The organism is Streptomyces sp. NPDC003456, from assembly GCF_042878735.1.
Classification (GTDB): Bacteria; Actinomycetota; Actinomycetes; order Streptomycetales; family Streptomycetaceae; genus Streptomyces.
In genome coordinates this window covers 516,128-572,557 of sequence record NZ_JBIAOK010000003.1, presented here as the reverse complement: position 1 = coordinate 572,557, position 56,430 = coordinate 516,128, and the positions used below count along the sequence as shown (strand labels likewise).

The window sequence follows — 56,430 nt, the reverse complement described above, 5'->3', positions numbered from 1 at the left end:
ACGGACTCGCCGCCCCGGCGCTCGAACAGGCCGACGCCCTGGCCCGGCTGCTGGCCGGTGACCCGGCCGCCCGCTACACCGGCACCCGCTCCCTGACCCGGCTCACGCTGACCGGCCGGGACGGCCCCTTCGACCTCGCCGCGTTCGGCGAGACCGACGCGCTCCCGGGCGACGACGTCGTCCAGCTCGCCGACGCCACCCGCGGCACCTACCGCAAGGTCGTCGTCCGCGACGACCGCCTGGTCGGCGGGGTCCTCGTCGGCGAACTCGGCACCGTCGGCGCGCTCGCCCGCGCCTGGGAGGGAGCAGAGCCGCTCCCTGCCGACGGCGGCCCGCTGCTCCACCTGCTCACCAACGATGGAGGCTCCTGATGACGGCCACCCCGGGGGCGACCCCCACGATCGTGCTCGTCGGCCACGGCATGGTCGGCCAGCGCTTCCTCGAAGCGCTCGCCGAGCGCGGCCTGACCGCCACGCACCGCGTGGTGGTGCTCTGCGAGGAGCCGCGCCCGGCCTACGACCGCGTCCAGCTCACCTCGTACTTCTCCGGCCGGACGCCCGAGGAGCTGTCCCTGACGGACGCGCGGTTCCTCGCCGACCACGGCATCGAGCTGCGCGTCGGCGACCCGGCGGTCTGCGTGGACCGCGAGGCCCGCACGGTCACCGCCCGGTCCGGTGAGGTCGTCGGCTACGACGTCCTCGTCCTGGCCACCGGCTCCTACCCGTTCGTGCCGCCGGTCCCGGGCAAGGACGCCGAGGGCTGCTTCGTCTACCGCACGATCGAGGACCTGCTCGCGATCGAGGAGTACGCGAAGACCGCCACCACCGGTGCCGTGGTCGGCGGCGGCCTGCTCGGGCTGGAGGCCGCGGGCGCGCTGAAGGGCCTCGGACTGACCTCGCACATCGTGGAGTTCGCCCCGCGGCTGATGCCCGTCCAGGTCGACGAGGGCGGGGGTGCCGCGCTGCTGCGCACCATCGAGGGGATGGGCCTGAGCGTCCACACCGGTGTCGGCACACAGGAGATCCTCGTCGGTGAGGACGGCGCCGTCACCGGCATGAGGCTGTCCGACGGCTCCGCACTCGCCACCGACCTCGTGGTGTTCTCCGCCGGTGTCCGCCCGCGCGACCAGCTGGCCCGCGACTGCGGCCTGACGGTCGGCGAGCGCGGCGGCATCGCCGTGGACGAGCAGTGCCGCACGGTCGGCGACCCGCGGGTGTTCGCGATCGGCGAGTGCGCGCTGGCGGCGGACGGCCGGGTGTACGGGCTGGTGGCGCCCGGCTACGAGCAGGCCGAGACGGCGGCGGCCGTGATCGCCTCCGACGAGGCCTCCTTCACCGGCGCGGACCTGTCCACCAAGCTGAAGCTGCTCGGGGTGGACGTGGCGTCCTTCGGCGACGCGCACGGCACCGCCGAGGACTGCCTGGACGTGGTGTACTCCGACTCCCGCGCGGGCCTGTACAAGAAGCTGGTCATCGGCCGCGACGGCACGCTGCTCGGCGGCATCCTGGTCGGCGACGCGGAGGCGTACGGCACGCTGAAGGCGTTCACCGGGTCCGTGCCGCCGGTCGCGCCGGAGTCGCTGGTGCTGCCCGCCGGGGCCGGGCAGCCGGCCGCGCTCGGCCCGTCGGCGCTGCCGGACGAGGCGATCGTCTGCTCCTGCCACAACGTCTCCAAGGGCACGATCCGCGGCGCGGTCACCGACCACCGCTGCACCACCGTGCCGGAGGTGAAGAAGTGCACCAAGGCCGGCACCGGCTGCGGCTCGTGCGTGAAGGTCCTCGGGCAGCTCGTCGACGCCGAGCTGGAGGCGAGCGGCGTCGAGGTCGACAAGGGCCTGTGCGGCTGCTTCGCGCAGACCCGCGAGGAGCTGTACGAGATCGTCCTCGCCCTGCGCGTGACCAGCTACCAGGACCTGCTCGACCGCCACGGCCGGGAGGAGGCCCGGGGCGGGGACGGCTGCGAGGTGTGCAAGCCCACCGTCGGCTCGATCATCGCCTCCCTCGCCCCGGCGATCGGCGCGAGCGGCTACGTCCTGGACGGCGAGCAGGCCGCCCTGCAGGACACCAACGACCACTTCCTGGCGAACCTGCAGAAGAACGGCTCGTACTCCGTCGTGCCCCGCATCCCCGGCGGCGAGATCGCCCCGGAGAAGCTGATCGTCATCGGCGAGATCGCCCGCGACTTCGGGCTCTACACGAAGATCACCGGCGGCCAGCGCATCGACATGTTCGGCGCCCGCGTCGAGCAGCTCCCGCTGATCTGGGCCCGCCTGGTCGACGCCGGCTTCGAGTCCGGCCACGCCTACGGCAAGTCGCTGCGCACGGTGAAGTCCTGCGTGGGGCAGACCTGGTGCCGCTACGGCGTCCAGGACTCGGTGCGCATGGCGATCGACCTGGAGCTGCGCTACCGGGGACTGCGCTCGCCGCACAAGCTGAAGTCGGCCGTCTCGGGCTGCCAGCGCGAGTGCGCCGAGGCGCAGTCCAAGGACTTCGGCGTGATCGCCACCGCCAACGGCTGGAACCTCTACGTCGGTGGCAACGGCGGTGCCACGCCCCGCCACGCGGACCTGCTCGCGCAGGACCTGTCGGACGCCGAACTGGTGCGCCTGATCGACCGGTTCCTGATGTTCTACATCCGCACGGCCGACCGGCTGGAGCGCACCTCGACCTGGCTGGAGCGGATCCCGGGCGGCCTGGACCACGTGCGGGACGTCGTCGTGCACGACTCGCTCGGCATCTGCGCGGAGCTGGAGGAGCTGATGCGGGCGCATGTCGCGCACTACCGCGACGAGTGGGCCGAGACCGTCAACGACCCCGAGAAGCTGGCCCGGTTCGTGTCGTTCGTCAACGCCCCGGACACCCCCGACCCCGTCGTCGCCTTCGTCCCGGAGCGCGACCAGATGAAGCCCGACCTGCCGCTGCTGTCCCTCGGCATGCGACCCGCCGACGACGTACTGGAAGGAAGCGCCCAGCGATGACCCTGGCACCCGAGACCACCGGCCTGAAGGTCGAACTGGCCCTGGACGGCGACTGGTTCGCGATCTGCGACCTCAGCGCGCTGCTGCCGGGCCGCGGGGTGGCGGCCCTGCTGCCCGGCGGGCGCCAGGCCGCGCTCTTCCGCGACCGCTCCGGCGCGCTCTTCGCCATCGACAACCGCGACCCCTTCACGGGCGCGGCCGTCCTCTCCCGGGGCCTGACGGGCACCCACCGGGGCCGCCCGTTCGTGGCCTCACCGCTGCTGAAGCAGCGCTTCGACCTGGTGTCGGGCCGGTGCCTGGACGACGAGACGGTCCGGGTGACGGCGTACGAGGTGCGCGCCGCCTGAAGACCCGCCACCGGGACCCACGACGAACGGCCTGCGGCCGGGGGGCGATCCGCCCCCCGGCCGCCACGCGTTGTCCATGCTCCGTCAACCCGGCGCCCCTAGCGTTCCACCCGCCCTCCCCAGCTCCCAGCACGACCCCGCCGTCGACCGGCGGCGGGGCGGTACGGCACTTGATGGAGTGAGAGTGGAACGTCGCAGTCTCCTGCGTGCGGCCGTCCTCGGCGGTACCTCGGCCGCGCTGGGCGGAACCCTGTGGCGCGGCGCCGCGTACGCCGCCCCCGCCCAGCCCGGCGCCGGCCCCTACGGCCCGCTCGGTTCCCCCGACGCCAACGGCATCAGGCTCCCCGCCGGCTTCACCAGCCGGGTCGTGGCCCGCTCCGGCCAGCGGGTCGGCAGCACCTCCTACACCTGGCACAACGCCCCGGACGGCGGCGCCTGTTACGCCGACGGCACGGGCTGGATCTACGTCTCCAACTCCGAGATCAACCCCTCGGGCGGCGCGAGCGCGGTGGTGTTCTCCGCGACGGGCGCGATCACCGGCGCGTACCGGATCCTGTCCGGCACGCGGCAGAACTGCGCGGGCGGCAGGACACCCTGGAACACCTGGCTGTCCTGCGAGGAGGTGGACCGCGGCTACGTCTACGAGACCGACCCGTGGGGCGTGAAGCCGGCGGTGCGCCGGGACGCGATGGGCCGGTTCAAGCACGAGGCGGCGGCGGCCGACCCGGTCCGGCGCGTCGTCTACCTCACCGAGGACGTCAGCGACGGCTGCTTCTACCGCTTCCGCCCGACGACGTGGGGCGACCTGTCCTCGGGCACGCTGGAGGTGCTGGTGGCGGGCAGCGGCACCAGCGGCCCGGTCACCTGGGCCCGCGTGCCCGACCCCTCCGGCGCGACCGCCACCCGCAACCAGGTCTCCGGCGCCAAGCGCTTCAACGGCGGCGAGGGCTGCTACTACGCGAACGACACGTGCTGGTTCACCACCAAGGGCGACAACCGCGTCTGGCAGTACGACGCGGCCGCGCAGACCATCGAACTCGCCTACGACGACTCGCTGGTGACCGGCGGCAGCGCCCCCCTGACCGGTGTCGACAACGTCACCGGCTCCGCCTCCGGCGACCTCTTCGTCGCCGAGGACGGCGGCACGATGGACATCTGCGTCATCACCCCCGCCGACGTGGTCGCCCCGTTCCTGCGCGTCGAGGGCCAGTCCGGCTCGGAGATCACCGGCCCGGCCTTCTCCCCCGACGGCACCCGCCTGTACTTCTCCAGCCAGCGCGGCACCACGGGCAGCTCCTCGGGCGGCATCACCTACGAGGTCCGGGGGCCGTTCCGGGCGTGACCCCGGTGCGCCCCCTCCTGCACCGGGCCCGCCGGTGACCATCGGCGGGCCCGGGCGTTCCTCCGTTCGGGCAGCTCGTCCGGGCTGCCGTGCCGACGGAAGGGACATCACCGTGGACACGACCGTGCCCGCCTCCGACGTACCGCTCGTCCTGCCGCGCGAGGAGTGGGTCAGGACGCTGCCGCAGGGCATCGTCGCCTCCTGCGTGCTGCTGCTCGACGCGCAGGACCGGATGCTGCTGCTGCGCTATGCCGCGGGCCAGCCGGGGGCGGGGATGTGGGGGCTGCCGGGCGGGATGCTGGACCACGGCGAGGACCCCGTCACCGCGGCCCGCCGCGAGGTGCACGAGGAGACCGGCCTGGTGCTGGACGCGCCGCTCCGGCTCCTCGGCTACGACCACCGGTCCGACGTGCTGGACACCGGCCCGGTGATCGACTTCTACTTCTTCGGCGGCCGGCTTCCGTCGCCGCTGTCCGTCCGCCGCAGCGCGGAGCACGACGACGACGGCCTGTTCGCCCCGGGCGACCTCGCCGGCACGTCCCTGTCGCCCGAGCTCCCCGCCCTGGCGGCCCTGCACGCGGCGGCCCTGACCGGCACGGTGGTGTGCCTGCGGGAGAGCCGGCCCCTGTGACCGGCGGCGGGGGGAGCCCGCCCGCGCACCGGCGGGCCCGGCCCCGGACAGGCCGGAGGAGCGGGGGCGGCACCTCCGCACACAAGGTGCCGCCCCCGCTCTTCTCCGTGGGCTGGAGCCGCCGCGATCGGTGAGGGTCGGGGACCGTCGGCGGCTCCGGGTCGGGGGTCCCCGGCTAGCGGTGGTCGCTGCCCTGGGACTGGACCGCGGCCCGGCCCGCCTCCAGGCGGGCGACCGGGATGCGGAACGGGGAGCAGGAGACGTAGTCGAGTCCGACCTCGTGGAAGAAGTGGACCGACTCCGGGTCGCCGCCGTGCTCGCCGCAGACGCCGAGCTTGAGGTCGGGCCGGGTCTCGCGGCCGGCCTTGGCGGCCAGCTTCACCAGGGAGCCGACGCCGTCCTTGTCGATCGTCTCGAACGGGGAGACCCCGAAGATGCCCTTCTCCAGGTAGGCGGTGAAGAAGCTCGCCTCCACGTCGTCCCGGGAGAAGCCCCACACCGTCTGGGTGAGGTCGTTGGTGCCGAAGGAGAAGAACTGCGCGGCCTCGGCGATCTGACCGGCGGTCAGCGCGGCGCGCGGCAGCTCGATCATCGTGCCGATGGACAGCTTCAGCTGCGCGCCGGAGGCCGCCTCGACCTCGGCGATGACCTGGTCGGCCTCCTCGCGCACGATCTCCAGCTCCTGGACCGTGCCCACCAGCGGAATCATGATCTCGGCGCGCGGGTCGCCCTTGGCGGCCTTGCGCTCGGCCGCCGCCTCGGCGATCGCCCGCACCTGCATGGTGAACAGTCCGGGGATGACCAGGCCCAGGCGCACACCGCGCAGACCCAGCATCGGGTTCTGCTCGTGCAGCCGGTGCACGGCCTGGAGCAGGCGCAGCTCGTTCTCGTGCGGCTCCTGGCGGGACTCGGCCAGGGCCACGCGGACGGACAGCTCGGTGATGTCCGGCAGGAACTCGTGCAGCGGCGGGTCGAGCAGGCGGACGGTGACCGGCAGGCCGTCCATCGACTCGAAGAGCTGCACGAAGTCCTGCTTCTGCAGCGGCAGCAGCTGCTTGAGGGACTCCTCGCGCTCGGCGTCCGTGTCGGCCAGGATCAGCCGCTCCACCAGCTCGCGCCGGTCGCCGAGGAACATGTGCTCGGTGCGGCACAGGCCGATGCCCTGGGCGCCGAAGCGGCGGGCGCGCAGCGCGTCCTCGGCGTTGTCGGCGTTGGCCCGCACGCGCAGGCGGCGCTTGCGGTCGGCGAAGGCCATCATGCGGTGGACGGCCTCGACCAGCTCGTCGGCGTCGTCGGCGCCCGGGTGCATCCGGCCCTCGAAGTACTCCACGACCGGCGACGGCACGACCGGCACCTCGCCGAGGTACACCTTGCCGGTGGAGCCGTCGATGGAGACGACGTCGCCCTCCTCGACGACGTGTCCGCCCGGCACGGTCATCCGGCGGCGCTTGGTGTCGACCTCCAGCTCCTCGGCGCCGCAGACACAGGTCTTGCCCATGCCGCGGGCGACGACGGCCGCGTGGGAGGTCTTGCCGCCGCGGGAGGTGAGGATGCCCTCGGCGGCGATCATGCCGTCCAGGTCGTCGGGGTTGGTCTCGCGGCGGATCAGGATGACCTTCTCGCCGGAGCGGGACCACTTCACGGCCGTGTAGGAGTCGAAGACGGCCTTGCCGACCGCGGCGCCCGGGGAGGCCGCGATGCCGCGCCCGACCTGCTCGACCTTGGCGCTCTCGTCGAAGCGCGGGAACATCAGCTGGGCGAGCTGGGCGCCGTTGACGCGGGTGAGCGCCTCGGCCTCGTCGATCAGGCCCTGGTCCACCAGCTGGGTGGCGATGCGGAAGGCCGCGCCCGCGGTGCGCTTGCCGACGCGGGTCTGGAGCATCCACAGCACGCCGCGCTCGATGGTGAACTCGATGTCGCAGAGATCCTTGTAGTGGTTCTCCAGGGTCTCCATGATCTGCATGAGCTGGTCGTACGACTTCTTGTCGATGCGCTCCAGATCGGCGAGCGGCACGGTGTTGCGGATGCCGGCGACGACGTCCTCGCCCTGGGCGTTCTGCAGGTAGTCGCCGTAGACGCCCTGCTGGCCGGAGGCGGGGTCGCGGGTGAAGGCGACGCCGGTGCCGGAGTCGGGGCCGAGGTTGCCGAAGACCATGGAGCAGACGTTGACGGCCGTGCCCAGGTCGTGCGGGATGCGCTCCTGGCGGCGGTAGAGCTTGGCCCGGTCGCCGTTCCAGGAGTCGAAGACGGCCTTGATGGCGAGGTCCATCTGCTCGCGCGGGTCCTGCGGGAAGTCGCGGCCGGCCTCGGTCTTGACGATCTTCTTGAACTTGGTGACGAGCTTCTTGAGGTCGGCCGCCTCCAGCTCGGTGTCGACGGTGACCTTCTTGGCCGCCTTCGCCGCCTCCAGCGCGTCCTCGAACAGCTCGCCGTCGACGCCCAGCACGGTCTTGCCGAACATCTGGATGAGGCGGCGGTAGGAGTCCCACGCGAACCGCTCGTCCCCGGCCTGCTCGGCCAGGCCCTGCACCGACTTGTCGGACAGGCCGATGTTGAGGACGGTGTCCATCATGCCGGGCATGGAGAACTTGGCGCCCGAGCGCACCGACACCAGCAGCGGGTCGTCGGCCTGGCCGAGCTTCTTGCCCATGCGGGCCTCGAGGGCGTCGAGGTGCGCGCTCACCTCGTCACGCAGTGCCGCCGGCTCCTCGCCGCTGTCCAGGTAGGTCTTGCAGGCCTCGGTGGTGATGGTGAAGCCGGGGGGAACCGGCAGTCCGAGGTTGGTCATCTCGGCGAGGTTCGCGCCCTTGCCACCGAGGAGGTCCTTGAGGTCCTTGTTGCCCTCGGTGAAGTCGTAAACGAACTTCACGCCCTCAACGCTGTGGCCCGGCTGAGCTACGTGGGGATCTTTGTTTTCCGACACGGGTCTCGACTCCTCGAGGACGCGGTGGCTGCCCTGACGGCGAGGAACATACCCAGATCAAAGGCGTCTGGGGAGGTCCACTCGCGCGTCATGCGCCTGTAACCACTCGTCCGCCAGCGGATCGAAAGTCAAGGCTGGGCAAGCGATCACAGCCGTATGTTTTCACTTCTTGAACGCAAGACTCTCCTCGCGGCCCTTCACGCGCTCATCTGAGCGAAGTTTCTGCACATTTGATTTCGCTCGATGAACGATCAAAGGGTGGCACTCAGTGCCACCCTTTGAGGAAGTGCAGTCGCCCATGATCCGCTCATCTGAGCGCAGCCCTTATCAAGGGTGGCGAGAATCACGCTGCCACAGCGGACCGGATTTCACCATGCGGACGCCCTCCGAGCACCCGAAACCTCGTGGTCACACGCCGAGCGCGCGCAGCCGCTCCTCGGCCCGCTCGGGTGCGTACAGGTGCTCCACGACCATCGCACCCGCCCCCACCAGTCCGGCCCGCTCGCCCAGCCGCGCGGTGACCACGTCGAGGTGGGCCGTGGAGCGGGGCAGCGCGCGCTGGTAGAGCAGTTCGCGCACGCCGGTGAGGAAGGGAGTTCCGGCCAGATCCCCGGCGATCATCAGAACGCCCGGATTCAGCAGGGTGACGACCGTCGCCAGGACGTCCCCGACCCGGCGCCCCGCCTCCCGGGCGAGGCCGACCGCCTCCGGGTGCCCGGACGCCAGCAGCTCGCGGATGTCCGCGCCGGAGGAGGCCGGCACCCCGGCCTCGGAGAGCCGCCGCGCGACCGCGCCGCCGCCGGCCACCGCGGCCAGGCAGCCGAAGGAGCCGCACCGGCACAGGGCCTGGGCGCCCTCCGGGACCCGGATGTGCCCGATGTCCCCGGCGCCGCCGTCGACCCCGCGGAACACCGCGCCGTCGACCACCACGCCGGCGCCGATCCCGGTGGAGACCTTCACCAGGACGAAGGCCGAGCAGTCGGGGTAGCCGGTGCGCTGCTCGCCGTACGCCATGAGGTTGGCGTCGTTGTCCACCAGCACCGGCAGCTCGCCCGTTCCGGCGTGCTCGGCGAGCGCCCGGGCGGTGCGGCCCCTGATGTCGTAGCCGTCCCAGCCGGGCATGATCGGCGGCTGCACGACCCGGCCGGTGGTGGTGTCGACCGGCCCGGGGACCGCCAGTCCGACCCCGCAGACGGCCTGCGCGCCGTGCCCGGCCTTCTTCAGCAGCCCGGCGAACCAGCCGCCCAGTTCGCCGAGCACGGCGTCCGGGCCGTCCTCGACGACCAGGGTGCCGGAGTGCTCCGCGAGGATCTCACCGCTCAGCGACAGCACCGCCGCCCGCGCGTGCCGGGTGTCGAGGTCGCCGGCCAGGACCACCGCGTGCCGGTCGTCGAACTCCAGGGTGATGGACGGCCGCCCGCCCAGCGGGGAGTCGACCGGTCCCCCGGCGCCCTCGCGCAGCCAGCCCGCGCGGAAGAGCCGGTCCAGCCGCTGGCCGACGGTCGCCCGTGACAGCCCGGTCGCCTGCTGCAGCGCACCCCGGGTCGTGGCGCGGCGACTGCGCACCAGTTCGAGCAGATCGCCGGCACTGCCCTGACCCGCGCTTCTCCCGGTCCTGCCGGGCTGTCCGCTCATGTACACCCCCTTGTGTTTCCCAACCGTGCCTTACATAGTGGGTTTTGCATGTTAAGTAGACGTAACTCCACGGTAGCCGTTACCGGGCGGACCCGGCCGGACGTCTTACGGAGAGCCCCGAGTGGACCGCACCGCCGCACACGCACCCAGCCCCACCAGCGGCGTTTCCGCCGCGCCCGAGCGGCCGGGAACCGCCCCTCCCCCGCACCTCGCAGGCGCCGCCCGGCCGCCGGCCCGCCGGGCGGGAGCACGGCCCGCCGTCCCCGGCGGCGGCGCGGAGCCACTGCCGGAGCCGGGGAACTGGGCGTCCCCCGGGCGTCCGTGCCACCAGGGTAGGGACAACGGACCCCGCCCACACCACCGGTGGGCGGGGTCGGCCCCCGTCCCCGAGGACGCGTTACGCCCCGGCAGCCACGCCCGTGGGGCTCCCGGGTGCCGGACAGCGGGCCCGGGAGGCAGAACGGCGGCGGCACCGGCCGGACCGCCGCGCGCCCGCACGGCCCACCGCACGAACCGCCGCCCCGCAGGGGGCACCCACCGCACCACGGTGATCAGGGGAGGGGACCCGGAATGACGGAACGCACCCATCTGCTCGTGCACGGCGGGACGTTCGCCGCCGTCGGTGATCGCGGCGACATCAGCGGGCACCGGGGCGGCAGCGCCCCGGACGGCCTGTTCGTGCGGGACGCGCGGCATTTGAGCCGCTGGCAGCTCACCGTCGACGGGGCGGTGCCCGAGGTGCTGACGCCGGTGGCCGACGGGGGCACCGCGCGCTGTGTGCTGGTGCCGCGCGGCGGCCGGGACGAGCCGCCCGCCTGCACGCTGTTCCGCGAACAGGCCGTCGGGGACGCCTCGTTCGTGGAGTCGCTGCGGATCACCAGCAACCGCCCGGTGCCCACGACGGTGCGTCTGGCGGTGACCGCGGACGCCGACTTCACCGACCAGTTCGAGCTGCGCTCGGACCACCGCACCTACGCCAAGCCCGGCGCGGTGCGCTCCCGGCAGGTGCTCGCCCACGGGGTGGAGTTCGCCTACCGGCGCGGCACCTGGCGCTCCGTGACGAGCGTGACGGCCGAACCGGGGCCGGACGCCGTGGAGGAGACCGGCACCGGTGCGCGCCGGCTGGTGTGGGACCTCGACCTCCCGTCGCACGGCACCGCGGAGCTGATCCTGCGGGTCATGGCCCGCCCGCACGGCGACCGGCGCGCCCTGCGGGTGCCCCACTCCCCCGCCGCCCTGCACGGGCGGCTGCGGTCCCGGGAGGCGGCCTTCGCGGAGGGCGTGGCCTTCCCGAGCGGCTGGCCGGCCCTGACCTCGGCCTGCGTCCGGGGCCTGGCGGACCTCGCCGCGCTCCAGGTCCCGGCGACCGGCCCGGACGGCGAGGAGGTGCGCGTCCCGGCCGCGGGAGCCCCCTGGTTCCTCACCCTGCTCGGCCGGGACGCCCTGCTCACCTCGCTGTTCGCGCTGCCCTACCGGTCCGGGCCGGCGGCGGCCACCCTGGTCGCGCTCGCCGCGACCCAGGCCACCCGGACCGGCCCCGACGAGGTCACCCGGCCGGGGAAGATCGTGCACGAGGTGCGCCACGGCGAGCTGGCCCACTTCGGGCAGGTGCCGTACGGCCGCTACTACGGCTCGGTCGACGCCACGCCGTTGTTCCTGGTCCTGCTCGGGGCGTACACCGAGCACACCGGCGATCCGGCCCTCGCCCGCCGCCTCGAAACCCACGCCCGGGCCGCGGTCGGCTGGATGCTCGACCACGGCGGCCTCACCACCCGCGGCTACCTCGTCTACCGCGCCGACCGGGGCGGCCTGGCCAACCAGAACTGGAAGGACTCCCCCGGCGCGGTCTGCTCGGCCGAGGGCGTCCGCCCGTACGGCCCGGTGTCGGCCGCGAGCGCCCAGGGCTACGCCTACGACGCGCTGCGCCGCACCGCCGTGCTGGCCCGCACGGTCTGGGGGGACACCACCTACGCGGAGCTGCTGGAGCAGGCGGCCGCCGACCTGCGGGACCGCTTCCAGCGGGACTTCTGGATGCCGCAGCACTCCTTCCCGGCCCTCGCGCTGGACGGCCGGGGCGACCGGGTCGACGCGCTCGCCTCCGACGCCGGGCACCTGCTGTGGTCGGGGCTGCTGGACAAGGAGTACGGCGAACAGGTGGGGCGGCGGCTGCTGGAGCCCGACTTCTTCTCCGGCTGGGGCGTGCGCACCCTGGCGGCCGGGCAGGCGGCGTACCACCCGCTGTCCTACCACCGCGGTTCGGTCTGGCCGCACGACAACGCGCTCATCGCCCTGGGCCTGGCCCGCTACGGGCTCCACGACGAGGCCCGCGCGATCGCCCGGGGCCTGGCCGACGCGGCGGGCGCGACGGGCCACCGGCTGCCGGAGGTCCTCGCGGGGTACGGCCGCGACACCCACCCGGAGCCGGTGCCCTACCCGCACGCGTGCGGCCGCGGCTCCCGGTCGGCGGCGGCCCCGCTGGCGCTGCTCACGGCGGTCGGCGGCGCCTGACCCGCCACCGGAGGTTTGCCGGGTGTTTGCCGAACGGCGGCCCGGCGGGCTGAACGCACCTGGTGGGCGCCCCGTACGCAACGGTGGCGGACCCGTTCCCCCACGCGGGCCCGCCACGTCGCCGCGTTCCGCACGGGAAGGACCCTCCGGGTGCCTGTCTTCACACGCTTCCACCAGCCGCCGCAGCCGGACGACGGCCCGTCCGGGGACGCGCCCGGGACGGCGGAGCAGGGCAGGGACGAGGGCGACCCGGCCGGGGAGGGAGCCGTGCCCGGGGCGGGGAAGCCGCCGGTGCCCGGCGCCTCCTCACGGTCCCTCCCCGGGCAGGTGCTCATCCGCCTGCGCACCTGGCGGACCCGGCGTCCCCGGACCGCCCGAGCCGTGCGCACGGCCACCACCGTCACGGCCGCCGCCCTGGTCCTCGGGGCGCTGCTGCTGCCGAACACGCTCCCGGCCCTGCACGCGGGGACCTTCGCGCGGATCCCGGCCGAGGCGGTCGTGGGAGCCGTCGTCGTGCTGGTGCTGCCGCCGCGGCCCCGGCTGGCCGCCGCGGTGCTGTTCGGCCTGGGTCTCACCGTGCTGACCGCGGTCAACCTGCTCGACATGGGGTTCAACGAGTACCTCGGCCGGGGCTTCAACGCCGCGCTCGACTGGGATCTGCTGCCGGACGCGCAGTCGTACGTCCGGGACACCTTCGGCGGGGGCGTCGCGACCGCGGCCGCCGTCGGGGCGGTCGTGCTCGTGCTGCTGCTGGCCGCCGTCCTGGTCGCGGCGACGGTCCGGCTGTCCGGCGTCCTGGCCCGCCACCGGGCGCGGTCCACCAAGGGGGCGCTCGTCGCCGGCACCGCGTGGGTCACCTGCTCCGCCCTCGGCCTGACGCTGTCCGGCGGCCCGATCGCCTCCGAGCGCGGCGCCGGTGCCCTGCGGGTGCACTCCCAGCGCACGGTCGACTCCCTGCGCGACGAGGCCGCCTTCGCGAAGGAGGCCCGGGCCGACACCTTCGGCAACACACCGCCCGGCGAGCTCCTGCCCGACCTGCGCGGCAAGGACGTGGTCTTCGCCTTCATCGAGAGCTACGGCCGCAGCGCCGTCGAGGACCCGGTCATGGCCCCCGGCGTCCACCGGACCCTGGACGCGAGCACCGAGGCGCTGCGCGAGGCGGGCTTCGCGGCGCGCAGCGGCTGGCTGACCTCGGCGACGTACGGCGGCAGCAGCTGGCTCGGCCACTCGACGACCATGTCCGGCCTGTGGATCGACAACCAGCGCCGCTACCGCACGGTCACCGCGGGCGACCACCTGACGCTCACCAAGGCGTTCCAGCGGACCGGCGCCTGGGACACGGTCGGCGTGATGCCGGGCGTGCAGAAGGGCTGGCCCGAGGAGAAGTGGTACGGCCTGGACCGGGTCTACGACGCGTTCGACCTGGGATACCGGGGGCCGAAGTTCAGCTGGTCGACCATGCCCGACCAGTACGCCCTGGAGGCGTTCGAGCGCCGGGTGCACGGCAGGAAGCGGGACCGGCCGCTGATGTCGTTCGTCATCCTGACCTCCAGCCACCAGCCCTGGGCGCCGATCCCGGAGCTGGTCGGCTGGGACGAACTGGGCGACGGCTCGGTCTTCGACGCGATCCAGAAGGCCGGGAACAGGGCCTCGGACGTCATCACCGACACCACCAGGTCCCGCGAGGAGTACGGGAAGTCGATCCGGTACTCGGTCACCAGCCTGACCCAGTGGCTCCGGCGCTACGGCACCGACGACACCGTCCTGGTCTTCCTCGGCGACCACCAGCCCATCGCCCGGGTCAGCGGCCCCCGCGCCTCCCGCGACGTGCCGGTGTCGATCGTCGCCAGGGATCCGGAGGTGCTGGACAAGATCGCCGGCTGGAACTGGACGGAGGGCCTCAGGCCCGCCTCCGACGCACCGGTGTGGCGGATGGACTCCTTCCGCGACCGCTTCCTGAAGGCGTACGGCTCGACACCGCGCCCCTCGCAGGGCTGATCAGCCGCCGGAGGTGTCGAGTTCGGCGTCCTCGCCGACCCCGGCGCAGTCGTAGGGGTCCTTGAGCCAGCCGTCCGGCAGCACCACGCGGTTGTTGCCGGAGGTGCGGCCGCGGGGCCCGTCGGCGCCGGCCGGCCACGGCTGGTCGAGGTCCAGCTCGTCCAGGCCGGAGCGCAGCTCCTCCAGGGAGGAGGTGACCGCCAAGCGCTTGCGCATCTCGGAGCCGACCGCGAAGCCCTTGAGGTACCAGGCGACGTGCTTGCGGAAGTCGATCACGCCCCGGGACTCGTCGCCGATCCACTCCCCGAGCAGCGTGGCGTGCCGGACCATGACGTCGGCGACCTCGCGCAGGGCGGGCCGGGCGATGTCCTCGGTGCGGCCCTCGAAGGCGGCGACCAGGTCGGCGAACAGCCACGGCCGGCCCAGGCAGCCGCGCCCGACCACGACGCCGTCGCAGCCGGTCTCGCGCACCATGCGCAGGGCGTCCTCGGCGGACCAGATGTCGCCGTTGCCCAGCACGGGGATCTCCGGCACGTGCTCCTTCAGCCGGGCGACGGCCTCCCAGTCGGCGGTGCCGCCGTAGTGCTGGGCGGCGGTGCGGCCGTGCAGCGCGATGGCCGTGACGCCCTCCTCGACGGCGATCCGGCCGGCGTCGAGGTAGGTGATGTGGTCGTCGTCGATGCCCTTGCGCATCTTCATGGTCACGGGCAGGTCGCCCGCGCCGCTGACGGCCTCGCGCAGGATGGCGCGCAGCAGGTTCCGCTTGTACGGCAGCGCCGAGCCGCCGCCCTTGCGGGTGACCTTCGGCACGGGGCAGCCGAAGTTGAGGTCGATGTGGTCGGCGAGGTCCTCCTCCGCGATCATGCGGACGGCCTTGCCGACGGTCGCGGGGTCCACGCCGTAGAGCTGGATGGACCGGGGCCGCTCGCTCGCGTCGAAGTGGACGAGCTGCATGGTCTTCTCGTTGCGCTCGACCAGGGCCCGGGTGGTGATCATCTCGCTGACGAACAGGCCCTTGCCCCCGCTGAACTCCCTGCACAGTGTGCGGAAGGGCGCGTTGGTGATCCCGGCCATGGGGGCCAGGACGACAGGGGGCTGGACGGTGTGCGGGCCGATCTGGAGGGGCGTGGACATTCCTCCATTGTGCCGTGCAATGAACGGGTAAAGTTCGTTAGTTAGGCACACTATCGATATCGGCGTACGATGGAGCCCATGCCCGAGCCCGGTCCCCGCCGCCGCATGCTGGTGCTGGCGATCTGCTGCATGAGCCTGCTGATCGTGAGCCTCGACAACACGGTCCTCAACGTGGCCCTGCCGTCCCTGCGGCGGGACCTGCACGCGAGCACCTCGGGCCTGCAGTGGACGATCGACGCGTACACCCTGGTCCTGGCCTCGCTGCTGATGCTCGCGGGCTCCACGGCCGACCGGATCGGCCGCAAGCAGGTCTTCATGGCGGGCCTGGTCGTCTTCACCCTCGGCTCGGTGCTGTGCTCCCTCGCACCGAACCTCCAGGCGCTGGTCGGCTTCCGGATGATCCAGGCGGTCGGCGGCTCGATGCTGAACCCGGTCGCCATGTCGATCATCACCAACACGTTCACGGACCCTCGGGAGCGGGCCCGGGCGATCGGCGTCTGGGGCGCCGTCGTCGGCATCTCGATGGCCGCCGGGCCCCTGATCGGCGGTGTGCTGGTGGACTCCGTGGGCTGGCGCTCGATCTTCTGGATCAACCTGCCGGTCGGACTGGCCGCCCTGCTGCTCACCCTGCGCTTCGTCCCCGAGTCCCGCGCCCCCCGGGCCCGCCGCCCCGACCCGGTCGGCCAGGTGCTGGTGATCGCGCTGTTCGGCTCCCTGACGTACGCCATCATCGAGGCGCCCACCGCGTCCCCCGCCTCGATCGCCCCGCCGGCCGCCGTGGCCCTGGCCGCCCTGACCGGCCTGCTCCTGTACGAGCCGCGCCGCGCGGAACCACTGATCGACCTGCGGTTCTTCCGCTCGGCGCCGTTCAGCGGGGCGACGGTCGTCGCGATCAGCGCCTTCGCCGCGCTCGGCGGCTTCCTGTTCCTGTCGACGCTGTACCTGCAGAGCGTGCGCGGACTGACGGCGCTCGAGGCCGGCCTGTGGATGCTGCCCATGGCGGTGCCGACGTTCCTGTGCGCACCGCTGTCGGGCCGCCTGGTCGGCACGCGCGGTCCTCGCCTTCCGCTGCTGATCGCGGGCGTGGCGATGACGGTGAGCGGGGTGCTGTTCGCCGCGTTCGAGGCGGAGACCTCCGACACCACGCTCTTCCTCGGCTACGTCCTGTTCGGCGTCGGCTTCGGCTTCGTCAACGCGCCCATCACCGACACGGCGGTGTCCGGCATGCCCCGCGCCCAGGCGGGCGTCGCGGCGGCCGTCGCCTCGACCAGCCGCCAGCTCGGGCAGACGCTGGGCGTGGCGGTGCTGGGCGCGGTGCTCGCGGCGGGCGTGGGCGGCTCGTCGTACCGGGCCGGGTTCGTCTCCGCCGCCCGCCCCGGCTGGTGGATCCTCACGGCGTGCGGCTTCGCGGTGCTGGTGCTGGGCGCGCTGACGACCGGGCGGTGGGCCCGGCGCACCGCCGAGCGGACCGCGCAGCGGCTGCGATCGGCGCAGGTGCGGGACGTGGTGGCGGCGGAGGAGCGGGCCTGACCCCCGCCCTTCGGTCCGGGCCGGCGCCCTCGCGCGGACCGGCGGAACCCCTTCCGCCGGGCACGCCGGCCGCGCGTCCGGGCCTGAGGACGCGTCACCGGGGTAGCAGTTCCGGTGCCGCGGGTGGCCCGCGAGCGAACGGGTCCGGAACGGGGGAGGCTTCATGACGCAGACCGACACGGGCAGCGTCTGCCGGTGGGACCAGCACGGGCGGCGGCACGTGGTGCGGGTGCGGCGCACCGGCACGCAGCGCACCCTCAGGTGCGAGACCTGCGACTGGCGCACCACCGCCCGGTTCCTGCCCGGCCTGAAGGCGGAGGAGCACCTCCTGCGGGCCCACCAGGCGACGGTGGACCCTGCGGGCGGCCCGAGCGCCTCGCGCCCGGCTACGCCGGGTTCCGCAGTCCGCGCAGCAGCAGGTCCACGACGGACGTGAAGTCGGCCTCGGCGCCCGGCTCCGCCCACGCGCGGGCGTGGCAGGGGTCGTGGAAGCGGCCGGTGGCGTGGAAGACCGCGCGGGCGGTGGCCTCGGGGTCGGCCGCGGTGAAGGCGCCGCTGTCCACCCCGTCGCGCACGATGGAGGCCAACTGGGCCGTCAGATCCGCCAGATGGTCGCCGACCGCCGTGCCGGCCTCGTCCGTGAGGACCGTGTACGTGGCGAACAGTTCCGGATCGTCGCCCGCCTTGCGGCGCTTGGCCGCGAACAGCGCGCCGAGCCAGTCCCGCAGCCGGGCCTCGGGGTCGCGGTCCGCCGCGACGATGCCGGACAGCTCGCGCGAGGTGCGGTCCAGCCAGCGCTTGGTGACCGCCTCGCGCAGGGCCGCCTTGGTGCGGAAGTGCCGGTAGACACTGCCGTGGCTGACGCCGAGCGCGCGGGCCACGTCCACCACGGTGGCCTTGGCCGGTCCGTGGCGGCGCAGCACCTCCTCGGTCGCTTCGAGGATGCGCTCGGCGGTCAGGGTCTCGCTGGTCGGTGCCATGCCCCCGACCGTACCCGGAGCCCGGTTCAGCTCTCGAGGTGCGCCATCTGGGCCGCGGGGTAGCGGTCGCCGGCGGCGGCCCCGGCGGGCACGGCCTTCTCGATCGCGGCGAGGTCGGCGTCGTCGAGGGTGACGTCCAGCGCGCCCAGCGCCTCGTCGAGCCGGTCGCGGCGGCGGGCGCCGACCAGCGGCACGATGTCCTCGCCGCGGGAGAGCACCCAGGCGATCGCGATCTGCGCGACGCTGACGCCCTTGTGCCCGGCGATCTCGCGCAGCGCCTCCACGAGGGCCAGGTTGTGCCGGAGGTTGTCCCCCTGGAAGCGGGGCGAGACGGCCCGGAAGTCGCCGGGGCCGAGCTGCCGGTCGGCCGTGAAGTGACCGGAGATCAGCCCCCGGGAGAGCACCCCGTACGCGGTGACGCCGATGCCCAGTTCGCGGGTGGTGGGCAGGATCTCGGGCTCGATGCCCCGGGAGATCAGGGAGTACTCGATCTGCAGGTCGGAGATCGGCGCGGTGGCGGCGGCCCGGCGGACGGTGGCGGCGCCGACCTCGCTGAGTCCGATGTGCCGCACGTACCCGGCGTCGACCAGTTCCGCGACGGCCCCGACCGTCTCCTCGACCGGTACGTCGGGGTCGAGCCGGGCGAGGCGGTAGACGTCGATGTGGTCGACGCCCAGCCGCTGCAGGGAGTACGCGGCGAAGTTCTTCACCGCGGCGGGCCGGCCGTCGTAACCCGACCAGCTGCCGTCCGGGCCGCGCAGGGCGCCGAACTTGACGCTGACCAGGGCCTGTTCGCGCCGGGCGGCGGGGGCCGCGCGCAGGGCCTCGCCGATCAGCATCTCGTTGTGGCCCATGCCGTAGAAGTCGCCGGTGTCGAGGAGGGTGACGCCCGCTTCGAGCGCCGCGTGGATCGTCGCGACCGACTCGGCCCGGTCGGCCTCGCCGTACAGGGCGGACATGCCCATGCAGCCGAGGCCGAGGGCGGAGACCCGGGGGCCGGTGGTTCCGAGGGAGCGCGTTCGCATCGTCATGCCTCCCACGATGGCATGACGGGTGACAGATTTCAATATCTGTCATTCGATACTTGTCAGCTACCGGGTCGTCGCCGCCAGCTTCGCGCCCAGCGCCACGAACGACCCGGCGAAACCCCGGCGCAGCCACGCCATGACCTGCGGCCGGCCCAGCACCCGGCCGCGCACGGACCCGGCCAGCAGCCCGTACGCGGCGAACACCAGGAAGGTGGCCAGCATGAACACCCCGCCGAGCCCGGCCATCCGCAGCAGCGCGTGCGGCTCCCCGGGGCTCACGAACTGCGGCAGGAAGGCGAAGAAGAAGACGGTCAGCTTCGGGTTGAGGAGGTTGATCAGCACGCCCCGCACGATCACCTGCCGTGCGGACGGGGGCGCGGCCTCGTCCTCCCCGGCCGCGAGGGCGTCCTTGTCGCGCAGGGTGGCCCAGGCCATGAAGAGCAGGTAGGCGACGCCGGCGTACTTCAGCACCTGGAAGGCGGTGGCGCTGGCGTGCAGCAGGGCCGCCGCGCCGGTGACGGTGGCCAGCAGGTGGGGCACGATGCCGAGGGTGCAGCCCACGGCGGCGACGACACCGGCGCGGGGGCCCCGGGAGAGCGCCGCGGCGAGGGTGTGGAGGGCGCCGGTGCCCGGTGTGGCGACGACGATCAGGGTGGTCAGCAGGAAGGCGAAGCTCATGGCCCCCACCCTCGCCCCGCCGCTCCGGCGGCAACAGGACCAATCACCCCCGCCGTTGGAGGGCCGGTTGCCGCAACGCGGCGGTGCCGGGCCCCTCCTGGGAGGGACCCGGCACCGTCGTGGGACGAAGAGGCGTCAGCAGCCGACCAGGCGGGCCGCCAGGTAGCCCTCGATCTGGTCGAGGGAGACGCGCTCCTGCTTCATCGAGTCGCGCTCACGCACGGTCACCGCGTTGTCCTCGAGCGTGTCGAAGTCGACGGTCACGCAGAACGGCGTACCGATCTCGTCCTGGCGCCGGTAGCGGCGGCCGATGGCGCCGGCGTCGTCGAACTCGATGTTCCAGTTCTGCCGCAGCGCCTGGGCCAGACCCTTGGCCTTCGGGGACAGCTCGGGGTTGCGCGACAGCGGCAGCACGGCGACCTTGACCGGGGCGAGGCGGTGGTCCAGGCGCAGCACGGTGCGCTTCTCCAGCTTGCCCTTGGCGTTGGGCGCCTCGTCCTCGACGTAGGCGTCCAGCAGGAAGGCCAGCATGGCGCGGCCGACACCGGCGGCGGGCTCGATGACGTAGGGGGTCCAGCGCTCGCCGGCCTCCTGGTCGAAGTACGTCAGGTCCTGGCCGGAGGCCTTGGAGTGGGCGCCGAGGTCGTAGTCGGTGCGGTTGGCCACGCCCTCCAGCTCACCCCACTCGCTGCCGCCGAACTGGAAGCGGTACTCGATGTCGGCGGTGCGCTTGGAGTAGTGGGAGAGCTTCTCCTTCGGGTGCTCGTACCACCGCATGTTCTCCTCGCGCAGGCCCAGGCCGGTGTACCAGTTCCAGCGCTGCTCCATCCAGTACTCCTGCCACTTCTCGTCCTCGCCCGGCTTGACGAAGAACTCCATCTCCATCTGCTCGAACTCGCGGGTGCGGAAGATGAAGTTGCCGGGCGTGATCTCGTTGCGGAAGGACTTGCCCATCTGGGCGATGCCGAACGGCGGCTTGCGGCGCGAAGTGGTCTGCACCTGCGAGAAGTTGGTGAAAATGCCCTGGGCGGTCTCGGGACGCAGGTAGGCGACGGAGCCGGAGTCCTGCGTGGGGCCGAGGTGCGTGGACAGCAGGCCCGAGAACTGCTTGGGCTCGGTGAACTGGCCCTTGTTGCCGCAGTTGGGGCAGTTGACGTCGGCCAGGCCGTTCTCCGGCAGGCGCTTGTGCTTGGCCTCGTAGGCCTCCTCCAGGTGGTCCGCGCGGAACCGCTTGTGGCAGGAGGTGCACTCGGTCAGCGGGTCCGTGAACGTGGCGACGTGGCCGGAGGCGACCCAGACCTCGGGGGCCAGGATCACGGACGAGTCGATACCCACGACGTCCTCGCGGGACGTCACCATGTAGCGCCACCACTGGCGCTTGAGGTTCTCCTTGAGCTCGACACCGAGGGGGCCGTAGTCCCAAGCGGCGCGCTGACCGCCGTAGATCTCACTGCAGGGGAATACGAAGCCACGGCGCTTGCTCAGGCTGACGATGGTGTCGATCTTGTCGGCGGCCACGGTGCTCTCTTCATTACGACGACGGAACTGACAGGGGCGGCGCGAAGCGCCTTGATGAGGGGTGGTGGTCGGGAGACGGGCGGGCGGAGCAGGTTGCTTCCAGCGAATGATTCAGGTTACCGGCGGGGGCGCCCCCTCAATCAAATCGCTCCCCCATACCGGCCCTCAAGGCCCTCGTGGGACCGTTTGTTGACAACGGTTTCCATATTTGTTGAAAATGACAGTCATGAACGTACGACGACGCCTCATACCCGCCGCCCTGGCCTCCGCTCTCGGCCTCGGCGCCCTCACCGCCTGCTCCAGCGACAGCGCGGCGACGGGCAACACGGAGAAGTTCGACGTCGTCGCCTCCTTCTACCCGATGGCGTTCCTCGCCGAGCAGATCGGCGGCGACCACGCGCACGTCACCAGCCTGACCGAGCCGGGCCAGGAGCCGCACGACCTGGAGATCAGCACCAGGCAGCGCGCCCAGCTCGAGGAGGCCGACGCGGCGCTCTACCTCAAGGGCCTGCAGCCCGCCGTCGACGAGGCCGTCGCGCAGACCGGCATCGAGACGAAGATCGACGCGGCCGGCCTGACCCGCCTCGAGGACCACGGCACCGGCGGCCACAGCCACGAGGGCGAGGAAGGCCACTCCGAGGAAGGCCACTCCGAGGAGGAAGAGGAGCACGCCCGCGACCCGCACGTCTGGCTCGACCCGGTGAAGTACGCCGAGGTCGCCCAGGGCGTCGGCAAGGCCTTCGAGAAGGCCGACCCGGACCACGCGGCCGACTACAAGAAGAACACCGAGGCGCTGGTCGAGAAGCTGAACGGCCTGGACAAGGACTTCGAGAACGGCCTCAAGGACACCAGGTCGAAGGTGTTCTTCACCAACCACGCCGCGTTCAGCTACCTCGCCGAGCGCTACGGCCTCACCCAGGAGGCCATCTCCGGCATGGACCCCGAGAGCGAGCCCAGCGCCGCCCGGGTCCGGGAGCTGCAGCAGGAGGCCAAGGCCGACGGCGTCACCACCGTCTTCTACGAGACACTGGTCTCCGACAAGACCGCGAAGACCCTCGCCCGCGACGCGAACCTGAAGACGGACGTCCTCGATCCGCTGGAGGGCATCACCGACAGGTCCCGCGGCGACGACTACTTCCAGGTCATGGAATCCAACCTCGAGGCCCTGCAGAAGGCCCTGGGAGCCAAGTGATCGACCCATCGGAGGACGGCATGACCGAGCCCGTCGTATCCCTGCGCGGCGTCCGCGCGGACCTGGGCTCGCGCCCCGTGCTGCGCGGCATCGACCTCACCGTGCGCCACGGCGAGGTCGTCGCACTGCTCGGCGCGAACGGCTCGGGCAAGTCGACGGCCGTGCGCAGCATCATCGGCCAGGTGCAGACCGGCGCCGGCGAGATCCGGCTGTTCGGCACCGACCGCGCGCGCTTCCGCGACTGGCACCGCGTGGGCTACGTGCCGCAGCGCACCACCGCCGCCGGCGGCGTGCCCGCCACGGTGACCGAGGTGGTCTCCGCCGGCCGCCTGTCGCGGGCCCGCTTCGGCCTCCTGCGCAAGGCCGACCACGCGGCCGTACGGCGCGCGCTGGAGCTCGTCGGCATGGCCGACCGGGCCAAGGACCCGGTCGACGCCCTCTCCGGCGGCCAGCACCAGCGCGTCCTGATCGCCCGCGCCCTGGCCTCCGAGCCCGAGCTGCTGATCATGGACGAGCCGATGGCCGGCGTAGACCTGGCCAGCCAGGAGGTCCTCGCGCACACGCTCACCGAGCAGGTCTCCCAGGGCACCACCGTGCTGCTCGTGCTGCACGAGCTGGGTCCGCTGGAGCCCCTGATCGACCGGGCGGTCGTCCTGCGCGACGGCTGCGTCGTGCACGACGGGCCGCCCCCGAAGGCGGTCGGGCAGCACGCCCTGCCCGGCCACGACCACGTGCACCCGCACGCACCCGCGGGCGCCGAACCGATCCGCACGGGACTGCTGAGCTGATGGACTTCCTCGACTACGCCTTCATGCAGCGGGCCCTGCTCGCCGCCGTCCTGGTCGGCATCACCGCCCCCGCGGTCGGCATCTACCTGGTCCAGCGCCGCCAGGCCCTGATGGGCGACGGCATCGGCCATGTCGCGATGACCGGCGTCGGCCTCGGCTTCCTGCTCACCTGGTCCCCGGTGTGGATGGCGACCCTGGTCTCCGTGCTCGGCGCCGTCCTCATGGAGCTGATCCGCTGGTACGGCCGGACCCGCGGCGACATCGCCCTCGCGATGCTCTTCTACGGCGGCATGGCCGGCGGTGTGATGTTCATCAACCTCGCGCCGACGGGCTCCAACGCCAACCTGACGTCGTACCTGTTCGGCTCCCTGTCGACGGTGTCCGAGTCGGACGTGACGGCGATCTGCGTCCTGGCCGCCTTCGTCGTGCTGGTCACCCTGGGCCTGCGCCGGCAGCTCTTCGCGGTCAGCCAGGACGAGGAGTTCGCCCGGGTGACGGGCCTGCCCGTGCGCGTGCTGAACCTGCTGACCGCGGTCACCGCGGCCGTCACGGTGACGGTGGCGATGCGGGTGGTCGGCCTGCTGCTGGTGAGCGCGCTGATGGTGGTGCCCGTCGCGGCCGCCCAGCAGATCGCCCGCAGCTTCGCCGCGACCTTCGTGATCGCCGTGGCCATCGGCGTCAGCGTGACGATCGGCGGCACGGTCACCTCGTACTACCAGGACGTGCCGCCCGGGGCGACCATCGTGCTGCTGACCATCGGCGCATTCGTCGTGCTGACGGTGCTCGCCGCCCCGCTGGCGCGCCGCCGTGCCCGGGCCCGGGCGGCCGCGCTCGGCGCGTCCGATCCCGCCGAGTGCGCGATCCCGGGCAGCCGTCAGGCGACCGACGAGGTCGGCGTCTGACCGCCCCCGCACCGGGCTGGCACAATGGCCCGGGCAAGGCAGACGTGAGGAGGCAACGGTGACGACCGCTGGACCGTCCGTGAAGGGCCGCGCCACCAAGCAGCGCGCCGCCGTGGCGGCGGCCCTGCAGGAGGTCGACGAGTTCCGCAGCGCGCAGGAACTGCACGACATGCTCAAGCACAAGGGCGACTCGGTCGGGCTCACCACGGTCTACCGCACCCTGCAGTCCCTCGCCGACGCCGGTGAGGTCGACGTGCTGCGCACCGCCGACGGCGAGTCCGTCTACCGCCGCTGCTCCACCGACGACCATCACCACCACCTCGTGTGCCGCGGCTGCGGCAAGGCCGTGGAGGTCGAGGGACCGGCCGTGGAGACGTGGGCCGAGGCCATCGCCGCCGAGCACGGCTTCGTGAACGTGGCCCACACGGTCGAGATCTTCGGCACGTGCGCGGAGTGCGCGGCGGCCGCGCAGTAGCCTCCCGGACGCCCGCCCCAGACCACCGCCCGGCGCTGCGGCCGGGCGGCAGGCCGGCTCGGGTCTCACGACCCCACGCGGTTCCGCCCGTGGCGGTAGTGCCGATACGACCGCCCCGGCAGCAGCGCGGCCAAAGGGCGGCGCTCCCCCGCCTCGCCAGCCCCCCGGCGGACTCTCCCGCCCCCGGCGGCCAGGCAGCCCGCCCAGGTCCCCACCAGCCCCCCGCGGTCCCGCCCGGGGCGCTGCTGCCAGCGCGGCCGTAAGGCAGGCGCTCCCCCGCCTCGCCAGCCCCCTGGCGGACTTTCCGCCCGCGGCGGCCAGGCAGGCACGCCCGGGTCTCGTCAGTCCCCGGCGGACTCCGGCCGCTGCGGCAGTGCCGCCGTGACAGCCGCCAGCAGCAGCACCGCGGCGGCGACGACGAGCAGGGCCCGCCCGGTGCCCAGCGGCACCAGCAGCAGCGTGCCGAGCACTCCGCCGGTGAAGATGCCGCCGACCGTGGCCGTCCAGCGCGTCCGGGCCAGCCGCTGCCCGGCCGGCATCCCGCGCAGCACCGTCCGGGGCCGCTTCAGCACGTCGTTGACGAGCTCGGCCATGGCCGTCTGGCTCAGCTGCGTCGGCATGCCCGGCACACGCACGCGCAGGACGGTGGAGGCCCGCACCCCCATCGCCAGGGCGACGAGCGCGATGACGGCGTGGTCCTGCCCGGCGTCGGCGGCCGCCTGCGTGCCGTGCCGCCACAGCGCCACCGCACCGGCGGCCACCAGCAGGACGGCCTCGCAGACCAGCCCGGCCGGGAACCAGGCCCTCCCCCGCTCCGCCACGGCCTTCAGGGCCAGGGCCGCGAGAGCCGCCCCCGCCACGAACGCCCCGATGGCGGTGACCGGCCGCGCCACCGGGATGTCCCCGTCCCCGGCGAGGGCGAAGGACAGGAAGAGCACGTTGCCGGTGGCCAGGGCGCAGAAGACCTTCCCCATGGTGAGGAAGCTGATGGCGTCGACGGCACCGGCGAGCACGGTGAGGGCGGTCATCACGGCCACCCGCCGGGCGTCGGTCGTGAGGGCCGGTGGGGCATCGGGCATGCGGCCAGTGTGGTCACCCGGCCCCGGCCCCGGCGGAAGGCCGCGCCGGACACGCGGCCACACGCGCCGCCCGGCCTACCCGCGGGCATCCGGGCTCCCCCGCGCGGCGGGCGGGAGGGCTACGGCTGCCTGCCCTCCATGGCCAGCAGTTCCTCGTTCGGAATGGCCCCGCCGAACCGCCGGTCCCGCGAGGCGAACTCCAGGCACGCGCGCCACAGGTCGCGCCGGTCGAAGTCCGGCCACAGCACGTCCTGGAAGACCATCTCGGCGTAAGCGCTCTGCCAGAGCAGGTAGTTGGAGGTGCGCTGCTCGCCGCTGGGGCGCAGGAACAGGTCCACGTCCGGCATGTCCGGGTAGTACAGGTACTTGGCGAAGGTCTTCTCGGTGACCTTGGAGGGGTCGAGCCTGCCGTTCCGGACGTCCTCGGCGAGCGCCTTGGCGGCGTCGGCGATCTCGGCCCGGCCGCCGTAGTTCATGCAGAAGTACAGGGTCAGGCGGTCGTTGTCCTTGGTCTGCTCCTGGGCGACCTGGAGTTCCTTGGCGACCGAGCGCCACAGCTTGGGCATCCGGCCGACCCAGCGCACGCGGATGCCCAGTTCGTCGAGCTGGTCGCGGGTCTTGCGGATGAAGTCCCGGTTGAAGTTCATCAGGAAGCGCACCTCGTCGGGCGAGCGCTTCCAGTTCTCGGTGGAGAAGGCGTACAGGGAGATGGCGCCCACGCCCATCTCGATGGCGCCCTGGAGCACGTCCAGCACGCGCTCGGCACCGACCTTGTGCCCCTCGGTGCGCGGCAGCCCGCGGTCCTTGGCCCAGCGTCCGTTGCCGTCCATGACGATCGCCACATGCCGCGGCACGAGCTCCCCGAGCTTCGGGGGCCGCGCGCCGGACGGGTGCGGCTCCGGCGTCCTGTACTCGCGGCGCTGGCGCCCCAGGATCCCGCGTACGGCCATGTGTGTCTCGTCTCCTCGGCTTGCTCGGTTGTTACTTCTCGACGTAGCGCAGCGAGCGCAGGCCGCGCTCCATGTGCCAGTGCAGATAGGCGGACACCAGCCCGCTGCCCTCCCGGACGTAGCGCGCCTCGCACGCGTCCGCGCTCCCCCAGTCTCCCGTAAGCAGCGCGCCGAGGAGTTCCAGGGCCTGGGGCGAGGGTACGACGCTGCCGGGCACCCGGCAGTCCGCGCAGACCGATCCGCCCGAGGCGACCGAGAAGAAGCGGTTGGGTCCGGGCATGCCGCACTTCGCGCAGTCGCCGAAGGTCGGGGCGTAGCCGTTCACGGCCAGGGAGCGCAGCAGGAAGGCGTCGAGGACGAGATGGGGGGCGTGTTCGCCCCGGGCGAGGGTGCGCAGGGCGCCGACGAGCAGCAGGTACTGCTGCACGGCCGGCTCGCCCTCGTGGTCGGTGAACCGCTCGGCGGTCTCCAGCATGGCGGTGCCGGCGGTGTACCGGGCGTAGTCGGTGACGATCCCGCCGCCGTAGGGCGCGATGGTCTCGCTCTGGGTGCACAGCGGCAGCCCGCGGCCGACCAGCTCGCTGCCCTTGGCGAAGAACTGCACGTCGACGTGGGAGAACGGTTCGAGGCGCGCGCCGAACTTGGACTTGGTGCGGCGCACGCCCCTGGCCACGGCCCGTACGCGTCCGTGACCGCGGGTGAGCAGCGTGATGATCCGGTCCGCCTCACCCAGCTTCTGGGTGCGCAGCACGATGCCGTCGTCGCGGAACAGACTCATGCGCCCCATTCTCGCCTACGCGCGCACCCCCCGGGCCGTGAGATGGGTCAAGGCAGGTCGCCCCTGCCGCGCGCGTCGGCGTACGCGGTGGCCGCGCTCAGCCGCTCGGCCGGGGTGGCGTGCCGCACGGCGCCGGGGTCGGCGTCCCACTCCCTGCCGCCGCCGTACGGCCTGAGCTGGACGTAGGGCCCTTCGTGCCCCATGACGATGCCGAGGCGTCCGCTGCGGGTGTCGACGACGTGCGCGCCGACCGGGGGCCTCATCGCGGCACCGCAGGGAAGCGGCGGGCGCCGCGCGCGCAGGGGCGGCCGGTCCCCGCTCGCCGTGCCCTGAGCGGGCGGAGCGCTCTGCGCGCGAGACCCGCCGGGTCGGGTCCGCTGGGCGGCCGGTTGTTCCCGGCCCCGGCGAGTGCTGCCCGCAATTCCTTCACCGCATCCTCCGCTTCCGTGGCGCCGAGCGCCGCTGACCTGGTCTTGCCGTGCTCCCCTCCCTTCCCCACTTTCACTCTTCGCCGCTTCCCGGTGACGCTGCGCGTCTACACTCGGGGAGGGTCTGTGCCGGACAAGTGCGGGGTGGCACAGGGACGTCGGCGTCGGGCGTCGGCGAGCGGTGCGGAGCCCTGCGCGGGTGCCAGGGCAACCCTTCCGCCCGGCACGGAAGTTGTCCGGAGCGGGACCGGGCGGGGCGTTCAGCCCTCGCCGAACCGGCGTACGTACCGCCGCTGCCAGGGCGTCTCCACCGCGTGCCGGTCGTAGTGGCGGCGGACGTACGCCACCGCCTCCGGGCCGGGGACGCCGTCCAGGACGGCGAGGCAGGCCAGGGCCGTGCCCGTACGTCCGCGGCCGCCGCCGCAGGCGATCTCCACGCGTTCCCCGGCGGCCCGTTCCCACGCCCGGGTCAGTGCGGTGCGGGCGGCCGTCCGGTCCGCCGGGAGGCGGAAGTCGGGCCAGCGGAGCCAGTCCGCCTCCCAGGGGACCTGGGGCGGCGGTCCGCCCAGCAGGTACAGGCCGTAGGCCGGAGCGGGGGCAGCCGGATCGAGCGGCCGGCGCAGGCCCCGGCCGCGGACCAGACGGCCGGAGGGCAGGCGCAGGACACCGGCGGCGCCCTCGCCCCACAAGCCGTCGGCCCCGTCCATGCCGCCCGCTCCCTCCACCGCGCTCCTCGCCGGTCCCGGCCGCTCCATCCCAGCCCCACCGCCCCGCATCGGCAACCCGGTTCACCGACAGCCGAAGGAGAGGCGGGAGCGCCGTATCGGCGCGCGCACCGCTCGCGCTGCCACCATCGTGGGCGTGAGGACGGGCCCGGCCCGCGATCCCGTCCACCGGCACGACCGATGGAGGCTCCATGCCCGACGCCCCGTGGACCGGTGTCGTCCCGCCCGTCTGCACGCCCCTGACACCGGACCGCGAGGTGGACGTCCCCTCGCTGCTCCGGCTCGTCGACCACCTGGTGGCCGGCGGGGTGCACGGGCTGTTCGTGCTCGGCTCGACCTCCGAGGCCGCGTACCTGACGGACGCACAGCGGCGGCTGGTCGTCGAGTCGGTCGCCGCGCACCTGGGCGGTCGGCTTCCCCTGCTGGCCGGGGCGATCGACATGACGACCCCCCGCGTCCTGGACCACGTCGCCGCCGTCACGGCGGCGGGTGCGCAGGCCGTCGTCGTGACCGCCCCGTTCTACGCCCGCACCCACCCGGCGGAGATCGCCCGGCACTACCGCGCGGTCGCGGCGGCGAGCCCGGTGCCCGTCCTCGCCTACGACATCCCCGTCGCCGTCCACACGAAGCTGCCGGCGGAGGTGGTCCTGGAACTGGCCGCCGACGGGGTGCTCGCCGGGCTGAAGGACTCCAGCGGCGACCTGGCCGGTTTCCGCAGCGTCGTCACCGGGGCCCGGGACCACCGGGCCGTCTCCGGGTTCAGCGTGCTGACCGGCTCCGAGCTGCTGGTGGACGCGGCCCTGGCGATGGGCGCCGACGGGGCCGTGCCCGGCCTGGGCAACGTCGACCCGGCCGGCTACGTGCGCCTGGACCGGCTGCACCGCGCCGGCGACCTCCGGGGGGCCCGTGCCGAACAGGAGCGGCTGTGCGCGCTGTTCGGGCTGGTGTCGGCCGGGGACCCGGGGCGCATGGGCCCGAACTCCTCGGCCGTCGGGGCCTTCAAGGCCGCCCTGCACCTGCGGGGCGTCATCGACTGCCCCGTGACGGCCGAGCCGCAGGTGCCGCTGTCGCCGGAGGAGGTGGAGCGGGTCGCCCGGCACCTCACCGCGGCCGGGCTGCTCTGAGGCACCGGTGGCGGCCAGGGACCGCCGTGCGGGGCCGGAGCCGGGCGCGGACCGGCCGCCCGCGCGCGGCCCGTTCAGCCGTCCCCGGGCCTGACGATCCCCGACTCGTAGGCGACGATGACCAGTTGGGCCCGGTCCCTGGCCTTCAGCTTGCCCATGATGCGGCTGACGTGGGTCTTGGCGGTCAGCGGGCTCAGGCCCAGCGCGTCGGCGATCTCGGTGTTGTTCAGGCCGCGGGCGACCAGCGCCAGCACCTCCCGCTCACGCCCGGACAGGCAGTCGGGCCCGCCCGGGCGCGGTACGGCCGGGCTGCGCAGGAACCGCTCGATCAGCCTGGCCGTCGGCCCCGGCGACAGCAGCGACTCCCCGGCCGCCACCGTCCGGATGGCGTCGAGGAGTTCGGCCGGCCGGGTGTCCTTGACCAGGAAGCCGGAGGCGCCGGCCCGCAGCGCGTCCACGATGTTCTCGTCGGTGTCGTACGTGGTCAGCACCAGCACGCGCACCCCGGCGAGGTCCTCGTCGGCGGCGATGAGCCGGGTGGCCTCGATGCCGTCGAGGTCGGGCATGCGGATGTCCATCACGACGAGGTCGGCGCGCTGGCTGCGGGCGAGTTCGACGGCCTGCCGGCCGGTGGCGGCCCGGCCGACGACCTCCATGTCCGCGGCGGAGTCGACGAGCATCGCGAACGCCTCCCGCACCAGCGTCTGGTCGTCCGCGAGCAGCACCCGTACCGTCATCCGGTTCTCTCCCCCGTCGTGGTCAGCGGCAGGACCGCCGTCACCTCGAACCCGCCCCCGCCGCGCGGTCCGGCGTCGAGAGTGCCACCCACGCTGCGGGCCCGCTCGCGCATGCCGACCAGCCCGAAGCCCGGCGTGCCGCCCGGGGCCGGGCCGGTGCCGTCGTCGCTGACCGTCAGGTGCAACGCCCCGTGCCTCTCCTCCACTTCGACGTGGACGGCCGGTCCGGGTCCGGCGTGCCGCACGGCGTTGGTCAGGGCCTCCTGGACGATGCGGTAGGCGGCGGCCCCGACCGCGGGCGGCGCCCGCCGTGTCCGCACGGTCTGCTCGACCCGGGCCCCGGCGAGCCGCGCCGCCTCGGCGAGGTCGGCCAGCCCGTCCAGGCCGGGCAGCGGGCCGCGGCCGTCCGGGGAGCCGTGCTCGCGCAGGACCTCCAGCGTCGTGCGGAGTTCGCCGCGGGCGTTGCGGCAGGTCTCGGCGATGTCGTCCAGGGCCCTGGCGACCGCCTCCCGGTCCAGCCGCCCGGGATCGGCCGCCAGCACGTGGGCGGCGACGGAGGTCTGCACGCCGATCAGGGTGATGCTGTGCGCGAGCAGGTCGTGCAGGTCGCGGGCGATGCGCAGCCGCTCCTCGGCGACCCGCCGCCGGGCCTCCTCGTCCCGGGTGCGTTCGGCCCGTTCGGCGCGTTCGACGATGGAGGCGACGTACTGGCGGTAGAAGCGCACGTCGACGCCGAAGAAGAGCACGGCGACGACCCACCCGGAGATCTTCAGCAGTTCCAGCGCCTCGTGGGTGCTGACGGTGAGCATCACGCTCACGGAGAGGGTGATGACCCCCGTCCCGACCAGGACGGTGCGCAGGGGACGACCGGTGACGGCGACCGTGTACAGCGCGATGTAGGTGGCCGGCGTCGGCGCGGGGTGGGTGTGGTCGAGGGCGTGGTACGGGCCCACGCAGACCACGACCGCGAGCAGGACGAGCAGCGGGTTGCGCCGCCGCCACGGCAGCGGCAGGTGGCAGGCCAGCAGCAGGGCCCAGCCGAGTGCGTCGGGCCGGCGGCCGTCGTCGACGAGCAGGGCCAGGGCGACGGCGAGGGCGGCGGCCGCCCCGGCGAGGACGGTGTCGTTGCGCCGGGCGTGCGGGGCGGTCAGGGGGTCGCGGTTGACGGCGGCCAGGATCCGCTCGGCGAGCCGCGGCCGGGTGGTGGCCGCGGGGGTGGTGGAGGACTGCACGGTGGTCATCCTCGACGAGGAGGGCGTCCCTCCGGGAGGGGAGGGACGCCGCTGTCGGTCAGGGGGCGTGCGCGGGGACGGTCTCCCGCTCGGCCGGTCCGGCCGCCGCCCGCGGTGCGCGTGAGAGCCTGCCCGGCCACCACACCCGCCGCTTCAGCAGCACACTGGCCGTGGTCACCAGGTAGGTGCGTACCAGGAACGTGTCCAGCAGCACGCCGACGGCGATGACGAAGCCGAGTTCGACGAGTGCGACCATCGGCAGGGTGGTCAGCACGGCGAAGGTGGCCGCCAGCACGATCCCGGCGGAGGCGATGACCCCGCCGGTCGTACGCAGGGCGGTGAGCGCGGCGGCCTCCGGGGCGGCTCCGCGCACGGACTCCTCGCGCATGCGGTGCATCAGGAAGATGCCGTAGTCCACCCCGAGGGCGACCAGGAACACGAAGGACAGCAGTCCCAGCCCGGGATCGTTCCCGCCGAAGCCGAGGACCGGCTCGAAGACCAGCCCGCCGATGCCGAGCGCCGCGCCCCACACGGCGACCACGGCCGCGAGCAGCAGCAGCGGCGCGACGAGGCTGCGCAGCAGCGCGACGAGGATGACGAACACCGCGGCCAGCACCAGCGGCACGATCACCTTCCGGTCCCGCGCCTCGCTGTGGGCCAGGTCGATCTGCTGGGCGCTGGGCCCGCCCACGTACGCGCCCTCGGGATCGAGCCCGTCGCGCAGCGCCGCGATGGTCCGCGTCTCGCCGGGGCTCTCGGGCGGGGCGGTGGTGAAGACGGCGATCTCCGTCCAGCCCGAGCCGCTGCGCCCGGGCACCGCCTCGGCGACGCCCTCGGTGGCGCGGGCGCGGGCCAGGACCGTCGCGGTCCGCCCGTCGGGGGCGACGACGGTCACGGGCCGGCTGCTGCGCTCGGGGTACGCGGCGGCGAGGGTCCGCGTCGCGCTGATGGACTCGGGCCGCTCGGTGAAGGAGTCCTCCTGCTTGAGGCTGCCGGACAGGTTGAGCGTGGCGAGCGCGAGGGCACCGAGCAGGGCGGCCCCGCCGACCAGGACGGTGACGGGCCGGCGGGTCGCCGAGGTGCCCATCGCCCCGAACAGGGAGCGCCGCAGCCGGGGTCGACTGCCGTAGGCGGGGATCAGCGGCCAGAAGACGCGCCGGCCGAGCAGCACCAGCACGGCCGGCAGCAGGGTCGTCATGGCGGCCAGCGCGGCGAGCACCCCGACCACGCCGACCGGGCCCATGCCGCGGCTGCTGTTGAGGTCGGCGGCGAGCAGGCACAGCAGTCCGGCGGCGACCGTCGCGGAGGAGGCGAGGACCGCCGGGCCGCAGCCGCGCAGGGCGGCGCGCATGGCGTCGTACGGCCGTTCGTGGCGCCGGAGTTCCTCGCGGTAGCGGGAGACGATCAGCAGGGCGTAGTCGGTGCCGGCGCCGAGCACCAGCACGGTCATCACCCCGCCGCTCTGGCCGGTGACGGTGATGCCGGCCAGTTCGTGCAGTCCGTACCCGGCGGCCATCGCCAGTGTGGCGGCGGCCCCGGCGACGGCCAGCGGGACGAGCCAGAGGAAGGGGCTGCGGTAGATGAGGACGAGCAGCACGGTGACGACGCCGAGGGTCGCCCAGAGCAAGGTGGCGTCGAGCGTGGCGAACACCTTGTTCATGTCGGTGTTCAGCGCCCCGGGCCCGCCGACCTCGACGCTCAGCCCGCCGCCGCCCTCGGCGGTGTCCCGCACCGCGTCGACGAACGCGTCCCGGGCGTCGTCGTCGTGGCCGGGCCCGGTGCTGGAGACCGGGTACATCAGGGTGGTGCCGTCCGCCGAGGGGACGCCCCGCGGCTCGGCGGTCAGGTCGTGGGCGGCGCGCACCCGGTCGATCTGCCCGGCGGCCGTGCGGCGGTCGGCGTCGGTGAGGCCGCCGTCGCGGTGGTAGACGACCACCAGGTCGGTCGACTCCCCGCCGGGCAACCGGTCCTGGACGCGGGCCACCTGGGTCGAGTCGGCGCTGTCGGGCAGGTAGTCCACCGCGCGGTTCTGCTGGATGCCGGAGAACTTCCCGGCGAACGGCCCCATCAGCACGAGCGCGGCCACCCACAGGCCGACCACCGCCCAGGGCACGGCCCGCCGCCGTGCGGTTGTCCTCGTGTCCCCCATCAGCCGCTCTCCCTCCGGTCCGGGTGTCTGGAACGGACTCCAGACTCCCGGCGCGGGAGGGCGGACGCGTCGGCCGTGAGGGCGAGCCGGGCACTACCGCCCGGGGCGGTACGGGCCGCGCTCTACTCCCCGGGGAGTAGAGGGCGCGGGGCTCAGGAGGGCGTGCGCGCGGCGGCGGCCAGCAGCCGGGTGACGTCGTCGGTGCAGAGCGTCAGGGCCGCTCCGACGGTGGCGAGGACGTCCCGCTCGGCCGGGGTGTAGGGGCCGTCCGCCAGGGCGATGCGGGCGCCCTGCAGCAGGATCGACTCGCGTCCGACGGTGGCCAGGTGCGGGGCGAGCGGGTCCAGGGCCTCGTGGAGCTCTATGGCCAGTCCGGCGCCGCAGGGTTGGCCGGTGATGCGGCCGGTGTCCGCCTCCAGCGCCTCGACCAGGGCGGCCAGCTGCTCCTCCGTGCAGTCGTCGAAGCCGGCCGCGCGCACGGCGAGCACCGCGGCCTCCAGTGCCGTGCGGGAGGAGGCGCCGCCCGCGGCGAGCACGGCCAGGGCGACGGTGTGCACGGCGTCGCGGAGCATGGCGGAGAAGCGGGTGGTGGTGGGGTGGTCCAGGACGTCGGTGCCGAAGTGGCGGCGGCAGGCGGCGCACTCGACGACCGGTCCGGTCTCGCCGCGCGGCAGGACGGGCACCCCGCACACGGCGAAGCGCCGCTGCCCGGTCAGCCGCTGGTAGTTGCGGTCACCGCCGCAGCCGGGGCAGAAGAACTCCCCGTCACCGGCGGGTGTCCACGCGGTGCGGGTGCCCAGGATGCGGGCAAGCCCGGCGGCACGGCCGTTTCGTCCCCGTCCTGGCAGCACGTCGCACCTCCGTCACGCGGCACGGCAACGTCGCCGCGCTTGCGTGATGTTAGCCACATCCGGGACGAGGAGTCAGCACCCCGGAGGAGACCTTTCCGTGACCCGCACAGCAATTGGCCGGTATGTGACGGGGCTCCGCCCGCCGGACGACGGCGGACGGAGCCCGGGAATCGCCTGGGGGGCTGGTCAGCGCGTCGTGCGGTTGACGGCCGAGACGACGGCCTTCAGCGAGGCCCGCGTGGTGTTCGCGTCGATCCCGATGCCCCACAGGACCTTGTCGCCGATCGCGCACTCGATGTAGGAGGCGGCCTGCGCGGAGGCGCCCTCGCTCATCGTGTGCTCCTGGTAGTCCAGCAGGCGTACGTCGATGCCGATGGACTGCAGCGCGTCGAAGAAGGCCGAGATGGGGCCGTTGCCGGTACCGGTCAGCACGGTGTCCCGGCCGTCGACGGTGGCCTCGACGGTGAGCGTGTCGACGCCGTCGCGGTCCGTGGTGGACTGCCCGTTCCTGACCTGGATCCGGCCCCAGGGGTTCTGCGGGTTGGGCAGGTACTCGTCCTGGAAGACGGCCCAGATGTCCTTCGGGGTGACCTCGCCGCCCTCGGCGTCGGTCTTCGCCTGGATGATCTTCGAGAACTCGATCTGCATCCGGCGGGGCAGTTCCAGCTTGTGGTCGTTCTTCAGGACGTAGGCGATACCGCCCTTGCCGGACTGCGAGTTGACCCGGATGACCGCCTCGTAGGAGCGGCCGACGTCCTTGGGGTCGATGGGCAGGTACGGCACGGCCCACTCGATGTCGTCGACGGTGACGCCCCGGGCCTTCGCGTCGGCCTCCATGGCGTCGAAGCCCTTCTTGATGGCGTCCTGGTGGGAGCCGGAGAAGGACGTGTAGACCAGGTCGCCCACGTAGGGGTGGCGCGGGTGGACCTCCATCTGGTTGCAGTACTCCCACGTGCGACGGATCTCGTCGATGTCGGAGAAGTCGATCTGCGGGTCGACGCCCTGGGAGAACAGGTTCATGCCCAGGGTGACCAGGTCGACGTTGCCGGTGCGCTCGCCCTGGCCGAACAGGCAGCCCTCGACGCGGTCGGCGCCGGCCATCAGCGCCAGTTCGGCGGCGGCGACGGCGGTGCCGCGGTCGTTGTGCGGGTGGATCGACAGGCAGACGTACTCGCGGCGGGAGAGGTTGCGGCCCATCCACTCGAAGCGGTCGGCGTGCGTGGAGGGCGTGGAGCGCTCGACGGTGGCGGGCAGGTTCAGGATGATCTCGCGGCCCGGGCCCGGCTGGTAGACGTCCATCACCGCCTCGCAGACCTCCAGGGCGAAGTCCAGCTCGGTGTCGGTGAAGATCTCGGGGCTGTATTGGTAGCCGAACTCGGTCTCCGGGCCCAGCAGCTTCTCGGCGTACTCCATGACCAGGCGGGTGCCGTCGACGGCGATCTGCTTGATGTCGTCCCGGGAGCCGCGGAAGACGACCCGGCGGAAGACCGGCGCGGTGGCGTTGTACAGGTGGACGGTGGCGCGCCTGGCGCCCTTCAGCGACTCCACCGTGCGCTCGATCAGGTCCTCGCGGGCCTGGGTCAGTACGGAGATGGTGACGTCGTCGGGGATGGCGCCGGGCTCCTCGATGATGGAGCGCACGAAGTCGAAGTCGGTCTGGCCGGACGCCGGGAAGCCGACCTCGATCTCCTTGTAGCCCATCTTCACCAGCAGATCGAACATGGCGCGCTTGCGGGCGGGCGACATGGGGTCGATCAGCGCCTGGTTGCCGTCGCGCAGGTCGGTGGAGAGCCAGCGGGGGGCGGTGGTGATGCGCTGCTCCGGCCAGGTGCGGTCCGGGATGTCGACCTGCTCGTAGCGGCCGTACTTGTGGATCGGCATGGAACTGGGCTGCTGGCGGTTGGCCATGATGCGGTGGCTCCTCAAGGGTGTCCGGAAGGACGGCCGACGACGCAGCACCAAGCTCCGCGGGGAGGGAGTCGGCCTCGACTACAGGCCCTCGCCGCGGCAGCTAAGGAGAAGCAGCCCGAAACGCATGATGCGCAGCATGCTAGCCGAGCCGCCTCCGGCGCGCGGGGTCGTATCAGTATGCGGGACCGGACGCCCATACGGGACAAAAAGTGCGCCATACCACCCTGCTACAGCCCGTGAACAACGTTGTCCCGGTATTTCACCAATCATGGTGGCGAGTGGTGACAGGGCGGTCACGCAGTGCGAAGGTGCCGGGCATGACGACTCACGGGGGCTTCGAGCCCGTCTTCTGCACCATCGTCCCGCCCCATGTCCTCGACCGGCTGGCCCGGGCCGAGGACCCCGCGCTCGCCGGTCCGGCCCGCCGCACCCTGCAGCGCGACGCCTTCGAGCGCACCCGGCGCCGCCTCACCACGGTCCTCGGGGCCGCGGCCGTCCCCTCCGCCGCCGAGGGCCGCCCGCGGCGCACGATCCACGACGCCCGGCACGGCACCGACCTGCCCGGCCACCCGGTCCGCGCCGAGGGTGACGAACCCGGCCGGGACGCGACCGTCAACCGCGCCTACGCCGGCCTCGGCGCCACCTTCGAGCTGTTCCTGAACGCCTACCGCCGCGACTCGATCGACGGCGACGGCCTGCCGCTGAACGCGACCGTGCACTACGACCGCGACTACAACAACGCCTTCTGGAACGGCGAGCAGATGGTCTTCGGGGACGGGGACGGCGAGATCTTCCTCGACTTCACCATCCCGGTCGACGTGATCGGCCACGAACTGGCGCACGGCGTCACGCAGTACACCGCCAACCTCACCTACTTCGGACAGCCGGGCGCGCTCAACGAGTCCCTCTCGGACGTCTTCGGCGCGCTGATCAAGCAGTACACGCTCGGCCAGACCGCCGCCGAGGCCGACTGGCTGATCGGCGCGGGCCTGCTCGCCCCGCGGGTGACGGGTACGGCCCTGCGCTCGATGAAGGCCCCGGGCACCGCCTACGACGACGACGTGCTGGGCAAGGACCCGCAGCCCGCGACGATGGACGAGTTCGTGCGCACGGGACGGGACAACGGCGGTGTCCACATCAACTCGGGCATCCCCAACCACGCCTTCTACCTCGCCGCCACGGCCCTGGGCGGCCACGCCTGGGAGCGGGCGGGGCAGATTTGGTACGACGTGCTGACCGGCGGCGAGCTGGGGCAGCAGGCGCTGTTCGCGGACTTCGCCAGGCTCACCGTCGAGGCCGCCCGGGCGCGGTTCGGGGACGGGGAGGAGCTGGACGCCGTGTCGAAGGCGTGGGAGCGGGTCGGGGTGCGGACCCTGTAGTTCCGTACTAGACAGGTGCCATGCGGATTCAGGTGAGGCGCACGGGCGGGTTCGCGGGCATCGAGCGGTACGCCGAGGTCGACACCTCGGACCGCTCCGACGCCGGCGAATGGCACGCCCTGGCCGAGCAGGCCGTCGCGGCGGGCCGGAGCACCCCTCCGGTCGGCGTCCCGGACGGGTTCAGCTACCAGATCTCCGTCGACGGCAGGACGGTGTACGCGGCCGACCCGCGGCTGACGGACGAGCAGCGCAGACTCATCTCGCGCGTGCTGAAGGAAGGGGCGTGACGGCCCGTCGGGCACGGGCCGTTGACTTCCCTCACCGGCGGTACGGATGATCCGGCGCATGGCGACTGACGCAGGCAAGGCGATCCCCCGCTTCCCGGCCGGTTTCCTCTGGGGCGTGTCCACCTCGGCGCACCAGATCGAGGGCGCGGCGGGGCTGCGCGAGCCCTCCGTGTGGGACGCCTTCACGGCCGAGCCGGGACGGGTCAAGGACGGATCGACGGCGGAGGTGGCCTGCGACCACGTCCGCCGCCACCGCGAGGACGTGGCGCTTCTGGCGGACCTCGGCGTGGACGCGTACCGCTTCTCGGTGTCGTGGCCGCGGGTGCGTGCGGACAAGGGACTGGACTTCTACGACCGGCTGGTGGACGAGTTGTGCGCGGCGGGCGTCCGCCCGGTGCCCACGCTGTTCCACTGGGACCTGCCGGCGGACCTGGACTGGCTGGAGCGGGACACCGCCGCCCGCTTCGCCGACTACGTCGACGTGGTGGCCGGCCGGCTCGGCGACCGCGTGACCAAGTGGATCACCCTCAACGAGCCGGCGGAGCACACCCTGCTGGGCCACGCCCTGGGCGTGCACGCCCCCGGCAGGCGGCTGCTGTTCGACGCGCTGCCGGTCGCGCACCACCAGCTGCTGGCCCACGGGCTGGGCGTGCGGGCCCTGCGGGCGGCGGGCGCGAGCGACATCGGGATCGCCAACTCGCACGGGCCGACCTGGCCGGCCTCGGACGAGTCGGCGGACCGGGAGGCCGCCGACTTCTACGACCTGCTGCTGAACCGCCTGTTCGCGGACCCGCTGCTGCTGGGCCGCTACCCGGACGGCATCGGCGAGCTGATGCCCGGCGACGTCGCCGCCGACCTGGAGGTGATCGCCGAGCCCCTCGACTGGTACGGGATCAACTACTACGCCCCGACCAGGGTGGGCGCCCCGCAGGGCGCGGAGATCGAGTTCGGCGGCATCGCCATGCCCGCGGAACTGCCGTTCTCCGTGCGGCGGATCGAGGGCCGGCCGGTCACCGACTTCGGGTGGCCGGTGGTGCCCGAGGGCCTCACCGAGGTGCTCACCGCGTTCCGCGACCGCTACGGCGACCGGCTCCCGCCGATCGTCATCACCGAGAACGGCTGCTCCTACCCGGGCCTGGACGACCAGGACCGCATCGCCTACCTCGACGGCCATGTGCGGGCCCTGCACGAGGCGGTGGAGGCGGGCGTCGACGTGCGCGGCTACTTCGTGTGGTCCCTGCTCGACAACTTCGAGTGGGCGGAGGGGTACGCACGCCGCTTCGGTTTGGTCCACGTCGACTTCGGCACCCAGGAGCGCACGCCGAAGTCCTCGTACCGCTGGTACCAGGACATGCTGAAGTCCCGGGCGGTGAAGGACTGATGCGCACCGCGGAGACGGTTGCAGGGTGAACTGCACTGCGAGCATAGTGGCACGGGTGATCCGCGGCCGGATCCCCGAACCGACCGCCCCGGCCCGCTCACCGACCGCTCGCGCCGCCCTCGCCTGTTCTTCCACCCCCCACGGAAGGCGACCCCCGTGTCCCCCCACGCGACGTCCACCCCACGGTTCCTCCAGGCGGTCCGCCCCGGCCGCGCCGACTGGCTGGAGCTGCCCCCGCTGCGGACCAGCGCCGGTCTGGCCCGGCGGGCCCTGCGCGAGCGGCTCACCTCGTGGCAGGTGCCCGACGAGGTGTGCGCCGACGCCGTGCTGCTGGTGTCCGAACTGGTCACCAACGCCGTGCTGCACACGCTCGGCGAACGGATCCTGTGCGGGGTGCAGCTGCTGGCGGACGCCCGGCTGCGGATGGAGGTCCACGACGGCGACCGCACGGGACGCGGCATCCCCGAGTGCTGCCCGGGCCCGGACGACGAGGGCGGGCGCGGTCTGCTGCTGGTCCGGGAGGTGGCGGACGCCTGGGGTGTCGTCCGCTCGCCGCTGACCGGCGGCAACGCCGTGTGGGCGAGCTTCGCGACGGCGTCCTAGCGCCCGGGGTCAGAAGCCCAGGCGGCGCAGCTGCTTGGGGTCCCGCTGCCAGTCCTTGGCGACCTTCACGTGCAGGTCGAGGAAGACGGGCGTGCCGAGCAGGGCCTCGATCTGCTTGCGGGACTTGATGCCGACCTCCTTCAGGCGCTTGCCCTTGGGGCCGATGACGATGCCCTTCTGGCTGGAGCGCTCGATGAAGAGGTTGGCGTGGATGTCGAGCAGGGGCTTGTCCGCGGGGCGGTCCTCCCGGGGCAGCATCTCCTCGACGACGACGGCGATGGAGTGCGGCAGCTCGTCGCGGACGCCCTCCAGGGCCGCCTCGCGGATCAGCTCGGCGACCATGACCTGCTCGGGCTCGTCCGTCAGGTCGCCCTCGGGGTAGAGCGCGGGGCCCTCGGGCAGCAGCGGGATCAGCAGGTCCGCCAGCAGCTGGACCTGCTGGTCGCCGACCGCCGAGACGGGGACGATCTCGGCCCACTCGATGCCCAGTTCCTTGCCCAGCTGGTCGACGGCGATCAGCTGCTCGGCGAGGGACTTGCCGTCGACGAGGTCGGTCTTGGTGACGATCGCGACCTTCGGCGACTTCTTGATCCCCGCCAGCTCCTTGGCGATGAAGCGGTCGCCGGGACCGATCTTCTCGTTCGCCGGCAGGCAGAAGCCGATCACGTCGACCTCGGCCCAGGTGGTGCGCACCACGTCGTTCAGCCGCTCGCCGAGCAGGGTGCGCGGCTTGTGCAGGCCGGGGGTGTCCACCAGGATCAGCTGCGCGTCCTCGCGGTGCACGATGCCCCGGACGGTGTGCCGGGTCGTCTGCGGCCGGTTGGAGGTGATCGCCACCTTCTGCCCGACCAGAGCGTTCGTCAGGGTGGACTTGCCCGCGTTGGGGCGGCCGACGAAGCAGGCGAAGCCGGCACGGTGGGCGGTATCGCCGGACTTCTCGGATGACTCTGCGCGCACACTCATGCCGCCCATTCTCCCTGATCCACGGGGCCGCTCCGCACAGCGGCCCCGCGGCCCCGGGAGCCGTGGGCCGCCCGCACCCCGAACGGCGCGTTCCGGTTCAGTCGAACACGAACGGTCCGGGTGACTGCGGCCCGGCCGCCGTGCAGGTGGCGGTGAGGCCGAAGGCGGTCAGCCGCAGCGAACCGCCGTGTGCCTCCAGGCGGTCGCCGGGGGCGACGGTGCCGCGCAGGGGGCCGACCTCCACGGGGGCTCCGGCCGCCATCGCCGGGTTCGCCCTGCCGGTGAAGGCGACGGTGCCGCCGCCGGCCTTCACCAGGGTGAGGGTGGAGGTGACGGTGTCCTTGCCGAGCGAGACCGGGGCGGTGATCGCCGCGGACGTGACGGTGAAGGTGACGGCGGTGCCGCTCTGCGTGGCGGTGAGCGTGCCCCGGCCGCTGCCGAAGCCGCCGCAGTCGGCGCTGATCGTCGCGGTCGCCGGGGTGACGGCGTGGGCCGCCGGGGCGAGGGCCGGCGCCCCGGCCGCGAGGGCCCCGGCCGCCAGGGCCAGGGCCGCACCCGTCGTGGTGCTGTGGCGTCTCATGTGATGCCGGTTCTCTTCTCTCCCCCCGGTCGCGGGGGGAGGTCAGCCGGCGGTCAGGGTGGCCCGGACCGTCCCGTCGGGCCCGGCCAGGAGCACCGGCGTGCCTGCGCTGCCGAGGTCCCGGACGGCTGCCCGGTCCTCGTCGGTGACCGACTCGGCGTCGGTGACGACCGCGGCCGCCTCCAGGGAGCGCGCACCGGAGGCCACGGCCATCGCCACCGCCGTCCGCAGGGCGCTGAGCTTCAGCGAGTCGAGGGCCACGGTGCCGGCGACGTAGGTCCGCCCGGTCTCGTCCCGTACGGCGGCGCCCTCGGGCACGCCGTTGCGGGCGCGCGCGGAGCGGGCCAGGGTGACGATCTTGCGGTCCTCGGGGTCGAGCGCGCTGCTGTCGGTCATGATCCGAGCATACGGAAGGGTCAGGGCCGGTCCAGGCGGAGGCGGTCCGCGCGGGGGAGGCCGGCGACGACCAGGTCGTAGGAGTCCTCGACGAGTTCGCGGACCAGCCGGTCGGGGAGGTCCCCGTCGGCCGTGACGGTGTTCCAGTGGCGCTTGTTCATGTGCCAGCCGGGCACCACGAGCCCCTCGTACTCCCGCCGGAGGCGGACGGCCTCGTCCGGGTCGCACTTGAGGTTGACCGTCAGGGGGCGCGCGTCCAGGGACGACAGGGCGAAGAGCTTCCCGCACACCTTGAAGACCGAGATCTCCGGGCGGAACGGGAAGTCCTCCTCGGCCGCCTCGAAGGACAGGCAGAGCGCGCGCAGCTCCTGGGGGGTCACTCCGCCTGCTCCTCCCGCGGCGGTTCCTCGGGCTCCACCGGCTCGACCAGGACGGTCACGATCTTGTTCCGGCGGCCGGCCGCGGCCTCCGCGGTCAGCCTGAGCTCGCGCCCGTCGGGCAGGGCGACCACGGACGACGCCCCGGCGATGGGGACCCGGCCCAGTTGCTTGGCGAGCAGGCCGCCGACCGTCTCGACGTCCTCGTCGTCGAACTCCTCCAGGCCGTACAGCTCGCCCAGGTCGCCGATGTCGAGGCGGGCGGTGACCCGGAAGCGGTCCTTGCCGAGGTCCTCCACCGGGGGCAGTTCGCGGTCGTACTCGTCGGTGATCTCGCCGACGATCTCCTCGAGGATGTCCTCGATGGTGACGATGCCGGCGGTGCCGCCGTACTCGTCGATGACGACGGCGACGTGGTTGCGTTCCTTCTGCATCTCGCGCAGCAGGTCACCGGCGTTCTTGGTGTCGGGCACGAAGAACGCGGGCCGCATGGCCGTGGACACCTGCTCGGTCTCGGCGTCCCGGCTGATGTGCGTCCTGCGGACCAGGTCCTTCAGGTACACGATGCCGACGATGTCGTCCTCGCTCTCGCCGGTCACCGGGATGCGGGAGAAGCCCGAGCGCAGGGCGAGGGTGAGGGCCTGGCGGATGGTCTTGAAGCGCTCGATGACCACCAGGTCCGTGCGCGGCACCATGACCTCGCGGACGAGGGTGTCGCCCAGCTCGAAGACCGAGTGCACCATGCGGCGCTCCTCGTCCTCGATGAGCGACTCCTTCTCGGCGAGGTCGACCAGCGCCCGCAGCTCCGCCTCGGAGGCGAACGGGCCGCGCCGGAAGCCCTTGCCGGGGGTGAGGGCGTTGCCGATGAGGATGAGCAGCGAGGGGATCGGGCCCATGATCCGCGCCAGCGGCACCAGGACGTAGGCCGAGACCGTCGCGGTGTTCAGCGGGTGCTGGCGGCCGATGGTGCGCGGGGAGACGCCGACGGCGACGTACGACACGAGCACCATGACCGCGATGGCGACCAGCAGTGCCTCGGTCGTGCCGTCGAACTCCTGGAGGCAGCCGTAGGTGATGAGCGCGGCGGCGGCCATCTCGCAGGCGACGCGGACCAGCAGCGCCACGTTCAGATAGCGGGTCGGGTCGGCGGCGACCTGGGAGAGCTTGGCGCTGCCGCGGCGGCCCGAGCGCACGGCCTCCTCGGCGCGGAAGCTGGAGACGCGGGCGAGGCCCGCCTCCGCGCAGGCGGCCAGCCAGGCCACGACGACCAGGGCGACGGCGCCCAGAGCGAGTTGAGGACTCATCGGCGGGCGCTACGAGACCGTCGGCGCCGGGGACGGGCCGGTCAGGCCCCGCTCCGCGCGCCAGCCGTCCACGATGGCCGCCTGCAGGCCGAACATCTCGGCCTTCTCGTCCGGCTCCTCGTGGTCGTAGCCCAGCAGATGCAGCACTCCGTGGACGGTGAGCAGCTGGAGCTCCTCGTCCATGGAGTGCTGTGTCTCCGCGTCCTTGCCCTGCTTCTCGGCGACCTCGGGGCACAGCACGATGTCGCCGAGCAGGCCCTGCGGCGGCTCGTCGTCGTCCTTGGACGGCGGACGCAGCTCGTCCATGGGGAAGGACATGACATCCGTCGGGCCCGGGAGGTCCATCCACTGGATGTGCAGCTGCTCCATGGCGTCGGCGTCCACGACGATCACCGACAGTTCGGAGAGCGGGTGGATGCGCATCCTGGCGAGCGCGTAGCGGGCGATGTCGAGGATCGCCTGCTCGTCGACCTCGGTACCGGACTCGTTGTTGACGTCGATCGACATGGTGTTGTGCTTGTCTACTTCCCCTTGTGCGCGGACTTGCCCCGGCTCTTGTGCGTGCCGTTCTGGGTGCCGTGCGTGGTGTCGTACTTCTCGTACGCGTCGACGATACGGCCCACCAGCTTGTGCCGGACGACGTCCTGGGACGACAGCCGGGAGAAGTGCACGTCGTCCACGCCGTCCAGGATGTCCTGCACCTGGCGCAGGCCGCTCTTCGTCCCGTCGGGGAGGTCGACCTGCGTCACGTCACCCGTGATGACGATCTTCGAGTCGAAGCCGAGACGGGTGAGGAACATCTTCATCTGCTCGGGGCTGGTGTTCTGGGCCTCGTCCAGGATGATGAAGGCGTCGTTGAGCGTGCGTCCGCGCATGTAGGCGAGCGGCGCGACCTCGATCGTGCCCGCGGCCATCAGGCGCGGGATCGAGTCCGGGTCGAGCATGTCGTGCAGCGCGTCGTAGAGCGGGCGCAGGTACGGGTCGATCTTCTCGTAGAGTGTGCCCGGGAGGAAGCCCAGGCGCTCTCCGGCCTCGACCGCCGGGCGGGTCAGGATGATGCGGTTGACCTGCTTGGACTGCAGGGCCTGCACGGCCTTGGCCATGGCCAGGTAGGTCTTGCCGGTGCCGGCGGGGCCGATGCCGAAGACGATGGTGTGCTTGTCGATCGCGTCCACGTAGCGCTTCTGGTTGAGCGTCTTGGGGCGGATCGTGCGGCCGCGCGAGGACAGGATGTTCTGCGTGAGCACCTCGGCCGGGGTCTCCTGGCCGTCGCTCTCGCCGTTGTCGCTCGCCTTGAGCATGGCGATCGAGCGTTCCACTGCGTCCTCCGTCATCGGCTGCCCGGTGCGGAGCACCAGCATCATCTCGTCGAACACCCGCGCGATGAGGGCGACGTCCTTCGGGTCGCCGACCGCGCTGATCTCGTTGCCCCGGACGTGGATGTCGGCCGCCGGGAAAGCCTTCTCGATCACGCGCAGGAGGGAGTCGCCGGATCCCAGCACGGTCACCATGGGGTGCTGGGCGGGGACGGTGAACTGCGCTCTCGCCTGCTCCTGCGCGGAGGTGTGAGCTGTCGGTGATTGAGTCATGGGCCGGCGCTTAAGGCCTGCGGTTCCTCCTCGTCACGGCCGCGCAGCTGAGGGCGGCCTCGCGATTCCCAGGGTACGACGGTGCGGTGACAACGCCGTAGGGGTTTTGGGGACGGGAGGACGAACGGAGGCGGCGGCTCCTGGCCGGCGGCGGGTTCCCCGGTGCGGGCGGATCATGCCGAGCGGCGGAAGCCGATCGTCGGCACCGCGCGCCGCAGCGGCCACGGCCGCACCAGTTCCTCGGGCACCAGCCCGGCCAGGAACCCGTACCGCCGCAGCGCCTGGGGGTCCTGCCCCTCGACGGACTGCACCCTGCGCCACCACGCTGCGATCTCCGACCAGCCCGGCGCGGACAGCGACCCGCCGAACTCCTGCACCGACAGCGCCGCCGTCAGCCCCGCGAACGCCAGCCGGTCGGCCAGCGGCCAGTCCGCCAGCGTCCCCGCCACGAACCCGGCGACGAACACGTCCCCGGCCCCGGTCGGGTCCAGCGCCTCGACCTCGATCGCCGGCACCTCGGCCGTCTCCCCCGTACGCCGGTCCACCGCGTACGCCCCCTCCGCGCCGAGGGTGACGACGGCGAGCGGGACGTGCTCGGTGAGGGCGTGCGCGGCGGCCCGGGGGCAGTCGGTGCGGGTGTAGCGCATGGCCTCCTCGGCGTTCGGCAGGAACGCCTCGCAGTGCCGCAGGTCGGGCAGCCGGGCCAGGTCCCACGCCCCGGTGTCGTCCCAGCCGACGTCGCCGAAGACGCGGGTGCCCTTGCTCGCGGCCTGCGCGATCCACGGCGCGCTCACGCCGGGCGCGAGGGAGGCGACGGCGGCCCGGGCGCGGGGCGGGCACGCGGGGGCGGGCTCCTCCGGGGGCGGCTCGTGGCCGTGCGAGACCATCGTCCGCTCCCCCTCGTACGCCATGGAGACGGTCACCGGTGAGTGCCAGCCGGGCACCGTGCGCGACGGGGAGAGGTCGATGCCCTCGCCGTGCTCCAGGGCGTCCCAGCAGTACTCGCCGTAGTGGTCGTCGCCGAAGGCCGCGGCGAGGGAGGTGCGCAGCCCGAGCCGGGCGAGCGCGGTGGCCATGTTGGCGACGCCGCCCGGGCTCGATCCCATCCCGCGCGCCCAGGACTCCGTCCCGCGCACCGGGGCGGAGTCGAGCCCGGTGAAGACGATGTCGAGGAAGACGGTGCCGGTGAGGTAGACGTCCCAGGGCGGGTCGTCCGGCGCGCGCAGGGGGCCGAGGGGATCGACCTGGTTCTGCCGGTGCGATCCCTTTCCGGCCGGGCCCTTTCCTGCCGGGGCGGTGGACGCGATCACGATGCGCTCCCTGACGTGGTGCGGATCAGGCCAGTCTGCACCACACCGCCGGGAAGCGGCCGCTACCAGCGCGGCATCGCGGGCGTCACCCACCCCGGGTCGGCGCGCCGCATGGCGGCCGCGTCGTCCCGGTCCCGCAGCGCCCCGTCGCCCTCCAGCCAGCGCCCGTGCAGTACGGCCAGCCGCTCGCGGTCCAGCTCCACGCCGAGGCCGGGGGCGTCGGACACCGCCACGCGCCCGCCCTCGAAGACGATCCGCTCGGTCAGGACGTCCTCCGACTGCCACGGGTAGTGGGAGTCGCAGGCGTGGTGGAGGCCCGGGACGGTGGCCGCCACGTGCGTCATCGCGGCCAGCGAGATGCCCAGGTGCGTGTTGGAGTGCATGGACACCCCGACGCCGAAGGCGCGGCACACCGCGGCGAGTTGCTGGGTGCTGCGCAGCCCGCCCCAGTAGTGGTGGTCGCAGAGGACGACCTGGACGGCGCCGCGGGTGAACGCCTCCTCGATCTCGGCGAAGGTCGTCACGCACATGTTGGTGGCCAGCGGCACCCCCGTCCCGGCGGCGACCTCGGCCATGGCGGGTGTGCCGAGGGCCGGGTCCTCCAGGTACTCGAGGACGTCGCCCAGCTCCCCGGCCACCCGCAGGGAGGTCTCCACCGACCAGGCGCCGTTGGGGTCCAGCCGCAGCGGACGCCCGGGGAAGGCCTCGGCGAGGGCGCGCACGGCGGCGATCTCCTCGTCGGGCGGGAAGACGCCGCCCTTGAGCTTGTAGGAGGTGAAGCCGTGGCGTTCGGTGAGGCGGCGGGCCTGCTCCACCACGCCGGCCGGGTCGAGGGCCGCGCCCCACTCGTCCGTCCCGGCCGGTGCACCCTCGGGGTGGGCGGCCCACTTGTAGAACAGGTAGGCGCTGTACTCGACCGCGTCGCGCACCTTGCCCCCGAGCAGCGCGTGCACGGGCAGGCCGAGGGACCGGCCGAGGGCGTCCAGGCAGGCGACCTCGAACGCGGAGACGACGGACAGCCGGAGCTTGTCGGCGGTCTGGGCGCCGCGCAGCCCGCCGACGTCTACGGCCGTCTCGACCCGGGAGCCGTCCACCGCGATCCGGTCCGCGAGGGTGACCAGTCCGTTCAGATCGCTGACCGGGTGTCCCGCCAGCTGTGCGGCGAAGGGCCGGGCCAGTTCCAGGTACTTGGTGTCGCCGTAGGTCTCCCCCACACCGGTCACCCCGTCCGCCGTGACGACCTCGACGATCAGCCGGGGCGTGTACGGCTGGTGGACGCCCTGCGTGTTGAGCAGCGGCGGGTCCGCGACCAGCACGGGCGTCAGCCGTACGTCGGCGATGGCGAGGTCCACGGGGCGGCTCCCACGAGGTCGGGTCCGGCGGTGCGGAAGGCGGTCGGTCATGGTCGGTCATGTATGAGAATCGGGACTGCCTATGCGAACGTCAACAGGCGCGGCGACGAGGGAGCCCTGACGGGCCGAGCGACCGCGGAGGGCGCGCGTTTACCCGAGGTTCATTGCGGCAAACAGAATGTGCCCCAGATCACATCAGCCCGGCTCCCGTGTCCGAGTGGTTGCTTGATACAAATTGCCCGCGCGTTCCTGTCCGTCGACGGTCGTCGCCCCACCTCCCCTGATCGCCGCTCCTTTCGCATGCCCTGGGAACGCCCGTGTTCGCCCCCCGCACCACTCCCTGGCCCCTCGTCGCCCTTTTCACGGCCGGGTACCTGGCTCCGTATCTGCTGCCCACCACCGTGGGCCGCCTCGACTCGGGGCTTGCGCTCTCCGCCACCCAGGCCGGGGCCGTCGGCAGCGCCCTGCTGCTGAGCTCCGCCGCCGCCGGGTTCGTCCTGGCCTCCCGGGTCGAGCGGATCGGCGCCCGCACCCTCGCCCGGCTCGGGCTCGCCCTGGCCCTGCTCGGCTACGGCGGCGCCGCCCTGACCACCGCGGTCCCCGCCGTCGTCGCCGGCGCGATGATCGGCGGATTCGGCTCCGGCACGGCCACCACCGTCGCCGCGACCCTGATCGCCGGGCAGAAGGACCCCCACCGGGCGTCCACCGCGGGGCTGCTCAGCGTCTCCGCCCTGGCGGCCGCCGTCTACCTGACGGTGCCGCACCTCGGCCCGGGGCACGGTCTGCCGCTGGCCGCGATCGCCCTCACCGCCGTGGCCGTGTGGCCGCTGACCGCCCGGCTGCCCGCCGGGACGCCCCCCACCCCCGCGCGCACCGGCCGGGCCCGTCTGCCGCACGCCCGCTCCGGGCTGGTGCTGGCCGCCGCCATGGTGTGCTGGTCGCTCGCCCAGAACTCGCTGTGGGGCGTGAGCGGCCGGATCGGCCTGGAGCAGGCGCACCTGGGCGAAGCCACCGTCGGCGCCGTCTTCGCCCTGGCCCTCGGCGCCGGGCTCGCCGGCGTCCTCGCGGCCGGTGCCCTCGGGGCGCGGCTCGGACGGGCCGTGCCGATCGGCCTGGGCACCACGCTCATCGCCGGCTGCATCGTGGTGAGCGCCTCCGCGACCGGCCTCGGCACCTTCGCGGCCGGCGAGATCGCCTGGAACACGCTCTACCCGGTGGTCCTGTCGTACCTGATCGGGCTGGCCGCCTCGCTCGACCCGCGCGGGCGCTGGGCGGTCCTGGTCGGCTCGGCGTCCTCGCTGGGCACGGCCGCCGGGCCGCTGACCGGCAGCGTGCTCTCGGCGCAGGCCGGGTTCCCGGTGATGGGCGCGGTCCTCGGCGCCGGGCTGCTGGTGATCGCCCTGCCGATGACCGCCGTCGCCCTGCACACCGGCGGGCGTCCGCTGCTGCCCGGTGCGATCCGCCGGCGCGGCGGTCACCCGGCGGCCCTGGTCGCCGCCGCCACCGGCACCCCCACCGGCGCGGTCCCGGAGATCGGCGCCCCGGAGCAGCCGGTGGTGGAGATCCCGGTGGAGGCCCCGGCCGTCCCCGCCCAGCGCGCCTACGGCAAGGCGGGGTCCGAGGCCCCGTGACGGTCTAGCCGAAGGTGTAGGCCTCCACCTCGGCCAGGTAGCGCGCCCGCAGTTCCTCGTCGTCCTCCAGGAACGAGGCGAGGAAGGAGTTGCGGGCCAGCTCGCGCAGCCGCTCCTCGCCGAGGCCGAGGGTGTCGCGCACGGCGTCGAAGTTGTCCCCGGCGTAGCCGCCGAAGTAGGCCGGGTCGTCCGAGTTGACCGTGCACATCAGGCCCGCGTCCAGCAGGGCGGGCAGGGGGTGCTCGGCGAGGGTGTCCACCGTGCGCAGCCGGACGTTGGACAGCGGGCACAGCGTCAGCGGCACCCGGTCGCGCACCAGCCGCTCCACCAGCGCCGGGTCCTCCACGCAGCGCAGCCCGTGGTCGACCCGCTCGACGCCGAGGACGTCCAGCGCCTGGGTGATGTACTCGGGCGGCCCCTCCTCACCCGCGTGCGCGACCCGGCGCAGTCCCAGCGCGGCGGCGGCCTCGTAGACCTCGCGGAACTTCACCGGCGGGTGCCCGACCTCGGCGGAGTCCAGGCCGACCCCCGTGATCCGGTCCAGGTAGGGCCTGGCGGCGTCGAGTGTGGCGAGCGCCGACGCGGCGGACTCGTCGCGCAGGAAGCACAGGATCAGCCGGGTCGAGACCCCGTGGTTCGCCTCGCTGTTGCCCAGCGCGCGCCACAGCCCCTCGACGACCGTGCCGAGTTCCAGACCGCGGCCGGTGTGGGCCTGCGGGTCGAAGAAGATCTCGGCGTGCCGCACGCCCTGCGCGGCGGCCCGGGCCAGGTACGCGTCGGCCAGGTCCTCGAAGTCGCGCTCGGTGCGCAGGACGGCCATCAGCTCGTAGTACAGGTTCAGGAACGACTGCAGGTCCTCGAAGCGGTACGCCTCGCGCAGCGCGTCCGTGTCGGCGTAGGGCAGGGTGACGCCGTTGCGCGCGGCGAGCTCGAAGGCCAGCTCCGGCTCCAGGGTGCCTTCGATGTGAAGGTGCAGTTCGGCTTTGGGGAGGGGCATCAAAGCATCGTACGGTCGTTTCACCGACGCTTCGGAATCGGCACCCGCAGAAGGTCGCGTGCCACGGTCAGCTCGCCCTCGTACCCGGCGGCCCGCGCCTGGCGCTCGAACTCCTCCGGTTCGCCGTAGCGCTGGCTGAAGTGGGTCAGCACCAGGTGCCGTACCCCGCTCTCCCGCGCCACCCGGGCCGCCTGGCCCGCCGTCAGGTGGCCGTGCTCGACGGCGAGTTCCTCGTCCTCGTCGAGGAAGGTCGACTCGATGACGAGCATGTCGCACCCCTCGGCGAGCGCGTACACTCCGTCGCACAGCCGGGTGTCCATGACGAAGGCGAACCGCTGCCCGCGCCGGACCTCGCTGACCTCCTCCAGCGAGACGCCGCCGAGGGAGCCCTCGCGCTGGATGCGGCCGACGTCCGGGCCCCTCAGGCCGTGCGCGGCGAGCCGCTCGGGCAGCATGCGCCGGCCGTCGGGCTCGACGATGCGGTAGCCGTAGGACTCCACCGGGTGGGACAGCTTGCGGGCCTCCAGCAGGTAGCCGCCGGTGCGGGCGAGGGGGCCGTCGGCGGCGACCGGCGCCTCGGTGATGCCGACGGTCTCGCGGTAGGCGGTGGCGTACCGGAGCCGGTCGAAGAAGCGCTGCCCGGAGCGCGGGTAGTGCGCGGTGACCTCGTGCGGGACCCGGTCGAGGTTGATGCGCTGGATGACGCCCGCCAGGCCCAGGCTGTGGTCGCCGTGGAAGTGCGTGACGCAGATCCGGTTCAGGTCGTGCGCGGCCACCCCGGCACGCAGCATCTGCCGCTGCGTGCCCTCACCGGGATCGAAGAGGATGCCTTCGCCGTCCCAGCGCAGCAGGTAGCCGTTGTGGTTGCGGTGCCGGGTCGGCACCTGGCTCGCGGTGCCGAGGACGACCAGTTCACGTACGGACAAGGCGCTCTACCCCGGCGGCCACTGCAGGCCGCGGCCGCCGAGCACATGGCCGTGGACGTGCCAGACCGTCTGGCCGGCGCCGCTGCCGGTGTTGAACACCAGGCGGTAGCTGTCGAGCTTCTCCTCCTCGGCGACGGCCCGGGCCGCGACGAGCAGGTCGGCGGTGAGGGCGGGGTCGGCCTCGGCGAGGGCGGCCGCGTTCTCGTGGTGCGCCTTCGGGATCACCAGGACGTGGGTCGGGGCCTGGGGGTTGATGTCGCGGAACGCGAGGGTCGTCTCCGTCTCGCGCACGATCGTCGCCGGGATGCTGCCCGCGACGATCTTGCAGAACAGGCAGTCGTCCTGGGGTTCCCCTGCCATGGTCCCTCCGGGGTTCGGCCGATCGTGGTCTCGGGTGGGCATCGTAGCGTCGTCGGGCGCGGGTCCGTCGTGCCTGGTCGCGCACCCGCGGCGGAGCCGTACGCCGGCACGGCCCCCGCGCCGCTCACGTCGGCAGGCCCGGTGGTGTCTTGGCGGGTGCCGTCTCCAGGCTCTCCAGTGCCATGCGGATCGCTTCGTCCAGCTGGGTGTCCCGGCCCGCCGCGTGGTCCTGCGGGCGCTGGACGACCTCCACGTCCGGGTCGACGCCGTGGTTCTCCACGCCCCACTCGTAACCCTCCAGCCAGAACGCGTACTTCGGCTGGGTGACCAGGGTGCCGTCGACCAGGCGGTAGCGGCTGTCGATGCCGATGACACCGCCCCAGGTGCGGGTGCCGACCACCGGTCCGAGACCGAGCGCCTTGATCGCCGCGTTGACGATGTCGCCGTCCGAGCCGGAGAACTCGTTGGCGACGGCCACGACCGGACCGCGCGGGGCGTCCTCGGGGTAGCTGTAGGGGCGCATGCCGCGCGGCACGGCCCAGCCGACGATGCGCCGGGCGAGCTTCTCCACCACGAGCTGGGAGGTGTGGCCGCCGCGGTTCTCCCGGACGTCGACGACCAGCCCCTCGCGGGCCACCTCGACGCGCAGGTCGCGGTGGATCTGGGCCCAGCCGGGCGCCTGCATGTCCGGGACGTGGAGGTAGCCGAGGCGGCCGCCGGACTTCTCGTGGACGTAGGCCCGGCGGTCGGCGACCCAGGCGTGGTAGCGCAGCGGCTCCTCGTCGGCGAGCGGGACGACGACGGCGTGCCGGGGCTCACCGCCGCCGGACGGGGAGATCGTCAGCTCCACCGGCTTGTTCGCCGTGCCGACCAGCAGCCGCCCGGGGCCGGTGACCGGGTCGACCGGCTGCCCGGCGACCGCCACGATGGCGTCCCCGGGGCGTACGGCCACGCCGGGCGCGGCCAGCGGGCTGCGGGCGTCAGGGTCGGAGGTCTCCGAGGGCAGGATGCGGTCGACGCGCCAACTGCCGTCCTCGTGGCGGGAGATGTCCGCTCCGAGCAGCCCCTGGCGGGGGCCGCCGCCGTGGCCGGCGCGCGGGGTGACGTAGGCGTGCGAGGTGCCCAGTTCGCCCTGCACCTCCCACAGCAGGTCGACCAGGTCGTCGTGGGTGGCGCACCGGTCCACGACCGGGCGGTAGCGGTCCAGGACGCCGTCCCAGTCGACGCCGCTCATGTCCGGCCGCCAGAAGTGGTCGCGCATGATGCGGCCGTTCTCGTCGAACATCTGCCGCCACTCGGCGGCCGGGTCGATGAACTGGCGGACGCGGCCGAGGTCGACCGTGATGTTGGAGTCGCTGTCGTCGTCGCCGGAGGCACGCCGGTCGCTGGGGACGACCTTCAGCCGCCCGTCGGTCCACAGCAGCACCCGCTTGCCGTCGCCGCTGACCTCGAAGTGGTCGGCGTCCGCGGCGAGATGCTCGACCCGCTGCTGGACGAGGTCGTAGCGCTCCAGCTCGGTCTTGGGCTCGGGGTCGTCCGGGTTGGCGCGGGACGCGCCGAGCACCCCGGTGACCGGGTGCCGCAGCCACAGCACCCCGTCCTTGGCGGCGCGCAGGCCGGAGTAGCGGGCGGCCTCGACCGGGAAGGGCACGATGCGGTCGGCGAGGCCGTCCAGGTCGATGCGCGTGGTCGGGGTGCCCTCGCTGTCGGGGGTCTCCTCCCGGTCGGGCGTCTCGAAGGAGCGGCCGTGCCGCTGCGGGCCGAACGGGGAGGGCGTGGTGGCGGCGAGGGTGATCAGGTGCGGCCGGGCGCCCTCCACGAAGGCCAGGTCGAAGACGTACTCGTCGTAGACCGGGTCGAAGGCGCGGGTGGACAGGAAGGCGAGGTGCTTGCCGTCGGCGGTGAAGGCGGGCGCGTAGTCCTGGAAGCGCAGCGGGGTGGCCTCGGTGACCGACAGGTCGGTGGTGTTGGCGAGCTTCAGCTGCGCCAGGGGCCGCGGCCCCGGGTGGGACCAGGCGAGCCAGGCGGAGTCGGGCGAGAAGACCAGGCCGGACACGTCGCCGTCCTCGCTGCGGTCCACCTCCCGCACCTCGCCGGTCTCGCGCTCCACCAGCAGCAGGCGCCCGTCGTGGCAGGCCACGGCGGCGCGGCCGCCGTCGGGCGCCACGGCGAGGTCCAGCACCCGGCCGAGCTGCCCGGCGGCGAGCCGGCGCGGGGTGGCGCCCGGGGTGAGGCCGGTGGCGGGCGCGAACTCCAGGGCGTCGTCGCCCTCGGCGTCCGTCACCCACACCACCCACACCTCGCCGTCGGCGCGGAACGTCCGGGGCAGCCGGGCCCGGACGCCGGGCGTGGCGGCGAGCGCACGGGCCGGGCCGGAGCGGTGGGTGACCCAGTGCACCGAGCCGCGCACGGACACGGCGCTGCCGCGGGCGGTGTGGTCGGGGGAGGCGGAGCCGAACCAGCGGGAGGCGTTGACCGTGAACGGCTGGAGGTCGACGCGCTGGCCGCCGAGGCGCACGTCGAGCCGGCGCGGTTCCGCCCCGTCCAGGTCGTCGAGCAGCCACAGCTCACCGGCGGCGGCGTACACGACCCGGCGGCCGTCGGTCGCGGCGTGCCGGGCGTAGAAGCCCCCGAGGGGGGTGTGCCGGCGCAGGTCGGAGCCGTCGGCGAGGGAGGAGTACAGCGCGCCGGTGCCCTCGTGGTCGGAGAGGAAGCCGACCCGGTCCCCCACCCACAGCGGGTACTCGAGGTTGCCGTCGAGGTCCTCGTGCAGCCGCACGAACTCGCCGTCGTCCTCGCGGTCGATCCACAGCTTGCCGGCGGTGCCGCCGCGGTACCGCTTCCACCAGGCCGCCTCGCGGCCCATCGGCGCCGACAGCAGCACCGTGTGCGGGCCGTGGGCGACGTCCCCGACGGGACCGTAGGGCAGGGTGGCGGCCGGGCCGCCGTCCAGCGGCACGGCACGGGCCCAGGTCCGGCGCAGGCTGGCCTGCCCCTCGCTGCTGATGGCCAGGACCTCGCCCCCGGGGGTCCACCCGCGCACCTGGGTCCTGTGGCTGCCCCAGTGGGTCAGTCTCCTCGCCGGGCCGCCGTCGACCGGCGCGACGTGCACCTCGGGGGCGCCGTCGCGGGTGGAGGTCCAGGCGACGGTCGTGCCGTCGGGCGAGATCCGGGGCTGGGTCACCGGCACGTTGTCGGCGCTGACCCGCCAGGCGCGGCCGCCGTCGAGCGGGGCGAGCCACACGTCGTCCTCGGCGGTGAAGGCGACCAGGTCGCCGTGCACGTGGGGGAACCGGAGGTAAGCAGGCGATGTCACCCGATCACCCTATGCAGCAAGGCCGTCGCGCGGACAGGGTTCCGATCACTTGCCCTCGACGGGTCACTTGCCCTCGACGGGGCGGCAGTCCGGGTACCGGTCGCACCAGATGGTCTGGGTGACGGTCACGGTGACGGTGGGTCCGGGCTGCCCGCCGCCGCCCCCGCCGACCGGCGGCGGGCTGGTGCGGTCGCAGTCGCCGAGCCCGTCGACCGTGAACCAGGTCTTGCCGTCGACCTTCGCGGTGATGGTGCCGCGTACGCAGGCGCCCTCGACGGCGTGGGTGACCCGGCCGGTGACGTCGATGTCCTTGCCGTCCTTGGTCTCGCCCTGGCAGTCGACGGTGGCGACGGTCCGCTCACCGGCCCCGCCCGCGGAGGGCGAGGCCTTGCCGCCGGTGCCGTAGGAGGCCGTGCAGGTCAGCCAGCGCACGCCCGCCTTCTGCCGGTTCAGCTCCCTGGTCACGGTCTCGTCGACGGTGTAGGCGACGGACGCGGAGCTGATGCCGCCGGGCTCGCACGCGACGGCACCGCACACGGCTGTCACCGCGAACACCGTCGCCACCGCCCCGCGACGCCCCCGCGCTCCCCGGCAGATCCTCCTGAAAGCCCCCATCATGGGGGCAGCCTGCCACCGACGGCGGCAGCGCGGTAGGGCGCAAAGGCGTCAACCGCGCAGCAGGAGCCACTCCTGAAGCTCCACCAGATTCCCCTCGGGGTCCTTGAGACGGGCCACCCGCATGCGGTCGGTCAGCGGTGCCGGGCCGTGCAGGAGGGTGGCGCCGCGCAGGGTGATCTCCTCGCAGTACGCGTCCAGCGCGTCCACCCGCAGGACGACCAGGGACCGGTGCCCGCGCGCGGGTTCGCCCAGTTCGCCGAGGACCTCGGCCATCGCCGCCCGGTCCTGCAGCGCGATCCCGGCGGAGCCCGCGGCGGGGCTGAACCTCTCGTACGGCCCGTGCTCCGCACCGGACTGCGGCTTGAGGCCGAGGACCTCGCCGTAGAAGCGGTAGCAGGCGGCGAAGTCGGACACGAGCAGACGTACCTGTGCGAGTTCCACGGTGCCTCCGGAAGGGGTCAGGACCAGCGTCCGGTGCGTGCCATGAGGACGGCTGCCGCCGCCGTCCCGG

Annotated in this window: 52 protein-coding genes (2 of these 52 only partly in view); 19 read left to right on the top strand and 33 right to left on the bottom strand. The window is 73.4% G+C overall.

Annotated features, from left to right (window positions below):
- From ACFYWG_RS13535 to ACFYWG_RS13515, 5 genes are all read left to right on the top strand, one after another.
- Positions 1-371, top strand: the 3' end of a protein-coding gene (locus ACFYWG_RS13535) for an NAD(P)/FAD-dependent oxidoreductase (protein ID WP_389201275.1). Its footprint begins 847 nt before the window's first position; only the last 371 of its 1,218 coding nucleotides appear in the window; its start codon lies off the left edge, out of view; it ends in the stop codon at positions 369-371.
- Entirely contained in the window at positions 371-2,977 is a 2,607-nt protein-coding gene (gene nirB, locus ACFYWG_RS13530) for a nitrite reductase large subunit NirB (RefSeq protein WP_383502563.1), read from the top strand. Before ACFYWG_RS13535 ends, nirB begins: the two co-directional genes overlap by 1 nt.
- Positions 2,974-3,324, top strand: a complete 351-nt coding sequence (nirD, locus tag ACFYWG_RS13525; RefSeq protein WP_383502560.1) for a nitrite reductase small subunit NirD — start codon at positions 2,974-2,976, stop codon at positions 3,322-3,324. The genes nirB and nirD overlap by 4 nt, the downstream gene beginning before the upstream one ends.
- Positions 3,325-3,508: 184 nt before the next feature.
- A complete protein-coding gene (locus ACFYWG_RS13520; protein ID WP_383502557.1) occupies positions 3,509-4,666 on the top strand; it encodes an alkaline phosphatase PhoX in 1,158 nt (385 codons plus the stop codon).
- Positions 4,667-4,778: 112 nt separating this feature from the next.
- Positions 4,779-5,297, top strand: a complete 519-nt coding sequence (locus ACFYWG_RS13515; protein ID WP_385413320.1) for an NUDIX hydrolase — start codon at positions 4,779-4,781, stop codon at positions 5,295-5,297.
- A 175-nt stretch (positions 5,298-5,472) separates the two neighbouring features.
- Here the strand turns inward: ACFYWG_RS13515 and ppdK are convergent, their stop codons facing one another.
- Positions 5,473-8,220: a pyruvate, phosphate dikinase gene (gene ppdK, locus ACFYWG_RS13510; RefSeq protein ID WP_389201271.1), complete on the bottom strand. Its 2,748-nt coding sequence runs from the start codon at positions 8,218-8,220 to the stop codon at positions 5,473-5,475.
- A 408-nt stretch (positions 8,221-8,628) separates the two neighbouring features.
- The gene (locus ACFYWG_RS13505; protein WP_389201269.1) at positions 8,629-9,855 is read right to left on the bottom strand and encodes an ROK family protein; all 1,227 of its coding nucleotides are present in this window, start codon (positions 9,853-9,855) and stop codon (positions 8,629-8,631) included.
- Between the two features lie 570 nt (positions 9,856-10,425).
- Here ACFYWG_RS13505 and ACFYWG_RS13500 point away from each other — a divergent pair.
- Complete coding sequence (locus tag ACFYWG_RS13500) at positions 10,426-12,363, top strand: glycogen debranching N-terminal domain-containing protein (RefSeq protein WP_383501535.1); 1,938 nt, start codon at positions 10,426-10,428, stop codon at positions 12,361-12,363.
- Between the two features lie 150 nt (positions 12,364-12,513).
- Positions 12,514-14,361 (top strand): CDP-alcohol phosphatidyltransferase, encoded by a 1,848-nt coding sequence (locus ACFYWG_RS13495; RefSeq protein ID WP_389201267.1) that lies wholly within the window; start codon positions 12,514-12,516, stop codon positions 14,359-14,361.
- On the opposite strand, the gene dusB is transcribed toward ACFYWG_RS13495, so the two are convergent.
- A complete protein-coding gene (gene dusB, locus ACFYWG_RS13490) occupies positions 14,362-15,495 on the bottom strand; it encodes a tRNA dihydrouridine synthase DusB (RefSeq protein WP_383501541.1) in 1,134 nt (377 codons plus the stop codon). It abuts the gene before it with no gap.
- 78 nt (positions 15,496-15,573) lie between these two features.
- Here dusB and ACFYWG_RS13485 point away from each other — a divergent pair, with 78 nt between their 5' ends.
- On the top strand, positions 15,574-17,025 hold the full coding sequence (locus tag ACFYWG_RS13485) for an MFS transporter (RefSeq protein ID WP_389201264.1): 1,452 nt from the start codon (positions 15,574-15,576) through the stop codon (positions 17,023-17,025).
- 163 nt (positions 17,026-17,188) lie between these two features.
- The gene (locus tag ACFYWG_RS13480) at positions 17,189-17,461 is read left to right on the top strand and encodes a hypothetical protein (protein WP_376323116.1); all 273 of its coding nucleotides are present in this window, start codon (positions 17,189-17,191) and stop codon (positions 17,459-17,461) included.
- Here the strand turns inward: ACFYWG_RS13480 and ACFYWG_RS13475 are convergent.
- The 4 genes from ACFYWG_RS13475 to ACFYWG_RS13460 all read right to left on the bottom strand — a co-directional run bounded on the left by ACFYWG_RS13475 (position 17,412) and on the right by ACFYWG_RS13460 (position 21,229).
- A complete protein-coding gene (locus tag ACFYWG_RS13475) occupies positions 17,412-18,005 on the bottom strand; it encodes a TetR family transcriptional regulator (protein ID WP_383501550.1) in 594 nt (197 codons plus the stop codon). The genes ACFYWG_RS13480 and ACFYWG_RS13475 overlap by 50 nt on opposite strands.
- A gap of 26 nt (positions 18,006-18,031) precedes the next feature.
- Positions 18,032-19,036, bottom strand: coding sequence for an aldo/keto reductase (locus ACFYWG_RS13470; protein ID WP_389201260.1), 1,005 nt, complete (start codon positions 19,034-19,036; stop codon positions 18,032-18,034).
- A 60-nt stretch (positions 19,037-19,096) separates the two neighbouring features.
- Entirely contained in the window at positions 19,097-19,711 is a 615-nt protein-coding gene (locus tag ACFYWG_RS13465) for a LysE family translocator (protein WP_383501557.1), read from the bottom strand.
- Positions 19,712-19,846: 135 nt separating this feature from the next.
- Positions 19,847-21,229: a glycine--tRNA ligase gene (locus ACFYWG_RS13460; RefSeq protein WP_363118706.1), complete on the bottom strand. Its 1,383-nt coding sequence runs from the start codon at positions 21,227-21,229 to the stop codon at positions 19,847-19,849.
- 226 nt (positions 21,230-21,455) lie between these two features.
- Here ACFYWG_RS13460 and ACFYWG_RS13455 point away from each other — a divergent pair, with 226 nt between their 5' ends.
- The 4 genes from ACFYWG_RS13455 to ACFYWG_RS13440 are packed head-to-tail and all read left to right on the top strand — an operon-like array spanning position 21,456 to position 24,586.
- Complete coding sequence (locus tag ACFYWG_RS13455; RefSeq protein ID WP_389201257.1) at positions 21,456-22,421, top strand: metal ABC transporter substrate-binding protein; 966 nt, start codon at positions 21,456-21,458, stop codon at positions 22,419-22,421.
- A 20-nt stretch (positions 22,422-22,441) separates the two neighbouring features.
- Complete coding sequence (locus ACFYWG_RS13450) at positions 22,442-23,209, top strand: metal ABC transporter ATP-binding protein (protein WP_376323106.1); 768 nt, start codon at positions 22,442-22,444, stop codon at positions 23,207-23,209.
- Positions 23,209-24,111 (top strand): metal ABC transporter permease, encoded by a 903-nt coding sequence (locus ACFYWG_RS13445; protein WP_376323105.1) that lies wholly within the window; start codon positions 23,209-23,211, stop codon positions 24,109-24,111. The genes ACFYWG_RS13450 and ACFYWG_RS13445 overlap by 1 nt, the downstream gene beginning before the upstream one ends.
- 58 nt (positions 24,112-24,169) lie before the next feature.
- Entirely contained in the window at positions 24,170-24,586 is a 417-nt protein-coding gene (locus ACFYWG_RS13440) for a Fur family transcriptional regulator (RefSeq protein ID WP_376323103.1), read from the top strand.
- Positions 24,587-24,927: 341 nt separating this feature from the next.
- On the opposite strand, the gene ACFYWG_RS13435 is transcribed toward ACFYWG_RS13440, so the two are convergent.
- The 5 genes from ACFYWG_RS13435 to ACFYWG_RS13415 form a co-directional block, all read right to left on the bottom strand.
- Positions 24,928-25,665 (bottom strand): DUF1275 family protein, encoded by a 738-nt coding sequence (locus ACFYWG_RS13435; RefSeq protein WP_389201254.1) that lies wholly within the window; start codon positions 25,663-25,665, stop codon positions 24,928-24,930.
- A 119-nt stretch (positions 25,666-25,784) separates the two neighbouring features.
- Positions 25,785-26,615, bottom strand: coding sequence for an isoprenyl transferase (locus tag ACFYWG_RS13430; protein ID WP_376323099.1), 831 nt, complete (start codon positions 26,613-26,615; stop codon positions 25,785-25,787).
- A 31-nt stretch (positions 26,616-26,646) separates the two neighbouring features.
- Positions 26,647-27,393, bottom strand: a complete 747-nt coding sequence (gene recO, locus ACFYWG_RS13425) for a DNA repair protein RecO (RefSeq protein ID WP_389201252.1) — start codon at positions 27,391-27,393, stop codon at positions 26,647-26,649.
- Positions 27,394-27,440: 47 nt separating this feature from the next.
- Positions 27,441-27,656: a hypothetical protein gene (locus tag ACFYWG_RS13420; protein ID WP_376323097.1), complete on the bottom strand. Its 216-nt coding sequence runs from the start codon at positions 27,654-27,656 to the stop codon at positions 27,441-27,443.
- A gap of 425 nt (positions 27,657-28,081) precedes the next feature.
- Positions 28,082-28,528 carry a protein phosphatase gene (locus ACFYWG_RS13415; RefSeq protein WP_389201250.1) on the bottom strand — a complete coding sequence of 149 codons (447 nt, stop codon included), beginning with the start codon at positions 28,526-28,528 and terminating at the stop codon, positions 28,082-28,084.
- 209 nt (positions 28,529-28,737) lie between these two features.
- Between ACFYWG_RS13415 and ACFYWG_RS13410 the strand changes: the two genes are divergently transcribed.
- Positions 28,738-29,670 carry a dihydrodipicolinate synthase family protein gene (locus ACFYWG_RS13410; RefSeq protein WP_385413358.1) on the top strand — a complete coding sequence of 311 codons (933 nt, stop codon included), beginning with the start codon at positions 28,738-28,740 and terminating at the stop codon, positions 29,668-29,670.
- A 74-nt stretch (positions 29,671-29,744) separates the two neighbouring features.
- On the opposite strand, the gene ACFYWG_RS13405 is transcribed toward ACFYWG_RS13410, so the two are convergent.
- From ACFYWG_RS13405 to leuA, 5 genes are all read right to left on the bottom strand, one after another.
- Positions 29,745-30,407, bottom strand: a complete 663-nt coding sequence (locus ACFYWG_RS13405) for a response regulator (protein WP_389201248.1) — start codon at positions 30,405-30,407, stop codon at positions 29,745-29,747.
- A complete protein-coding gene (locus ACFYWG_RS13400) occupies positions 30,404-31,648 on the bottom strand; it encodes a sensor histidine kinase (RefSeq protein WP_383501578.1) in 1,245 nt (414 codons plus the stop codon). Before ACFYWG_RS13400 ends, ACFYWG_RS13405 begins: the two co-directional genes overlap by 4 nt.
- A 49-nt stretch (positions 31,649-31,697) precedes the next feature.
- A complete protein-coding gene (locus tag ACFYWG_RS13395) occupies positions 31,698-33,788 on the bottom strand; it encodes an MMPL family transporter (RefSeq protein WP_389201245.1) in 2,091 nt (696 codons plus the stop codon).
- Positions 33,789-33,940: 152 nt separating this feature from the next.
- Complete coding sequence (locus ACFYWG_RS13390; protein WP_389201244.1) at positions 33,941-34,639, bottom strand: TerB family tellurite resistance protein; 699 nt, start codon at positions 34,637-34,639, stop codon at positions 33,941-33,943.
- A gap of 186 nt (positions 34,640-34,825) precedes the next feature.
- Positions 34,826-36,547 (bottom strand): 2-isopropylmalate synthase, encoded by a 1,722-nt coding sequence (leuA, locus tag ACFYWG_RS13385; protein WP_385413367.1) that lies wholly within the window; start codon positions 36,545-36,547, stop codon positions 34,826-34,828.
- Between the two features lie 320 nt (positions 36,548-36,867).
- On the opposite strand from leuA, the gene ACFYWG_RS13380 reads away from it, so the two are divergent.
- The 4 genes from ACFYWG_RS13380 to ACFYWG_RS13365 all read left to right on the top strand — a co-directional run bounded on the left by ACFYWG_RS13380 (position 36,868) and on the right by ACFYWG_RS13365 (position 40,200).
- The gene (locus tag ACFYWG_RS13380) at positions 36,868-37,929 is read left to right on the top strand and encodes a M4 family metallopeptidase (protein WP_389201242.1); all 1,062 of its coding nucleotides are present in this window, start codon (positions 36,868-36,870) and stop codon (positions 37,927-37,929) included.
- A 20-nt stretch (positions 37,930-37,949) separates the two neighbouring features.
- Complete coding sequence (locus tag ACFYWG_RS13375; RefSeq protein WP_376323081.1) at positions 37,950-38,216, top strand: protealysin inhibitor emfourin; 267 nt, start codon at positions 37,950-37,952, stop codon at positions 38,214-38,216.
- A 58-nt stretch (positions 38,217-38,274) separates the two neighbouring features.
- On the top strand, positions 38,275-39,597 hold the full coding sequence (locus ACFYWG_RS13370) for a GH1 family beta-glucosidase (RefSeq protein ID WP_389201239.1): 1,323 nt from the start codon (positions 38,275-38,277) through the stop codon (positions 39,595-39,597).
- Between the two features lie 156 nt (positions 39,598-39,753).
- Positions 39,754-40,200, top strand: a complete 447-nt coding sequence (locus tag ACFYWG_RS13365) for an ATP-binding protein (protein WP_383501596.1) — start codon at positions 39,754-39,756, stop codon at positions 40,198-40,200.
- A gap of 9 nt (positions 40,201-40,209) precedes the next feature.
- On the opposite strand, the gene era is transcribed toward ACFYWG_RS13365, so the two are convergent.
- The 9 genes from era to ACFYWG_RS13320 all read right to left on the bottom strand — a co-directional run bounded on the left by era (position 40,210) and on the right by ACFYWG_RS13320 (position 48,122).
- Positions 40,210-41,163: a GTPase Era gene (gene era / locus ACFYWG_RS13360; protein WP_376323076.1), complete on the bottom strand. Its 954-nt coding sequence runs from the start codon at positions 41,161-41,163 to the stop codon at positions 40,210-40,212.
- Positions 41,164-41,260: 97 nt separating this feature from the next.
- Positions 41,261-41,743: a hypothetical protein gene (locus tag ACFYWG_RS13355; protein WP_389201236.1), complete on the bottom strand. Its 483-nt coding sequence runs from the start codon at positions 41,741-41,743 to the stop codon at positions 41,261-41,263.
- Between the two features lie 42 nt (positions 41,744-41,785).
- Entirely contained in the window at positions 41,786-42,139 is a 354-nt protein-coding gene (locus ACFYWG_RS13350; protein WP_376323072.1) for a cytidine deaminase, read from the bottom strand.
- A 20-nt stretch (positions 42,140-42,159) separates the two neighbouring features.
- Entirely contained in the window at positions 42,160-42,519 is a 360-nt protein-coding gene (locus ACFYWG_RS13345; RefSeq protein WP_383501603.1) for an MmcQ/YjbR family DNA-binding protein, read from the bottom strand.
- A complete protein-coding gene (locus tag ACFYWG_RS13340) occupies positions 42,516-43,820 on the bottom strand; it encodes a hemolysin family protein (protein WP_389201232.1) in 1,305 nt (434 codons plus the stop codon). The genes ACFYWG_RS13345 and ACFYWG_RS13340 overlap by 4 nt, the downstream gene beginning before the upstream one ends.
- Before the next feature lie 9 nt (positions 43,821-43,829).
- Positions 43,830-44,327: an rRNA maturation RNase YbeY gene (gene ybeY, locus ACFYWG_RS13335; protein WP_190898580.1), complete on the bottom strand. Its 498-nt coding sequence runs from the start codon at positions 44,325-44,327 to the stop codon at positions 43,830-43,832.
- 14 nt (positions 44,328-44,341) lie between these two features.
- Positions 44,342-45,409, bottom strand: a complete 1,068-nt coding sequence (locus ACFYWG_RS13330; RefSeq protein WP_376323067.1) for a PhoH family protein — start codon at positions 45,407-45,409, stop codon at positions 44,342-44,344.
- A gap of 173 nt (positions 45,410-45,582) precedes the next feature.
- Positions 45,583-46,719: a carbohydrate kinase family protein gene (locus tag ACFYWG_RS13325; RefSeq protein WP_376323065.1), complete on the bottom strand. Its 1,137-nt coding sequence runs from the start codon at positions 46,717-46,719 to the stop codon at positions 45,583-45,585.
- A 62-nt stretch (positions 46,720-46,781) separates the two neighbouring features.
- Positions 46,782-48,122: a glucarate dehydratase family protein gene (locus ACFYWG_RS13320; RefSeq protein WP_389201228.1), complete on the bottom strand. Its 1,341-nt coding sequence runs from the start codon at positions 48,120-48,122 to the stop codon at positions 46,782-46,784.
- Between the two features lie 266 nt (positions 48,123-48,388).
- Between ACFYWG_RS13320 and ACFYWG_RS13315 the strand changes: the two genes are divergently transcribed.
- Positions 48,389-49,702 carry an MFS transporter gene (locus ACFYWG_RS13315; protein ID WP_385413389.1) on the top strand — a complete coding sequence of 438 codons (1,314 nt, stop codon included), beginning with the start codon at positions 48,389-48,391 and terminating at the stop codon, positions 49,700-49,702.
- Between the two features lie 4 nt (positions 49,703-49,706).
- Here ACFYWG_RS13315 and ACFYWG_RS13310 read toward each other — a convergent pair whose 3' ends face one another.
- The 7 genes from ACFYWG_RS13310 to ACFYWG_RS13280 all read right to left on the bottom strand — a co-directional run.
- Complete coding sequence (locus ACFYWG_RS13310; protein ID WP_383501620.1) at positions 49,707-50,699, bottom strand: adenosine deaminase; 993 nt, start codon at positions 50,697-50,699, stop codon at positions 49,707-49,709.
- Positions 50,700-50,719: 20 nt separating this feature from the next.
- The gene (locus tag ACFYWG_RS13305) at positions 50,720-51,625 is read right to left on the bottom strand and encodes a ribonuclease Z (protein ID WP_389201226.1); all 906 of its coding nucleotides are present in this window, start codon (positions 51,623-51,625) and stop codon (positions 50,720-50,722) included.
- A gap of 6 nt (positions 51,626-51,631) precedes the next feature.
- A complete protein-coding gene (locus ACFYWG_RS13300) occupies positions 51,632-51,985 on the bottom strand; it encodes a histidine triad nucleotide-binding protein (RefSeq protein ID WP_376323057.1) in 354 nt (117 codons plus the stop codon).
- 124 nt (positions 51,986-52,109) lie between these two features.
- Entirely contained in the window at positions 52,110-55,256 is a 3,147-nt protein-coding gene (locus ACFYWG_RS13295) for a S41 family peptidase (RefSeq protein WP_389201808.1), read from the bottom strand.
- A gap of 108 nt (positions 55,257-55,364) precedes the next feature.
- Positions 55,365-55,916: a hypothetical protein gene (locus ACFYWG_RS13290; protein ID WP_389201806.1), complete on the bottom strand. Its 552-nt coding sequence runs from the start codon at positions 55,914-55,916 to the stop codon at positions 55,365-55,367.
- A 51-nt stretch (positions 55,917-55,967) separates the two neighbouring features.
- Entirely contained in the window at positions 55,968-56,360 is a 393-nt protein-coding gene (locus tag ACFYWG_RS13285) for a VOC family protein (RefSeq protein WP_376323055.1), read from the bottom strand.
- A gap of 17 nt (positions 56,361-56,377) precedes the next feature.
- Positions 56,378-56,430, bottom strand: the 3' end of a protein-coding gene (locus ACFYWG_RS13280) for a 16S rRNA (uracil(1498)-N(3))-methyltransferase (RefSeq protein ID WP_383501627.1). Its footprint extends 688 nt past the window's final position; only the last 53 of its 741 coding nucleotides appear in the window; its start codon lies beyond the right edge, outside the window; the stop codon is at positions 56,378-56,380.

Bases quoted from the DNA above. Each gene is read 5' to 3' on its own strand.
- ACFYWG_RS13320 (WP_389201228.1), bottom strand. From the start codon at position 48,122: ATGACCGACCGCCTTCCGCACCGCCGGACCCGACCTCGTGGGAGCCGC.
- era (WP_376323076.1), bottom strand. From the start codon at position 41,163: ATGAGTGTGCGCGCAGAGTCATCCGAGAAGTCCGGCGATACCGCCCAC.
- ACFYWG_RS13310 (WP_383501620.1), bottom strand. From the start codon at position 50,699: ATGCCCCTCCCCAAAGCCGAACTGCACCTTCACATCGAAGGCACCCTG.
- ACFYWG_RS13435 (WP_389201254.1), bottom strand. From the start codon at position 25,665: ATGCCCGATGCCCCACCGGCCCTCACGACCGACGCCCGGCGGGTGGCC.
- ACFYWG_RS13370 (WP_389201239.1), top strand. From the start codon at position 38,275: ATGGCGACTGACGCAGGCAAGGCGATCCCCCGCTTCCCGGCCGGTTTC.
- recO (WP_389201252.1), bottom strand. From the start codon at position 27,393: ATGAGTCTGTTCCGCGACGACGGCATCGTGCTGCGCACCCAGAAGCTG.
- ACFYWG_RS13410 (WP_385413358.1), top strand. From the start codon at position 28,738: ATGCCCGACGCCCCGTGGACCGGTGTCGTCCCGCCCGTCTGCACGCCC.
- ACFYWG_RS13470 (WP_389201260.1), bottom strand. From the start codon at position 19,036: ATGACGATGCGAACGCGCTCCCTCGGAACCACCGGCCCCCGGGTCTCC.
- ACFYWG_RS13290 (WP_389201806.1), bottom strand. From the start codon at position 55,916: ATGGGGGCTTTCAGGAGGATCTGCCGGGGAGCGCGGGGGCGTCGCGGG.
- ACFYWG_RS13450 (WP_376323106.1), top strand. From the start codon at position 22,442: ATGACCGAGCCCGTCGTATCCCTGCGCGGCGTCCGCGCGGACCTGGGC.
- ACFYWG_RS13415 (WP_389201250.1), bottom strand. From the start codon at position 28,528: ATGGACGGGGCCGACGGCTTGTGGGGCGAGGGCGCCGCCGGTGTCCTG.
- ACFYWG_RS13465 (WP_383501557.1), bottom strand. From the start codon at position 19,711: ATGAGCTTCGCCTTCCTGCTGACCACCCTGATCGTCGTCGCCACACCG.
- ACFYWG_RS13405 (WP_389201248.1), bottom strand. From the start codon at position 30,407: ATGACGGTACGGGTGCTGCTCGCGGACGACCAGACGCTGGTGCGGGAG.
- ACFYWG_RS13350 (WP_376323072.1), bottom strand. From the start codon at position 42,139: ATGACCGACAGCAGCGCGCTCGACCCCGAGGACCGCAAGATCGTCACC.
- ACFYWG_RS13420 (WP_376323097.1), bottom strand. From the start codon at position 27,656: ATGAGGCCCCCGGTCGGCGCGCACGTCGTCGACACCCGCAGCGGACGC.
- dusB (WP_383501541.1), bottom strand. From the start codon at position 15,495: ATGTCCACGCCCCTCCAGATCGGCCCGCACACCGTCCAGCCCCCTGTC.
- ACFYWG_RS13375 (WP_376323081.1), top strand. From the start codon at position 37,950: ATGCGGATTCAGGTGAGGCGCACGGGCGGGTTCGCGGGCATCGAGCGG.
- ACFYWG_RS13340 (WP_389201232.1), bottom strand. From the start codon at position 43,820: ATGAGTCCTCAACTCGCTCTGGGCGCCGTCGCCCTGGTCGTCGTGGCC.
- nirB (WP_383502563.1), top strand. From the start codon at position 371: ATGACGGCCACCCCGGGGGCGACCCCCACGATCGTGCTCGTCGGCCAC.
- ACFYWG_RS13475 (WP_383501550.1), bottom strand. From the start codon at position 18,005: ATGGCACCGACCAGCGAGACCCTGACCGCCGAGCGCATCCTCGAAGCG.
- ybeY (WP_190898580.1), bottom strand. From the start codon at position 44,327: ATGTCGATCGACGTCAACAACGAGTCCGGTACCGAGGTCGACGAGCAG.
- ACFYWG_RS13445 (WP_376323105.1), top strand. From the start codon at position 23,209: ATGGACTTCCTCGACTACGCCTTCATGCAGCGGGCCCTGCTCGCCGCC.
- ACFYWG_RS13330 (WP_376323067.1), bottom strand. From the start codon at position 45,409: ATGACTCAATCACCGACAGCTCACACCTCCGCGCAGGAGCAGGCGAGA.
- ACFYWG_RS13395 (WP_389201245.1), bottom strand. From the start codon at position 33,788: ATGGGGGACACGAGGACAACCGCACGGCGGCGGGCCGTGCCCTGGGCG.
- ACFYWG_RS13400 (WP_383501578.1), bottom strand. From the start codon at position 31,648: ATGACCACCGTGCAGTCCTCCACCACCCCCGCGGCCACCACCCGGCCG.
- ACFYWG_RS13455 (WP_389201257.1), top strand. From the start codon at position 21,456: ATGAACGTACGACGACGCCTCATACCCGCCGCCCTGGCCTCCGCTCTC.
- ACFYWG_RS13430 (WP_376323099.1), bottom strand. From the start codon at position 26,615: ATGGCCGTACGCGGGATCCTGGGGCGCCAGCGCCGCGAGTACAGGACG.
- nirD (WP_383502560.1), top strand. From the start codon at position 2,974: ATGACCCTGGCACCCGAGACCACCGGCCTGAAGGTCGAACTGGCCCTG.
- ACFYWG_RS13300 (WP_376323057.1), bottom strand. From the start codon at position 51,985: ATGGCAGGGGAACCCCAGGACGACTGCCTGTTCTGCAAGATCGTCGCG.
- ACFYWG_RS13500 (WP_383501535.1), top strand. From the start codon at position 10,426: ATGACGGAACGCACCCATCTGCTCGTGCACGGCGGGACGTTCGCCGCC.
- leuA (WP_385413367.1), bottom strand. From the start codon at position 36,547: ATGGCCAACCGCCAGCAGCCCAGTTCCATGCCGATCCACAAGTACGGC.
- ACFYWG_RS13505 (WP_389201269.1), bottom strand. From the start codon at position 9,855: ATGAGCGGACAGCCCGGCAGGACCGGGAGAAGCGCGGGTCAGGGCAGT.
- ACFYWG_RS13380 (WP_389201242.1), top strand. From the start codon at position 36,868: ATGACGACTCACGGGGGCTTCGAGCCCGTCTTCTGCACCATCGTCCCG.
- ACFYWG_RS13485 (WP_389201264.1), top strand. From the start codon at position 15,574: ATGCCCGAGCCCGGTCCCCGCCGCCGCATGCTGGTGCTGGCGATCTGC.
- ACFYWG_RS13480 (WP_376323116.1), top strand. From the start codon at position 17,189: ATGACGCAGACCGACACGGGCAGCGTCTGCCGGTGGGACCAGCACGGG.
- ACFYWG_RS13355 (WP_389201236.1), bottom strand. From the start codon at position 41,743: ATGAGACGCCACAGCACCACGACGGGTGCGGCCCTGGCCCTGGCGGCC.